53 protein-coding genes and 5 tRNA genes (1 of these 58 cut by a window edge) are annotated in these 56,365 nt (G+C 59.5%); 21 read left to right on the forward strand and 37 right to left on the reverse strand.

The window, feature by feature from the left end; all coding sequences use genetic code 11:
* Positions 1–252: 252 nt before the first annotated feature.
* A complete protein-coding gene (gene murA / locus ABRP84_RS07485; RefSeq protein ID WP_023023781.1) occupies positions 253–1,521 on the reverse strand; it encodes a UDP-N-acetylglucosamine 1-carboxyvinyltransferase in 1,269 nt (422 codons plus the stop codon).
* Positions 1,522–1,542: 21 nt separating this feature from the next.
* Positions 1,543–2,382 (reverse strand): acetate metabolism transcriptional regulator RamA, encoded by an 840-nt coding sequence (ramA, locus tag ABRP84_RS07490; RefSeq protein ID WP_005279642.1) that lies wholly within the window; start codon positions 2,380–2,382, stop codon positions 1,543–1,545.
* Positions 2,383–2,647: 265 nt separating this feature from the next.
* On the opposite strand from ramA, the gene cysK reads away from it, so the two are divergent.
* Together cysK and epsC are read left to right on the forward strand one after the other, a co-directional pair.
* A complete protein-coding gene (gene cysK, locus ABRP84_RS07495) occupies positions 2,648–3,583 on the forward strand; it encodes a cysteine synthase A (RefSeq protein WP_023023783.1) in 936 nt (311 codons plus the stop codon).
* Between the two features lie 82 nt (positions 3,584–3,665).
* Positions 3,666–4,229, forward strand: a complete 564-nt coding sequence (epsC, locus tag ABRP84_RS07500) for a serine O-acetyltransferase EpsC (RefSeq protein ID WP_239268312.1) — start codon at positions 3,666–3,668, stop codon at positions 4,227–4,229.
* 49 nt (positions 4,230–4,278) lie between these two features.
* Here epsC and ABRP84_RS07505 read toward each other — a convergent pair whose 3' ends face one another.
* From ABRP84_RS07505 to ABRP84_RS07525, 5 genes are all read right to left on the reverse strand, one after another.
* Positions 4,279–4,560, reverse strand: a complete 282-nt coding sequence (locus ABRP84_RS07505) for a GNAT family N-acetyltransferase (protein ID WP_198010512.1) — start codon at positions 4,558–4,560, stop codon at positions 4,279–4,281.
* A 56-nt stretch (positions 4,561–4,616) separates the two neighbouring features.
* A tRNA-Phe gene (locus ABRP84_RS07510) sits at positions 4,617–4,689 on the reverse strand.
* Positions 4,690–4,708: 19 nt separating this feature from the next.
* Positions 4,709–4,782 (reverse strand) — tRNA-Asp (locus ABRP84_RS07515).
* A gap of 191 nt (positions 4,783–4,973) precedes the next feature.
* Positions 4,974–5,047: transfer RNA gene (locus tag ABRP84_RS07520), tRNA-Asp, on the reverse strand.
* 35 nt (positions 5,048–5,082) lie between these two features.
* Positions 5,083–5,158 (reverse strand) — tRNA-Glu (locus tag ABRP84_RS07525).
* A gap of 82 nt (positions 5,159–5,240) precedes the next feature.
* Here ABRP84_RS07525 and ABRP84_RS07530 point away from each other — a divergent pair.
* Positions 5,241–5,573, forward strand: coding sequence for a metal-sensitive transcriptional regulator (locus ABRP84_RS07530; RefSeq protein ID WP_023023790.1), 333 nt, complete (start codon positions 5,241–5,243; stop codon positions 5,571–5,573).
* Between the two features lie 728 nt (positions 5,574–6,301).
* Positions 6,302–7,372, forward strand: coding sequence for a hypothetical protein (locus tag ABRP84_RS07535; RefSeq protein WP_349853230.1), 1,071 nt, complete (start codon positions 6,302–6,304; stop codon positions 7,370–7,372).
* Here ABRP84_RS07535 and ABRP84_RS07540 read toward each other — a convergent pair.
* Entirely contained in the window at positions 7,369–7,698 is a 330-nt protein-coding gene (locus tag ABRP84_RS07540) for a hypothetical protein (protein WP_156904625.1), read from the reverse strand. The genes ABRP84_RS07535 and ABRP84_RS07540 overlap by 4 nt on opposite strands.
* A gap of 222 nt (positions 7,699–7,920) precedes the next feature.
* On the opposite strand from ABRP84_RS07540, the gene ABRP84_RS07545 reads away from it, so the two are divergent.
* From ABRP84_RS07545 to ABRP84_RS07560, 4 genes are all read left to right on the forward strand, one after another.
* Positions 7,921–8,331 carry a hypothetical protein gene (locus tag ABRP84_RS07545; protein ID WP_349853231.1) on the forward strand — a complete coding sequence of 137 codons (411 nt, stop codon included), beginning with the start codon at positions 7,921–7,923 and terminating at the stop codon, positions 8,329–8,331.
* A gap of 158 nt (positions 8,332–8,489) precedes the next feature.
* Positions 8,490–8,996, forward strand: coding sequence for a hypothetical protein (locus ABRP84_RS07550; RefSeq protein WP_156904626.1), 507 nt, complete (start codon positions 8,490–8,492; stop codon positions 8,994–8,996).
* A 62-nt stretch (positions 8,997–9,058) separates the two neighbouring features.
* On the forward strand, positions 9,059–9,991 hold the full coding sequence (locus tag ABRP84_RS07555; RefSeq protein WP_349853233.1) for a hypothetical protein: 933 nt from the start codon (positions 9,059–9,061) through the stop codon (positions 9,989–9,991).
* 64 nt (positions 9,992–10,055) lie between these two features.
* Entirely contained in the window at positions 10,056–10,958 is a 903-nt protein-coding gene (locus ABRP84_RS07560; RefSeq protein ID WP_349853234.1) for a tyrosine-type recombinase/integrase, read from the forward strand.
* 250 nt (positions 10,959–11,208) lie between these two features.
* Here the strand turns inward: ABRP84_RS07560 and ABRP84_RS07565 are convergent.
* Positions 11,209–11,281, reverse strand: a tRNA-Lys gene (locus tag ABRP84_RS07565).
* A 126-nt stretch (positions 11,282–11,407) separates the two neighbouring features.
* Positions 11,408–12,910, reverse strand: a complete 1,503-nt coding sequence (gene scpC, locus ABRP84_RS07570) for a succinyl-CoA:acetate CoA-transferase ScpC (RefSeq protein WP_023023806.1) — start codon at positions 12,908–12,910, stop codon at positions 11,408–11,410.
* Positions 12,911–13,102: 192 nt separating this feature from the next.
* On the opposite strand from scpC, the gene dusB reads away from it, so the two are divergent.
* Positions 13,103–14,248: a tRNA dihydrouridine synthase DusB gene (dusB, locus tag ABRP84_RS07575; protein WP_284869487.1), complete on the forward strand. Its 1,146-nt coding sequence runs from the start codon at positions 13,103–13,105 to the stop codon at positions 14,246–14,248.
* Positions 14,249–14,306: 58 nt separating this feature from the next.
* Positions 14,307–15,035, forward strand: coding sequence for a phosphate signaling complex protein PhoU (gene phoU, locus ABRP84_RS07580; RefSeq protein WP_349853235.1), 729 nt, complete (start codon positions 14,307–14,309; stop codon positions 15,033–15,035).
* Between the two features lie 81 nt (positions 15,036–15,116).
* Here the strand turns inward: phoU and pstB are convergent, their stop codons facing one another.
* From pstB to mshD, 5 genes are all read right to left on the reverse strand, one after another.
* Positions 15,117–15,890 carry a phosphate ABC transporter ATP-binding protein PstB gene (pstB, locus tag ABRP84_RS07585; protein WP_005279626.1) on the reverse strand — a complete coding sequence of 258 codons (774 nt, stop codon included), beginning with the start codon at positions 15,888–15,890 and terminating at the stop codon, positions 15,117–15,119.
* 51 nt (positions 15,891–15,941) lie between these two features.
* Positions 15,942–16,856 carry a phosphate ABC transporter permease PstA gene (pstA, locus tag ABRP84_RS07590; RefSeq protein WP_239268321.1) on the reverse strand — a complete coding sequence of 305 codons (915 nt, stop codon included), beginning with the start codon at positions 16,854–16,856 and terminating at the stop codon, positions 15,942–15,944.
* Between the two features lie 12 nt (positions 16,857–16,868).
* Positions 16,869–17,921: a phosphate ABC transporter permease subunit PstC gene (gene pstC / locus ABRP84_RS07595; protein ID WP_023023813.1), complete on the reverse strand. Its 1,053-nt coding sequence runs from the start codon at positions 17,919–17,921 to the stop codon at positions 16,869–16,871.
* 135 nt (positions 17,922–18,056) lie between these two features.
* Positions 18,057–19,163, reverse strand: coding sequence for a phosphate ABC transporter substrate-binding protein PstS (pstS, locus tag ABRP84_RS07600; protein WP_023023815.1), 1,107 nt, complete (start codon positions 19,161–19,163; stop codon positions 18,057–18,059).
* A gap of 226 nt (positions 19,164–19,389) precedes the next feature.
* Positions 19,390–20,292 (reverse strand): mycothiol synthase, encoded by a 903-nt coding sequence (mshD, locus tag ABRP84_RS07605; RefSeq protein ID WP_349853297.1) that lies wholly within the window; start codon positions 20,290–20,292, stop codon positions 19,390–19,392.
* A 33-nt stretch (positions 20,293–20,325) separates the two neighbouring features.
* On the opposite strand from mshD, the gene ABRP84_RS07610 reads away from it, so the two are divergent.
* Positions 20,326–21,150, forward strand: coding sequence for an LmeA family phospholipid-binding protein (locus ABRP84_RS07610; protein ID WP_023023819.1), 825 nt, complete (start codon positions 20,326–20,328; stop codon positions 21,148–21,150).
* On the opposite strand, the gene ABRP84_RS07615 is transcribed toward ABRP84_RS07610, so the two are convergent.
* On the reverse strand, positions 21,147–22,184 hold the full coding sequence (locus ABRP84_RS07615) for a diacylglycerol/lipid kinase family protein (protein ID WP_156904627.1): 1,038 nt from the start codon (positions 22,182–22,184) through the stop codon (positions 21,147–21,149). The two genes, ABRP84_RS07610 and ABRP84_RS07615, sit on opposite strands and share 4 nt — an antisense overlap.
* 53 nt (positions 22,185–22,237) lie before the next feature.
* Here ABRP84_RS07615 and ABRP84_RS07620 point away from each other — a divergent pair, with 53 nt between their 5' ends.
* Positions 22,238–22,933 (forward strand): heme-binding beta-barrel domain-containing protein, encoded by a 696-nt coding sequence (locus tag ABRP84_RS07620; RefSeq protein WP_349853236.1) that lies wholly within the window; start codon positions 22,238–22,240, stop codon positions 22,931–22,933.
* Positions 22,934–22,939: 6 nt separating this feature from the next.
* On the opposite strand, the gene ABRP84_RS07625 is transcribed toward ABRP84_RS07620, so the two are convergent.
* On the reverse strand, positions 22,940–23,809 hold the full coding sequence (locus ABRP84_RS07625; RefSeq protein WP_349853237.1) for an aminodeoxychorismate lyase: 870 nt from the start codon (positions 23,807–23,809) through the stop codon (positions 22,940–22,942).
* A gap of 30 nt (positions 23,810–23,839) precedes the next feature.
* Here ABRP84_RS07625 and ygfZ point away from each other — a divergent pair, with 30 nt between their 5' ends.
* The gene (gene ygfZ, locus ABRP84_RS07630) at positions 23,840–24,904 is read left to right on the forward strand and encodes a CAF17-like 4Fe-4S cluster assembly/insertion protein YgfZ (RefSeq protein WP_349853238.1); all 1,065 of its coding nucleotides are present in this window, start codon (positions 23,840–23,842) and stop codon (positions 24,902–24,904) included.
* A gap of 141 nt (positions 24,905–25,045) precedes the next feature.
* On the forward strand, positions 25,046–25,243 hold the full coding sequence (locus ABRP84_RS07635) for a DUF3073 domain-containing protein (RefSeq protein WP_023023830.1): 198 nt from the start codon (positions 25,046–25,048) through the stop codon (positions 25,241–25,243).
* A gap of 66 nt (positions 25,244–25,309) precedes the next feature.
* Here the strand turns inward: ABRP84_RS07635 and purM are convergent, their stop codons facing one another.
* Genes purM through ABRP84_RS07650 form a run of 3 tightly spaced genes read right to left on the reverse strand, consistent with a single transcriptional unit; the run spans position 25,310 to position 28,299 of the window.
* Entirely contained in the window at positions 25,310–26,362 is a 1,053-nt protein-coding gene (gene purM / locus ABRP84_RS07640) for a phosphoribosylformylglycinamidine cyclo-ligase (protein ID WP_023023832.1), read from the reverse strand.
* A gap of 25 nt (positions 26,363–26,387) precedes the next feature.
* On the reverse strand, positions 26,388–27,884 hold the full coding sequence (purF, locus tag ABRP84_RS07645) for an amidophosphoribosyltransferase (RefSeq protein ID WP_349853239.1): 1,497 nt from the start codon (positions 27,882–27,884) through the stop codon (positions 26,388–26,390).
* Between the two features lie 10 nt (positions 27,885–27,894).
* Entirely contained in the window at positions 27,895–28,299 is a 405-nt protein-coding gene (locus ABRP84_RS07650; RefSeq protein ID WP_023023837.1) for a sterol carrier family protein, read from the reverse strand.
* 33 nt (positions 28,300–28,332) lie between these two features.
* Between ABRP84_RS07650 and ABRP84_RS07655 the strand changes: the two genes are divergently transcribed.
* From ABRP84_RS07655 to ABRP84_RS07665, 3 genes are all read left to right on the forward strand, one after another.
* On the forward strand, positions 28,333–29,343 hold the full coding sequence (locus ABRP84_RS07655) for an acyl-CoA thioesterase (protein ID WP_023023838.1): 1,011 nt from the start codon (positions 28,333–28,335) through the stop codon (positions 29,341–29,343).
* An 89-nt stretch (positions 29,344–29,432) separates the two neighbouring features.
* Entirely contained in the window at positions 29,433–30,662 is a 1,230-nt protein-coding gene (locus ABRP84_RS07660) for an asparaginase (RefSeq protein ID WP_349853240.1), read from the forward strand.
* 38 nt (positions 30,663–30,700) lie between these two features.
* A complete protein-coding gene (locus tag ABRP84_RS07665) occupies positions 30,701–31,324 on the forward strand; it encodes a Panacea domain-containing protein (protein WP_349853241.1) in 624 nt (207 codons plus the stop codon).
* Here the strand turns inward: ABRP84_RS07665 and trhA are convergent.
* Positions 31,321–31,980, reverse strand: coding sequence for a PAQR family membrane homeostasis protein TrhA (gene trhA / locus ABRP84_RS07670; RefSeq protein WP_232208563.1), 660 nt, complete (start codon positions 31,978–31,980; stop codon positions 31,321–31,323). The genes ABRP84_RS07665 and trhA overlap by 4 nt on opposite strands.
* Before the next feature lie 356 nt (positions 31,981–32,336).
* Here trhA and ABRP84_RS07675 point away from each other — a divergent pair, with 356 nt between their 5' ends.
* On the forward strand, positions 32,337–33,323 hold the full coding sequence (locus tag ABRP84_RS07675) for a TDT family transporter (RefSeq protein ID WP_298693797.1): 987 nt from the start codon (positions 32,337–32,339) through the stop codon (positions 33,321–33,323).
* 19 nt (positions 33,324–33,342) lie between these two features.
* Here ABRP84_RS07675 and ABRP84_RS07680 read toward each other — a convergent pair whose 3' ends face one another.
* From ABRP84_RS07680 to purS, 7 genes are all read right to left on the reverse strand, one after another.
* Positions 33,343–34,521 carry an alpha/beta hydrolase fold domain-containing protein gene (locus ABRP84_RS07680; RefSeq protein WP_023023846.1) on the reverse strand — a complete coding sequence of 393 codons (1,179 nt, stop codon included), beginning with the start codon at positions 34,519–34,521 and terminating at the stop codon, positions 33,343–33,345.
* 96 nt (positions 34,522–34,617) lie between these two features.
* A complete protein-coding gene (locus ABRP84_RS07685) occupies positions 34,618–35,343 on the reverse strand; it encodes a type IV toxin-antitoxin system AbiEi family antitoxin domain-containing protein (RefSeq protein ID WP_023023847.1) in 726 nt (241 codons plus the stop codon).
* A 156-nt stretch (positions 35,344–35,499) separates the two neighbouring features.
* Positions 35,500–35,751: a hypothetical protein gene (locus ABRP84_RS07690; RefSeq protein ID WP_156904628.1), complete on the reverse strand. Its 252-nt coding sequence runs from the start codon at positions 35,749–35,751 to the stop codon at positions 35,500–35,502.
* A gap of 105 nt (positions 35,752–35,856) precedes the next feature.
* Positions 35,857–37,140 carry a glycosyltransferase family 87 protein gene (locus ABRP84_RS07695; protein ID WP_023023850.1) on the reverse strand — a complete coding sequence of 428 codons (1,284 nt, stop codon included), beginning with the start codon at positions 37,138–37,140 and terminating at the stop codon, positions 35,857–35,859.
* Positions 37,141–37,285: 145 nt separating this feature from the next.
* Complete coding sequence (gene purL, locus ABRP84_RS07700; protein ID WP_023023852.1) at positions 37,286–39,595, reverse strand: phosphoribosylformylglycinamidine synthase subunit PurL; 2,310 nt, start codon at positions 39,593–39,595, stop codon at positions 37,286–37,288.
* Positions 39,596–39,608: 13 nt separating this feature from the next.
* Positions 39,609–40,292 carry a phosphoribosylformylglycinamidine synthase subunit PurQ gene (gene purQ / locus ABRP84_RS07705; protein WP_023023855.1) on the reverse strand — a complete coding sequence of 228 codons (684 nt, stop codon included), beginning with the start codon at positions 40,290–40,292 and terminating at the stop codon, positions 39,609–39,611.
* A complete protein-coding gene (gene purS, locus ABRP84_RS07710; RefSeq protein WP_005279580.1) occupies positions 40,293–40,535 on the reverse strand; it encodes a phosphoribosylformylglycinamidine synthase subunit PurS in 243 nt (80 codons plus the stop codon). It lies immediately after the preceding gene.
* 279 nt (positions 40,536–40,814) lie between these two features.
* Between purS and ABRP84_RS07715 the strand changes: the two genes are divergently transcribed.
* The gene (locus ABRP84_RS07715) at positions 40,815–43,547 is read left to right on the forward strand and encodes an ExeM/NucH family extracellular endonuclease (protein WP_349853242.1); all 2,733 of its coding nucleotides are present in this window, start codon (positions 40,815–40,817) and stop codon (positions 43,545–43,547) included.
* A 7-nt stretch (positions 43,548–43,554) separates the two neighbouring features.
* Here ABRP84_RS07715 and ABRP84_RS07720 read toward each other — a convergent pair whose 3' ends face one another.
* The 6 genes from ABRP84_RS07720 to purD form a co-directional block, all read right to left on the reverse strand.
* Positions 43,555–43,788, reverse strand: coding sequence for a helix-turn-helix domain-containing protein (locus tag ABRP84_RS07720; RefSeq protein ID WP_284629041.1), 234 nt, complete (start codon positions 43,786–43,788; stop codon positions 43,555–43,557).
* Between the two features lie 27 nt (positions 43,789–43,815).
* Entirely contained in the window at positions 43,816–44,499 is a 684-nt protein-coding gene (locus ABRP84_RS07725) for a DUF2334 domain-containing protein (protein ID WP_349853243.1), read from the reverse strand.
* Between the two features lie 77 nt (positions 44,500–44,576).
* Entirely contained in the window at positions 44,577–46,700 is a 2,124-nt protein-coding gene (locus tag ABRP84_RS07730) for a S9 family peptidase (protein WP_023023864.1), read from the reverse strand.
* Positions 46,701–46,806: 106 nt separating this feature from the next.
* Entirely contained in the window at positions 46,807–47,700 is an 894-nt protein-coding gene (locus ABRP84_RS07735) for a phosphoribosylaminoimidazolesuccinocarboxamide synthase (protein ID WP_349853244.1), read from the reverse strand.
* 53 nt (positions 47,701–47,753) lie between these two features.
* Positions 47,754–49,193 carry an adenylosuccinate lyase gene (gene purB, locus ABRP84_RS07740; RefSeq protein ID WP_198010518.1) on the reverse strand — a complete coding sequence of 480 codons (1,440 nt, stop codon included), beginning with the start codon at positions 49,191–49,193 and terminating at the stop codon, positions 47,754–47,756.
* 33 nt (positions 49,194–49,226) lie between these two features.
* Entirely contained in the window at positions 49,227–50,501 is a 1,275-nt protein-coding gene (gene purD / locus ABRP84_RS07745; RefSeq protein ID WP_034659601.1) for a phosphoribosylamine--glycine ligase, read from the reverse strand.
* Between the two features lie 34 nt (positions 50,502–50,535).
* Between purD and ABRP84_RS07750 the strand changes: the two genes are divergently transcribed.
* Entirely contained in the window at positions 50,536–50,964 is a 429-nt protein-coding gene (locus tag ABRP84_RS07750) for an HIT family protein (protein ID WP_023023872.1), read from the forward strand.
* Here ABRP84_RS07750 and ABRP84_RS07755 read toward each other — a convergent pair.
* The 3 genes from ABRP84_RS07755 to ABRP84_RS07765 all read right to left on the reverse strand — a co-directional run bounded on the left by ABRP84_RS07755 (position 50,961) and on the right by ABRP84_RS07765 (position 55,171).
* The gene (locus tag ABRP84_RS07755; protein ID WP_023023874.1) at positions 50,961–52,490 is read right to left on the reverse strand and encodes a sensor histidine kinase; all 1,530 of its coding nucleotides are present in this window, start codon (positions 52,488–52,490) and stop codon (positions 50,961–50,963) included. The genes ABRP84_RS07750 and ABRP84_RS07755 overlap by 4 nt on opposite strands.
* 14 nt (positions 52,491–52,504) lie before the next feature.
* Entirely contained in the window at positions 52,505–53,209 is a 705-nt protein-coding gene (locus tag ABRP84_RS07760) for a response regulator transcription factor (RefSeq protein WP_349853245.1), read from the reverse strand.
* A gap of 216 nt (positions 53,210–53,425) precedes the next feature.
* Positions 53,426–55,171 (reverse strand): pyruvate dehydrogenase, encoded by a 1,746-nt coding sequence (locus ABRP84_RS07765; protein WP_284771747.1) that lies wholly within the window; start codon positions 55,169–55,171, stop codon positions 53,426–53,428.
* A gap of 159 nt (positions 55,172–55,330) precedes the next feature.
* Between ABRP84_RS07765 and ABRP84_RS07770 the strand changes: the two genes are divergently transcribed.
* On the forward strand, positions 55,331–56,365 hold the 5' portion of the coding sequence (locus ABRP84_RS07770) for an MFS transporter (RefSeq protein WP_023023878.1). 489 nt of this gene lie beyond the right edge of the window; only the first 1,035 of its 1,524 coding nucleotides appear in the window; it begins with the start codon at positions 55,331–55,333; its stop codon lies off the right edge, out of view.

The raw sequence follows: 56,365 nt of genomic DNA on the forward strand, positions 1-56,365 counted from the left end.
ACTATTGAGTTCTCAAACAACATCCACACACCACAAGAAAATTAACCAAACGTTAACCTCTCAGCGGCGGCTCGTACTAACTTACCCAACAACCTGAACCAAGTCAAATCCCCGAGCCAAGTCAGTACAAAAAGCCACTCAAAAGTAACCAACCGGCTACCTCTCGGCGACTTCGATAAAGTTACACCCAACCCCGAAAAACACACAAATCCCCAGCACACACCGCAAAAATGCATACTGGGGAAAGGTTAATTAGAAGATTTCTTCTTCCTGCGTCCTTTCGATGGTGGCTCCAAGCCGTGAAAGGTTCTCCACAAAGTGGGGATAGCCGCGGTCGATATGGAAGACATCGTGAACGGTCGTGGCTTCGTCGGCGCAGAGTGCGGAGAGCACCAGGCCAGCTCCTGCGCGGATATCGGAGCTCCACACATGCGTAGAGGAAAGATGCTCCTTTCCGCGCACCACCACATGATGACCGTCTACTTGGGCATCGGCACCCAAGCGCAGCATTTCGTCGACGAAGCGGAACCGGGATTCAAAGACGTTCTCCGTGATCACGGTGGTCCCTTCGGCGATGGAGGAAATGCCGATGGCCATGGGCTGGAGGTCCGTCGGAAAGCCTGGGAAAGGCAACGTCTGGTAATCCACAGCGGTAGGGCGCTTATCCATACGCACGCGGAAGCCGTTTTCATAGGTTTCAATCTCTGCACCGGCGGACTTCAGCTTTTCCAGCGGAAGGTGCAAGTGGCGCGGAGCAATGCCGCCGACTGTGATATCGCCTTGTGTCATGGCTGCGGCATAAGCCCAGGTGCCTGCCACGATGCGGTCACCGATGACCTCGTGCTCCGTTGGGTTAAGCCGGTCCACGCCGTGGATGGTGACCTCGGAGGTGCCTTCGCCTTCGATATTGGCGCCCATGGATTTCATCATCTCGCACAGGTCAACGATCTCGGGCTCGCGGGCGGCGTTGTGGAGGACGGTGGTGCCCTCAGCCAAGACGGCGGCGGTCAAAATGTTTTCCGTTGCACCAACGGAAGGAAAGTCCAAACGGATGGTGGAACCGCGAAGCTCGGAGGCCTCAGCGACCACGGCGCCGTGTTCAATGCGGGTGGTGGCGCCGAGTTTTTCCAAGCCGGTCTGGTGCATATCAAGCGGGCGAGAGCCAATGGCGTCACCACCGGGCAGCGCAACCTTTGCATGCCCGCAGCGCGAGGTTAGTGGGCCTAAGACGCATACCGATGCCCTAAATTGGCGAACCGCATCAAAGTCCGCGTTCGATTGCGGCGTCGCAGGGGTAGTAATGCGGACGGTGCTGCCATCGATTGTCACCTCGCAGCCCAAGCCTTCGAGTACCTTTTTCATCAAAGGTACGTCCAGAATCTCTGGGCAATTGGTCAGCGTCGTCGTCCCCTCCGCCAGCAACGCGGCGGCCATGAGCTTAAGGACGCTGTTTTTGGCGCCATCTACTTTGACGGTGCCTGCAAGACGGGCACCGCCGGAAACAATAAACTGATCTTTCACAGCTTTCTACGCTACCGGTTATCAGGGCAACGCGCCGATCCGGCGGGCGGCATTGACGGCTTCGTAGCGAGTGTGCGCCCCCAACTTGCGCATCACGGAGCGTAGGTAGGACTTGACGGTTTCGGCGCCAATTCCCATTTCTTCCGCCGCTTCCACGTTGGTGTGGCCGAGTGCCACGCAGGAGAGGACGTCGAGCTCGCGGGCGGAAAGCTTGGTTGATTGCTTCACGCGCACGGGAGAGACCATCTGATCGCAGAGCGCCTCGAGTTCCTTGCGCAACTCCTCGTCCTCGACGCGGTTGGCCAGCATGCGCAGCTTGGAGTGGGTGGAACGAACCTGTTCCCATTCCGCACCGTTCATCGCATGGCCGCGGGACGCACCTCCCTTTCCGCCATCGGCGCGGCGCATCGCGGAGTTGACCGCGAGATCTTGCTCTAGGGTCCGGGCCGTCATCGTTACTTCCTCGATGACCTTATCCCCCAAGCGCACAGGGGAATGTACGCCAACGTAAAGCACTCCCCGGATTTCACGCTGCACGGTAACGGGTACGGCCACGATCGAGTGCAGGCCTTCGTCTTGGATTACGCTGTCGTTTTCGTGGGAAATGGTGGTGGCACGCGTGTAGTCCGATACGCCCACCGCGCGACGGGTGGTGATGACGCGCCCGCCGACGCCCACGCCGGCATCGATAAGCAGATTCTGCAGCGCCGGCGTACGCAGGCCCACCCACTGGGTAATTTGCAGGCGATTATCCGCCAATAATGTTGCGTACATCGTCACTGGGATTCCGGTGGCGGTTTTGAGAGACGACAGTGCCGCGCGTACGGATTCTTCATCATCTTTGAGGCGATGCGACTCCATGAGACTCTTTCCTCGTCGGGGGTAACCAAGTAGGTGCACCCGATATCCCCGAAAACTTGGGGAGCAGCGGGTAACTACGTGGAATTATAGACAGCAAGTGGGGGTAATTCGAAATCGTCCCTTCGCCTCCGCGGCCGTGAATCCCACATTCCATGCCCGAATGGGTTGTCTGTAATAAATATACCACTCTGTCTACTTAAATAGTGTATCCTTGCGCTTGTACCTGATTTGACCACGAATATGATTCCCAAAGGAGTCCTAATAAATGGCTATTTACAACAATGTCCTAGAGACCATCGGCGGTACCCCACTTATCCGCATCAACCGCTTGGCTGAGGGTAAGGGTGCCACCGTGCTGGCCAAGGTGGAGTCCTTTAACCCTGGTAACTCCGTGAAGGACCGCATCGGCCTCGCCATCATCAAGGCCGCTGAGGAATCCGGTGACCTGAAGCCGGGCGGCACCATCGTTGAAGCTACCTCCGGTAATACCGGCATTGCCCTAGCACTGGCCGGCGCAACCTTGGGCTACGACGTTGTCCTCACCATGCCAGAGACCATGTCCAATGAGCGCAAGGTCCTGCTTCGCGCATACGGTGCAGAAATCATCCTGACCCCGGGCGCTGCCGGAATGCAGGGTGCGGTTGATAAGGCCAACGAGATCGTCGCCGAGCGCGACAACGCCATCTTGGCTTCCCAGTTCGCTAACGAGGCCAACCCCAAGATCCACGAGGCCACCACCGGCCCGGAGATCTGGGACGACGCCGAGGGCAATGTCGATGCCTTCGTCGCAGGCGTCGGCACTGGCGGCACCATCACCGGTGCAGGTCGCTACCTGAAGTCCAAGAACCCAGACGTTTACCTCGCAGCCGTTGAGCCGGCTGACTCCCCTGTGCTGTCTGAAGGCCAGGCAGGTCCGCACAAGATCCAGGGCCTAGGCGCCAACTTCGTGCCGGACGTGCTCGACCGCGAGCAGCTGGATGAGGTCCTGACCGCTTCCCTCGAGGAGTCCATCAAGCTTTCCCGCGACCTTGCTACCGAGGAAGGCCTGCTGGTTGGCATTTCCGCCGGTGCAAACCTTTCCGCCGCGCTGAAGCTGGCTGAGCGCCCCGAGTTCGAGGGCAAGACCATCGTCGTTGTCCTGCCGGACTTTGGTGAGCGCTACGTTTCCACCGTTCTTTTCGAGGACATCCGCGAGGCATAACTAGCCCCGCAACCTAGTCCATGAATAAAAGGCACCCGTCAAGCTTGGCGGGTGCCTTTTTGTGACCAGTATTATAGTCCGCATGAGCATTATTAAATATATCCGCGAAGATTTAGCCAATGCCCGCGACCATGACCCAGCTGCCCGTGGCGACGTTGAAAACGCGATCGTCTATTCCGGCCTGCACGCCATCTGGTCGCACCGCGTGTCCCACTGGCTGTGGAAGCGCGGCCTGCGGGGCCCTGCGCGCATCCTGGCCCAAATTAATCGCTTTTTTACCGGCATCGAGATCCACCCAGGCGCCACCATCGGGCGCCGCTTCTTTATCGACCACGGGATGGGCATTGTCATCGGCGAAACCGCGGAAATTGGCGATGGCGTCATGCTCTACCACGGCGTGACGCTCGGCGGTCAGGTGCTCACCCAGACCAAGCGCCACCCCACGGTGGAAGATAACGTCACCATCGGCGCGGGCGCCAAGGTCTTAGGCCCCATCACCATCGGGGCCGGTTCCGCCATCGGTGCCAATGCCGTTGTCACGAAGGATGTACCGGCCGATCACATCGCCGTGGGCATCCCCGCCAAGAATCGGCCTTCAAATAGGCATGAGCGGGTCAAGCTCGTGGATCCGGACTACTACATCTAAATAGACTAAAAGCGGCCCACAGTCTTGTGTGGGCCGCTTTTTGCTGTGCTTAACCGCGCAGCAGATCCTGGTATTCGGGGTTCTTGTCCATAAAGTGCGCCACGGCAGAGCAGGTGGCGATGACCTTCATGCCGGCAGCCCGGGTTTCATCGAGGGCCTCCTTAATCAGCGGGGAGGACAAGCCCTGTCCACGGAAGTCATCCCCGATGACCGTGTGGTTGAACTCGCGGGTATCGCCGGAATCTACGTATTCGCAGATTCCCGCTTCCACACCATCAACGGTAAGCACGAAACGGGACAAATCGGTCTGATGAGAAATTGCTTTTTCCATGTCCCCCATTAAACCAAAAATGGCCCCTCCTTGATAATAAGGAGGGACCATAGTTGTGGCCAGAGCCAGGATCGAACTGGCGACCCCACACTTTTCAGGCGTGTGCTCTACCGACTGAGCTATCTGGCCAGAAACCCGAAGGTTTCCGCGACCTTGACGGGACTTGAACCCGCGACCTCCGCCGTGACAGGGCGGCGCGCTAACCAACTGCGCCACAAGGCCATTTTCAGTTTTGTGTGCCCCTTGGGCACGGGTAGTTACTTTACACAGGCGCCTAGAAACAACACAAATCAGCACTACAACGCCGTTTTTCCGCCGCTTGCCGATGCCCCAGTGATGCTGAGGTGGCATCAGCAAGCAGCCTGCAAAACCAAAAAGAACAGTACCCGCCGAAGCGTGTACTGTTCAGAATGCGACCTTGACGGGACTTGAACCCGCGACCTCCGCCGTGACAGGGCGGCGCGCTAACCAACTGCGCCACAAGGCCAAATGAGAAATTATTTCGTACCAACACAAAGGTGTTGGTACCCCCAACGGGATTCGAACCCGTGCCGCTGCCGTGAAAGGGCAGTGTCCTAGGCCGCTAGACGATGGGGGCCAGTCGCTTCTTGGCGACTTCTAGAAATATACTGGAGACATCACCAAGAAACAAAATCGCTCCCCCAGAAGGAGTTTTAACCATGTCTGAGCAGCAGAAAACCTGTTCCTGCCACGAGCCGGATATCCACGGATACAACGCCGATAGTAAGAGCAAAGCGCGTTATCTGGCGCGCCTGAAGCGCATCGAAGGCCAGGCGCGCGGGATTCATCGCATGGTCGATGAGGACCAATACTGCATCGATATCATCACCCAAATCTCGGCGGTGACATCCGCGCTAGAGAACGTCTCTCTCGCGCTCTTAGAGGACCACATAGAGCACTGTGTGGCCGGTGCGGCGGCCGAGGACGGCGAGGTGGCTAAGGAGAAGCTAGCGGAGGCTATGCACGCCATTAAGAAGCTCGTGAAAAACTAGAAAAGGAGCCGCCCGAAGGCGGCTCCTGATGTGGGCCCTGTGGGGATCGAACCCACGACCTGCGGATTAAAAGTAATGAGCTCACAAATCCCACCCAAAATAGGGTAACCGAAATCTCCCCAAGTGAGACCGCAAGCACCGCGAACTCACGACCGTACGCAAGCGAAGCAAGCGGCCCCGTCGTGACCGGAAGCGCGCAAGGAGAGACCGGCGCGATGTGCCGCATGCTCGACGAAGCGGAAGCGGGAGGGAACGAAAGGGGAAGCGCGGCGAAGCGAAGCGGTAGGGAGGGAGAAGCGTGCCGCGCGGGCGAAACTGGGGCGGAGGACACTACGGACTGCAGCACCCTTGATAGTAAAAAGAGTAAGTGCTGCGAACTTGCTTTACCTGCGAGTTTGTCCGTTCAGTATTCAGATCGTCGTCGGCGCCGGTGGGCTGCTCGGGGTGCATTATGGAAGGCAAGCTCGAGGGCTGGTGTTCGCGCGTGCGGGAGGCTTCCACGTGTGACTCGACCGGGTGACGATCGTGATGGCCGTTCTGGTGGTGACATGATCGGGCTTGTTACAGCGAGTGACGACCGGCCAGCAGGATTTAGGGGCCTCAACCGATGTGCCAGCGTATGGGCTTGTCCTCGTTGTAGTTCTCAAATCGCTTTGGAAAGATCAAAGGAGATCGCAGGGGCACTGCGGTATGCCCATATTAACGGTGGCCGGAGCGCTCTCCTTACTTTGACTGTTCGTCACACGGGTGCTGACCCTCTGGAGGAGGTCTGGAACGCTGTCAGCGCTGGTTGGCGCTCCGTCACCGGTGGTTACGGCTGGGTAGGCCGCAAGGCCTATATTAAGAAAAAAGCTGGTAGGGAGTATTTTTTCCAGGCCGAGCCAGGTGATCGGAAACAATTCGGCATTGCTGGAACGATTAGGTCAACAGAAGTTACTTATGGCGACCCCAAGACTGGCGGCTCCGGTTGGCATGTTCACTTGCATGTTCTTCTCATCTTCGCCAATGACCCTTCTTCCAGCATTGACTCTGCCAAGCTCGCGTTAATCTGTGGAGCACCTATGCCTGCGCAATTTGAGCGGGCTTGTGCGCTCTCTGCCTTAGGTATCCGTCTCTATGAACGCTGGGAGAAGGGCGTTAGGAAAGCGGGGATGTCCACCTCGTGGGCTGGATTTGATTTGCGTGAGATCACTGACGAAGGCGCATCATTCATCGGTAATTATCTGACGAAAAGCACCTACGACGTCGCCGCTAAACTCGGCGCTGAGGTCGCCGCTTCAATGAACACCAAGGATACTCGCACCGTCTCAAACCTCACGCCTTTTGGACTGTTGGACACCATTGTCAAGTCTGAACAATCGTTCTGGTGGGATCGACCGAAAGTGCATGAGACATGGTGGGAGGGTGCCGTTCTTAACGTCGCCAATCTCACCGACGGTGAGATTCGTGAGTACCCGACACCGCGACTGTGGAGGACATGGCTCGAGTTTGAGAGCGTCTCCGCCGGGCGGCGCCAGATCCTTTGGTCACATCAGAAGAAGAAGTGCGTCACCGAGCTGGACAAGTTCTGGACAGAGTGTCTCGCCGCTCGTGGTCGTGTACGTACTGATCAGGACATTGTCGATGTTGGGTATGACGGGGACCTTGTCGGCGAAATTTCAATGAACACCTGGGTAACGCTCTCCCCCGAGGTGGCGGTTGGCCTGCTTGAGGCTACGGAGGCTGGGGAGTTGGCGAAGTTTTGCGATGAACACGCCATCGCGTTTATCCCGACAGGTGAGGTCAATCCACCTATCTAAGGCTGCCATTTATCGTAGATCTCACCTACATGTGTACCCGAGAGCTTCGAAGCTCTGCCAACTGCACGTTTAGACAGAACTCCGCTTTCCACGGCAGCAACAATCAGAGCTCGCATGCTCTCGTCCGTTTCATCAGCTAGTGCCGCGGAGAGCCCGAGAACTGTGTCCCAGAACTCTTGGTCAAACCCATCATCTTCGGAATCCTTCAACCATTTACGAAGTAGATTGAGCGTCTTCTGGGCAGAAGTGAGCGTGCGCCAGGAGACTTCAAGAGCTTGCACAAGGGGCGTGTTCTGCGCGGGTTTCGAGAAATCAGGTTTGTCCATACCCCTTAACATAGCAGATCACCTGCGATGTCGCGCTTCAAGGACACGCGACAAAAAATATTGCAATGCACTGACCTGGGATTTTACTAAAGCAAGTGACCGATTTTCTTTTTTTGACATATTTTCTTGCATTTGACCATAAAGGTGCTAGTCTGGAACACGCGGGTGTCAGATCATCTGCCAATCGATGTCAAACCTTACATACCTTGAAAGGACCGCATCATGTCCACCCCCTTCCTCTCTATCCCTTACCCCTCCAACCTCATCCATGTCGTCGTCGCCGGTGCCGAGACCGCACGGCCCGGATTCGAATACGTGGACGGCAAAAAGACCGATGACATTCGCACCCACGCTGAAGGCTGGCCGATCTTCCAAGTCAGTGAGGCTCAGGCCAGTGTCGGTGGCGTCGGCATCACCGCAAAGCTCCAAATGGGTGAGGAACTCACCATCCCCGCAGGGTCGGTCCTTCGACCATCTTCCGATGTCACCATCAATGTTCGCGGACGAAGCTCCAACACCGACTTCGTGCCGCTGATGGTGACCATCTCCGCGAGGAGCTGGGAAATCGTTGGCAATGCTTTCGAGGCCCTGACCTCCTCCACGGCACAGAACCGTTTCAACGACGACGCCTAACCCATCCCCCATATCCAATGCTCCCGGGGCCACCCCCCGGGGCACAACCAATCACTCCTAAGGAGATATCAAAAATGCAGTGGATAATACCCTCCACCACTTGGCCCCCGATCCCCACCAGTATTCAGGACTTCCTGGCCAACGCCGATTTCTACAGAATGGCATGGGCACCATTTATGACGTCGTGGTTCATCACGATCATCGTCGTTACCATGCTTGCAGCCCTCGGATGGAGGCTCACGAAGTACAGCCTTGCCCGCCTGTTAGTCAGCTCCGTACCTGCGTCCAAGGCTGAGCACCGCATATTGACCCGGCTCCAACTTTTCGGTGATACGGCCCGACGCCACAAGCTCGGCATACCCGACCCGCACCATGAGCCCACCGAGGACGACCCGAAACCGAAGTACCTGCTAGCCAGGCGTGGCGGGAAGCCCTTCATGGAACCAGAGGGTCCTGGCGTGTTGATCAATCCTGCTTATGGCCAACACGCCGACGACCTCGCTGACCAGATCGAAACACGCTGGCTGCCTGAGCTACGTCGTCGATTCCACCGCGACCTTGTTGGCGGCATGCTCACCGCTACGCCCGAGCCGGGTGCCGTCCGTGTCATCGCACATACCCGCACGCCCGGCGAAGCAGACGTCGACCCGCACATCCTCGATTAACCCAGATGTTCCCAACCAAGCCTTGGCTTGGGCGGGAGCCCCAACACGAAAGGTTGCACACCATGGACCTCATACTCGAACTCATTAAGCTCATTATCACCCTCACCATGGTCATTGCCGCCGGTGTCCTGATTAACTGCATGGTCTGCATCGTCATCAAAGCCGTTACGGGCAAACCTCTCCACAAGCCTCGGCGGAAACTCCAGACACTCCCCCGTACAAATTTGAATGACTTGGACCCCGTAGTGGGTAAGACCTTTGAGGGTGACGTCTATAGGTGGTCAACCCCCGGCCCACACACCGTTATCAGCGGCGCTACCCGCAGCGGAAAATCAGTCACTAGCTATGGAGTCCTGTCACAACTCGCAAAGCGCGACGACGTCTTAATTTGCGGCATTGACCCATCCGGTTTGTTGCTGTCACCTCATCGCCTAGGCCCCGGCGGCTCGCTGATAGCAACGGGCACCTCACCAGACGATCTTGACCGTGTCCTCGCTATCCTCGGCGAACTTGAGAGGCTCATGGATGCCCGGATCAAGTCCCTAATACCCATGGGTATCGACAAGACGCCTATCTCGCGAAAAGATCCCGCCTACCTGGTGGTCCTCGAAGAATATGCCGGGCTCCTATCTGCCCTTGAAGGCAATGGCAAGAAGCATAAGGATGCTGTTCGTATCGTTGGTCGCCTCCTTCGCGAAGGCGCTAAGTCGGGGATCACGGTGCTCACGATCATTCAGCGTCCCGAAGCAACTTTGTTGCATGACCGCGCACAATATGCCCGCCGGGTCACGCATCGCCTTGATAATCGTGACTCCGTGAAGATGGTGTGCGAGACCGCACCAGAAGACATGTGGGGCCAGGTGCTTGACCTGCCACCTGGCCGAGCCCTCGTCATTGAGGCTGGGGCTAAACCCCAATTCGTAACCATGCCGTCAATGGATTACAGCCACTACACCGCCCGGTGCGCCGCCGCTTATGCTCCCACGTCCAGCTGACTGCGGGGCCCATTTTCCAGACCACCCGCACTGTCTTCCCCGGCCTTTCCCACTTATGATCACAATGACGAAATTCGAAGATTACGCGGACCTCTTCATCCGCTCACGCATTATCAACGCCCGTACAGCCCAGGACTATCGGATCCTGCTTCGGTCACTGATCCTTCCTACCTGGGCAGATGTAGATTTAGAGGACGTTAAGGCCTCGGACCTGCGCGTATGGTTTACTGAACTCTGGGTTAGGGCACCGCACCAAGCTAGGCGCTGCCGCGTTATTTTCCGAGGCATCTTTGAACTGGCCGAAGACGATGGTCTCATTGACCGAAACCCTGCAGCTCGTCTCCGTCTTCGTACACCACCCCGTGGGCACCCTCGTGTCCTCACCGCAGCGGAGATCCAACGACTCATCTACTCGATGCCGACAGAACGCGACCGGCTAGTTACCGGAGTTCTAGCCTACGGTGGATTACGGTTTGGTGAAACTGCAGCCCTATCGCCACATGATGTCACCAGCGTCGGCCTATCGGTTCATCGTTCTGTCCAAGCACGTCACGGAGGCGGCTGGCTATGGGGCGACACGAAAAGTCATCAAAGACGCCAAGTCAATTTACCTCCTGGACTCCTCACCGATTTACAGCAGTGGGCACGAAGCCGCGCCCATCACGATCTGATGTTCGCCTCTAAGGTAGAAACACCAATACACCGAGGTAATTGGCAAGCGCGGGTTCTCACACCGGCCTGCGACCGGGCTGGTATCCAGCGAATTCGGCCCCACGACCTTCGTGCCTCCTGTGCTTCACTGTTGGCTTCTTCGGGTGTGCCTATCGCCGCGGCTTCTCAGCATCTAGGACACTCTGACACCACAGTAACCATGCGCCACTATCTCGCTGCAGATGCCACTGCATCGACCCTCGTCACAGCTGCGCTGTCTGCTGCGGAGAGTAGAGATATTTTTCCCATCGCTTAACGCGCCCGAGGAACGAGTCTTGAATCAGCAATGTTGTCCCCCTGTAGCCGTGCTCGACGCAAGAGGCGAAGCCGAACGCGGAGAGACCGGACGTCGCGCAATGGCACGGCGTACGCAAGGCGACAGCCCACCCACAGGGTGGGCTGCAGCCACCCAAATGTTAATCAAGGCTCGGGTTTGGGGCGCTAACACCGCTCAAGGAGAACACCGTGAACGATGAAAGCAAAGCAGTGTACACGAAAAGTACTAGTGGGCCCTGTGGGGATCGAACCCACGACCTGCGGATTAAAAGTCCGTAGCTCTACCAACTGAGCTAAAGGCCCAACGTCGCTCTATATTAGCGTGTTGACTTTTAGATCTCCTAATTCACCCCTCGCCTGAGAGTATCCAAACAAAGCAGAAGGAGGGCTTCCCAGCCGGGAGGCCCTCCTTTGCCATGGCGGTGGAGATTAACCGCGCATGTCACCCTTTTCCATGAAGTTAACCTGGAAGTCGAAGGCAGTCTTCAAGTCGTGCGGGGTGTGCTGGAACTTGTTTTCCTTCGCACGCTCGTAGTACTCCTCCAACAGCGGACGGTAGTCCGGGTGAGCCACGGCGATGATCTTCTCTACGCGCTGCTTTGGAGCCAAGCCACGCAGGTCAGCCACACCGTATTCGGTGATGATGACCATGGTGTCGTGCTCGGTGTGGTCCGTGTGGGATACGAACGGAACCAGAGCGGAGATGGCGCCATCCTTCGCGATGGACGGGGACACGAAGGTGGAGATGTACGCGTTACGGGTGAAGTCACCAGAGCCACCGGTGCCGTTCATGATGCGGGAACCGGACACGTTTGTGGAGTTGATGTTGCCGTAGATATCTCCCTCGATCATGCCGTTGGAAGAAATCAAGCCGACGCGGCGGATGACCTCAGGGTGGTTAGAAATCTGCTGCGGGCGCAGGATGATGTGGTTGCGGTAGCGGTCTGCTTCCGCGTTCATCTTTTCTGCGTACTCCGGCGACAGCGCGAAGGAGGTTGCAGAAGCCACGGTCATCTTGCCGGCATCGATAAGGTCCAGCATGCCGTCCTGGATAACCTCGGTGTATGCCTGAATGTTTTCGAACTTGGAGTCCAGAAGGCCCGCCATCACGGCGTTCGGCACGTTACCCACGCCGGACTGCATGATGAACTTGTCGTACTCGAGGCGGCCTGCGGCAACCTCGCCCTCCAAGAACTCGATGAAGTTAGCGGCGATCTTCTCAGAAGTCTCGTCCGGCTCGCGGAATGGAGCATTGCGGTCCGCAGAGTTGGTCTTGACAACTGCAACGACCTTCTCCTCCGGGATCTCCATGTAGGTGGTACCAATGCGGTCGCCCGGCTTGTTAATCGGGATGGGCTGGCGGTTAGGCAGCTTGTCGATGCGGTAGATGTCGTGCATACCCTCAAGGTTCTCGGACTGCCACTCGTTAATCTCGATGATGATCTTGTCTGCAGCCTCGACGAACTCGAGGTTATTGCCCACTGCGGAGGAGGGCACGATATTGCCTTCCTCGGTAATGCGTACGGCCTCGATGATGGCTACCTGGAAGTCACCATAGAAGCCCTCTTCTACCTGCTGGCCCAGGTGGGACAGGTGAATATCCTGGTAGAGCGCGGTGCCGTCGTTGAATTGCTTACGCAGCAGCGGGTCGGAGTTGTATGGGGAGCGGAAGTTAATAGCCTCTGCCTCTGCCAAAACACCGTCGCAGTCAGGGGCGGTAGAAGCACCGGAGAAGAGGTCAATCTTGAACTCTTCGCCCTTGTCGTGCAGCGCCTTCGCCTTATCTGCAATGGCGGTAGGCAAACCCTTGGGGTAACCTGCACCGGTGAAGCCGGAGATTCCTACGCGGTCACCATTGTTGACGTACTTCGCAGCCTCCTCTGCAGAAACTACGAGCTTCTCAAACGGGGCGTATGCGATTCTATCGGACAACTGTCATCCTCCTTCATATACGAGTAGACCGGTGCTACGGCCCACCCAATTTAGTTACACAGACCACAGTAGCGAAAATTAACGTTTTCGCCACCATCATTTTGTGACATTCACCCCAATCATGGGAATCCTCGGTAACCACCACCTTGCTGCTAGTTGCTAAATTCCGCCGTTAACGAGCACAATTAGGGCGTGAATTTGCGCATTGGAAACTATGACCTCTCCTCCCCCGTCATCCTCGCCCCCATGGCGGGGGTAACCAACGTCGCCTTCCGCACGTTGTGCCGGGAACAGGAGCTGGCCCGCACCGGAACGGTGTCGGGCTTGTATGTCTGCGAGATGGTCACCGCGCGCGCCCTAGTGGAGCGCAACGAGAAAACCATGCACATGACCACCTTTGCCCCGGAGGAAGATCCGCGTTCCCTGCAGATTTATACGGTGGATCCGGAATACACCTATAAAGCAGCCAAGATCATCGTGGATGAGAATTTGGCTGACCACATCGACATGAACTTTGGCTGCCCCGTTCCCAAGGTAACCAGGCGTGGCGGCGGCTCTGCCCTGCCTTATAAGCGCCGCCTCTTTGGCAATATCGTCTCCGCCGCCGTCAAGGCCACCGAGGGCACGAATATCCCCGTCACGGTGAAGATGCGCGTGGGCATTGATGACGAGCACCATACGCACCTCGACGCCGGGCGCATTGCCGTGGATTCCGGCGCCGCCGCCGTTACCTTGCACGGGCGCACGGCCGCGCAACGTTATTCCGGCGATGCTAGGTGGGATGAGATCGCCCGGCTCAAGGAGCACCTCGCGGACACCGGCGTTCCGGTGCTGGGCAATGGCGATATTTTCCGCGCCGATGACGCCCGCCGCATGATGGAGGCCACCGGCTGTGATGGCGTGCAGGTGGGCCGCGGCTGCCTGGGCCGGCCGTGGCTTTTCGCGGAGCTGGGCGCCGCCCTGCGCGGCGAGTCGATCCCCGCCGAGCCCACCTTGGGCGAAGTCACCCAGGTTATTCTTCGCCACGCGGAACTGCTCGCGCAGCATGAGGGCGAGGACCACGCATCCAGGGACATCCGCAAGCACATTGGCTGGTACCTGCGTGGCTTCCCCGTCGGCGGGCAGGTGCGCGCCGGCTTGGCCAAGGTGGATTCCTTAGAGAGCCTGCGCAAATTGCTGGCGCCCTGGGCGGATTCTGATGCTTTGGCTGCCGATGCCGATGGTGCGCGCGGGCGCCAGGGCTCGCCCTCCAAGGTCGCGCTTCCCGATGGCTGGCTCGATGACCCCGAGGATGAATTCGTTCCGGTCGGCGCTGATATTTATAACTCCGGCGGCTAAACCCACACTGGTGTGACTCAGCAAGCATTTGCGCGGTTTGTGAGCTATCATTTCCTGCATGCGTACTGCCTACCGTGAACATCTGGACAACTTCTCGCACGACCTCATCGTCATGTGCGATACCGTCCGCACCATCATGGATCAGGCCTCCCAGGCGCTGCTCGATTGCGCCCTGGAACCCGCGGAGGAAGCGCTTAGCCTCACCGAGGAACTCGATGAGATTCGCTCCCGCTGCTCCGAACGCGCGGTAAAGCTTCTGGCTCTAGAAAATCCCATGGCCCAGGATCTGCGCCAGGTGGTCTCTTCCATCTACATCGTTGAGGATCTTTTCCGCATGGGCCAACTAGCCCAGCACATTGCCGATGCCGCGCGCCGCCGCCACCCTGAGGCCGTCGTGCCCGCTGAATACCTCGGATTCATGGAAGAGATGTTCCGCCTGACCCAGGAAATGGGTTCGGTGGTGCACGATATTTTGGTCACCCCTGATGCCGAGCTCTCCGTCAACCTGCGTTCCGATGATGATGCGGTGGACGATATTAACCACCACCTGCTGCGCATCCTCACCCAGCGTGACTGGGAAGGAACGGTGCGCCAGGCCGTAGAGACGGCGCAGATTACCCGCTACTACGAGCGCTACGCGGACCACTGCGTCTCCGTGGCTGGGCGCATCATTTACTTTGCCACCGGCCTATTGCCAGAAGAGTTTGAAAGAAAGCTCCAAGAGGATCAAAAGGACGCCGAGTTCGAGGCCCGCATGAACGAATTAGAGCGCCAATTCCGCCGCTAATAAACGCTAATAAAACTGCCACAAGGGCGGTACCTTCCTGCGCTGGAGGTACCGCCCTTTTCGGACAATCAGAGTCTACCTTTAGCCGAAGCGGCCAGAGATGTAGTCTTCGGTTTCCTTCTGGGAAGGGTTCTCAAAGATTCGGGTGGTTTCATCGAACTCCACCAGGTGTCCCGGCTTGCCGGTAGCTTCTAGGGAGAAGAAGCCGGTCTTATCGGACACGCGGGCGGCCTGCTGCATGTTGTGGGTCACGATGACGATCGTGAAGTTTTCCTTCAGCTCGTGGATAAGATCTTCCACGGCCAAGGTGGAAATTGGGTCCAGAGCGGAGCAGGGCTCGTCCATCAGCAGCACTTCTGGTTCCACGGCAATCGCGCGGGCGATGCACAGGCGCTGCTGCTGACCGCCGGAGAGGCCGCCGCCCGGCTTATCCAGGCGGTCCTTGACCTCGTCCCAGAGGTTAGCGCCGCGCAGGGACTGTTCGGCTACTTCCTTGAGCTTCTTCTTATTCTTCTCACCAGACAGCTTCAAGCCAGCAACCACGTTGTCCTCGATGGACATGGTGGGAAATGGGTTAGCCTTCTGGAATACCATGCCGATGGTATTGCGCACGGAAACTGGGTCGACCTTGGGCCCGTAGATATTGGTGCCATCGAGCAGGATCTCGCCCTTGACGGATGCACCCGGGATGACCTCGTGCATGCGGTTCAAGGTGCGCAGCACGGTGGACTTACCGCAGCCGGACGGGCCGATGAAGGCGGTCACGGCCTGCGCCGGGATCTGCATATTTACGTTCTGTACGGCGTGAAAATCGCCGTAGAAAATATCGACGTCATTGAGCTCGAGCTTAGACATTGTGGAGGTTTCTCCTCTTGAGGGGTGTAAAAGTGGCGGAATCGTGTGCGGCTATTTCTTGACCGAGAACTTCGCGGAAATTACTCGCGCCGCAATATTGAGGATGGCGATGAGGATAACCAGCGTCAGCGCTGCGCCCCACAGCTTATCCAGCACGGCAGGCTGCGCGCCCGCCTTGTACATATCAAGCATCATCAGCGGCAGTGAGGACTGCGAGCCCTTAAACGCATCCCAGTTGATGACCGAGGAGGAACCAACCAAGACCAGCACTGGCGAGGATTCACCCATCACGCGAGCAATGGCCAGCATGATGCCGGTCACGATGCCGGACAGGGCTGTCGGCAGCACGATGCGTGCAATGGTCTTCCACTTGGGCACGCCGAGGGCATAGGAGGCCTCGCGAAGGTCCATGGGAACCACGCGCAGCATCTCTTCGGTATTGCGCACCACGATGGGGATCATCAATAGGACCAAGGACAGGGCGACGGCAAAGCCGGAACGTCCAAAGCCGAAGAGCGTGATCCACATGGCGAAGATGAACAGCGCGGCCACGATGGAGGGCACGCCGGACAGGATGTCCACCATGAAGGTGGTGATGCGGCCGAGCCAGCCACCCTTGGAGTATTCCACCAAGTAGATGGCGGTGAAGATACCGATCGGGATGGAGAGGATGGAAGCCAGGGCGGTTTGCACGAAGGTACCGACGATGGCGTGGGCGGCACCGCCGCCTTCGGCGCTATTCATCACGCCGCGCTGGGACAGCGTCCACCAGTCAGCGGAGAAAATCACGCCGCTACCGCGAGCAATGAGCTCCCACAGCACCCAGATCAGAGGGACCATCGCCAAAGCCATAGCGCCCCATACAACGACGGTGGCAATGCTATTGGCCGCCTTGCGGGAACCGGAGATTTCCAGGAAGGTTGCCCCACCAGCGGAGGCGGGCTTGTTATTTGTCGTAGTAGTCATTGTTGTCCTTCCTTACTTGCTCTTCACGATGGCGCGGGCAATGGCGTTGACGACAAACGTCAGCAAGAACAGCATCAAACCGGCGGCGATATAGGCACCGGCGCGCGTCTCGTTACCGAACTCGGCGGCCGCGAGGGCGATGGCCGTGGCGAAAGTGGTACCGCCATCGAAAAGCGAGAAGCGGAAGTCCACCAGGGGCGAGACCACCATGTACAGCGCCATGGTCTCACCCAGAGCGCGGCCCAAGCCCAGCATGGAGCCGGCGACGTAGCCGGACATGCCGAAGGGCAGGACGGTCATGCGGATGACTTCCCAGCGCGTAGCGCCCAGTGCCAAGGCGGACTCGATCTGGCCCGGAGGCGTTTGCACGAAGACCTCGCGGGCGGTGGCGGCGATAATCGGCAAAATCATCACGGCGAGCACGATGCCACCGGTGAAGAGGTTGCGGCCGGTAGCAAAGGCGGGCGAATTATCGTAATGAGTAAACAGGAAGAACCCACCGGCCCAGGACTCCATCCAGGTGTAGAAACTGGACAGGGCTGGGCCAAGGACCTGCCAACCCCACAGGCCGTAGACGATGGACGGCACTGCGGCCAGCATGTCCACCAAGAAACCCAGTGGCTTAACCAAGCGGGCCGGGGCGTAGTTGGACAAGAAGATGGCAATCGCAAGCGCGACTGGCATGGCCAGAATCAGCGCGAATACCGAGATGAGGACGGTGGTGCCGAACATGGTCGGGATACCGAACTTCATCGCAGAAGTATCGGTGGTCTCCCAGCGTTCACCGTGGGTGAAAAAGCCCAGTAGGCCATTCTCGTTCACGCTGAGCGCGGGGACGGCACGCCAGATGAGGAAGGCGGCAATCGCCGCGATCATCACGGTAATCAGCGTGGCAGAGGCCGTGGAGAGGAATTCGAAAATGCGGTCACCGGGGCGCTTGACGGAGCTACCGGAGCTGGAGGTAGCCAAGTCAGTCTCATTATCGCCACGGGTATGAGGCTGTTCGGCGCCAGAGACGGGAAGGGCCTCCGAGGTCGATGCCTGGGTGAGATTATTGTCTGCCATGAGACGTACTAATCCTTATTTGAAGTGAAACAAAGGGACATGCGATGTACATGCCTGCGCCCCCAAAGCGCGTCTCGAGGGCGGCAGTGGGGGCGGGCGGAATGTTATTTCGCGAGGTAAAGCGGGGTTTATGCGTTACTGCAGTGCGTCAACAGCGCTCTTCAGGCGGTCAAGGTGGTCACCCTTAACTGGGATGAAGCCCTGCTCTGCCAACTGGTCATCCTGGTGATCCAGAACGTCGTTGAAGAAGGTCTTGACCAGTTCAGCGGTCTCGTCATCGTAGCCAGCGGAGCAGACGATGTTGTAGGTGGTCAGGATGAGCGGGTATGCACCCTCAACATCGGAAGCGAAGAGAGCCTTGGAGTCAACGACCATGTCGTTCTCAGAAGCGGTGTCCTTGAACTCCAGGTTCTCCAGTGCCTTGTTGACGGTGTCGTCATTCAGCTCAACCGGGCCGTTGCCAAAGTCGATCTTGGCCTTCTTGACGCCGTCAGCTTCCTTCTGGTCAGCGAAGCCGGCCTCAACGTAGGTGATGGCACCCTCGATGTTTGCTACCTGGTCAGCAACGCCGGAGGAACCGTTTGCGCCCTCACCTACAGCGTCAGGGAACTGCTTGCCTTCGCCGTCCCAGTTACCGGTGGAGGCGTTCAGGAACTTCTGGAAGTTATCGGAGGTACCGGACTCGTCAGAGCGGAAGATGACGTGGATGTCGGTGTCCGGCAGGTCTGCGCCCTCGTTATCAGCGGCGATGGCCTCGTCGTTCCACTTCTTGATCTCGCCCTTGAAGATCTTGGCAATGGTATCGGTGGAGAGGTTGATCTCTTGGTCACCCAGGTTATAAGCAATGGCAACCGGGCCGATGGTGGAAGGCAGGTGCCATGCGTCGTTGCCGTCGCAACGCTCCTTGGCGGCCTCAATCTGGCCGTCGTCTTCCTTCAACGGGGAGTCAGAACCAGCGAAGTCTGCCTGGCCGTTGATGAAAGCCTCAACACCCTTACCGGAACCGGAAGCGGTGTAGGACAGGTTTGCGTCTGGGTTGTCCTCTGCGAAGGCGGTGCCGAAGTAGGACATTGCGTTCTGCTGGGAGGATGCGCCCTCACCAACAAGCTCGCCAGCGACGCCGCTGCCGTCGGAGGAACCCGAGGAGTCAGAGGAGGTGTCCTCAGAACAAGCTACGAGAGCGGTAGAGGTAGCGACCACGAGGCCGAAGATAGCGGCAGAGCGCTTGAAGTTGCGAATCACGGGAAAACCCTTTCCGGTGCAGATCAGAGATTGATTGTCCGAGGAAACCGCATCCCCATAAAAAAGGGGAACTTACATCCCACGTCCGCTCTTCGGAAGCGGGGTGCAGGTGCGCAGGTGCGGCTTTCTCACAATCAGTAAAGCTAACCGGAGGAATTAACCAGCAGGGTGCCGTGAGGTAAACAATTAATGAACAAGCTAGAAAGTTGACATGACCTTAATCACACTAGCCCCAGACGACATGCTCTTCATCAACGGAAAAGCCTAGGCGCTTGTAGGCCTTCAGTGCCGGTTCATTGTCCGCTTCCACGTACAAAATAACCCGCTGAGCTCCCTTTTCTACCATGCGGCGCAGGCCAATCTGCAGCAATGGTCCGCCTAATTTTTGGCCGCGGTACGCCTCCGCAAGGCCCACCACGTAGACCTCGCCAAAACCGGGATCTTCCTCCTCGTGCCACTTGGTCCAGTGGAATCCGGCCAGGGTCGGGTGCCCCTGCTCTTTCTCGTCCCAGAAGAACAAGACATCCCGGGGATCAAACCACTCGGCCTCCATGCCGCGGTGCAGGCGCTCTAAATCCCAGCCGCCTTGCTCTGGGTGCCAAGAAAAGGCCTCGTTATTAACGCGCAGCCACTCGCTTTCCACGGTGTCCTTGCCCCACTTGTCCACCGCCTCGCTGTAATTAGCGACCTGCAGCGGCAGCTCGCCTACGTGCGCCGCGCTATCTAGATCGCTGCCATCGATGCCCATGACCACAAGGGTGCGGGTGACATTCAAGTCGCGGGATTCAGCCAAGGCTTGAGCCGGTTTGCCATTGCCATGTGCCCAGGTCTCGAGATTGGTGGTGGCGTTAGCGGTGGCATCGTAAAGCGCGGTACCATAGCCCGTGCCGCGATAGTCTGGGGCAATAAAAAGTTCCGCGGTGGAATCCTCGCGACTCGATACGCCAATGGGTTCGCCGTCCAGCCAGGCAACCAAGTGCTTATGGTGCAGGCGCTCATCGCGCAGGCCGTTGAGGAATTGCTCCGAAAGCGGGGCGATACCATCGGCCTTTTCCGCGTGCGCTGCCAGTTCTTCCAGGCTGCCCGCCAGCTCTGGGGAGGCGGGGAGGTTTTCTTCGGTGATATTCATGGTGTCCATAATACGTAGGCTAAATTTGAAGGCGTGAGTGTAGTCAAAGTCGACCGGCGCATTGTCCACGTCCTCATCCTGGTGGGCGTGGTCTTTGCCGCATGGGTGGCCGATGCCTGCGTGGCCATGCATTCTGAGCACAAGATTGCCCAGGAGGTAAAGGAGAACTCGCGGCTGGAAAACTCCCCCCAGGTGTATATCGGCGGCACCCCGTACCTGTTGGCGGCAGGCTCTAAAGAAATCCCCTACTTGCAGGTCAAGGCGCTCGACGTGGAGGTTCCCAAGCTGGGCATGGTCAATGCCTCGACCGTGCTGCGCGATATCACCGTTACCCCTGAGCAGGTAGTAAACGGCGATATTGAAGGCGCGCCCGTATCCACATATTCGCGCGGCATTTCCCTGGACGGCGTGGCGTTAGGGCGCCTTCTGGGCATTACCGATCTCTCCATTGCCAACCCGGATGATATTTCGCCCTCCGGCGGCGTTTCTGCCGAGGCAGAGCTTACCGGCACCCTGCCCGGCGATAAGGAAAAGTCCACCGCGATGGTCACGCTGCGGCTAGTGGGCCCGGAGTTTCGCATGGAGGTCTACGGCACCGATGATCCGCGCCTCAAGGAGGCGTTTTCCCTCAACTTCGATACGCGCGAGCTCCCGCTGCCGGCGCAGGCCACGATGGTAAGGCTGCAGGGCGGAACCCTTTACTTTGAGGTCCAGCGCCGCAATATCAAGGTCCAGATGGCTCAGCTATCCCCGCTGGAAATCGAGGGTTCGGAGCAACGGGCCGTTGAAGAGGCCGAAAAGAAGGCGGCCGATACCGCCAATAAGGTAGGTCCTGCCCCAGATGAGGACGAATCCTAACGAAGGCGAATAAAGTCCCGCAGCACTTCCTGCACGGAGCGCTGGGCCACCTGCCGCCTGTCTTGCGGCGCGTAGACCTCGATGGCATCGGCCACAGAGGTCAGCGTCACGTGGCGGAAGGTCCCCTCGGATTCGCCATCGGCCTGGAAGCGCTGCGGGGAGTGGCAATCGAGTTCGACGCGCTTGGCATCATCAAAGCCTAGGGTCTTCTCCTTCACCAGCCGCTTGAGCCAGCCGTGCTTATCGGCACCAAAGAGGTGCAGCAGGCCGATGACCCCACGCACGCCACTGAGCTTTTCTAGGCCGAAAAGCGCCAGCCCCTCATCAAAGGAATTGCGCGGGTTGGTCACCACCGGCAAGGGGCCCAAGAAAGTCCAGGGGTTGGTATTAGACGTAAACAAGAGTGGGAAATCCTTCTTATGAAGCGTCTGCCCCAAGCGGGATTCCGCGTGCACCGTGATCTGTGGCGGGTTGCGGCGAGCCCGCAACCAAGCCCGAATGGCCACGTTGAGGTAGCGCAGCGGGGTGGCGGAAAAGCCTTGTTCACGGGCGCGGTCCACGCGCGCGAGGACGTCCGCATCCATGCCAAAACCGGCGTTGACGGCAAACCAGCGTTCGTTCCAGGTGCCCAGGTAAATGGTGCGGCGCAGATCGCGCTCTAGCATGCGGGCCAAAACGTGGGTGGCCTCGACCGGCGTATTGGGAAAGCCGAGGGCACGGACGAAGACATTCGCGGACCCGGTGGGGATGACGGCGAGCGCCGGCACCTCGTGCGGGCTGGGGATATCTTCACCGGCTGGGCCCAGCAGGCCATTGACAATCTCGTTGACGGTGCCATCGCCGCCCACGGCAATGATGACATCATAATCATCCCTGGTTATCCCCCGAACGATGTCTTCTGCATGCCCTGGGTAATGGGTGAATTTCACCAATAGGTGCATGCCTTCTACGGCCCGCAGGGCGGGCACGATCTGGCGAAAGAGCCCGTTGGATTGCGAGGTCGAATTGGGATTGGAAATCATCAGCGCATGCACAACGGACCAGTCTAGTAGTTAAAGCACCCCCGGCACGACTAGGCTGGACGCCCATGAGCGAAAATAACGAGAATACCAATACCCCGAACGTCGAGACCGCCGCTGCGTCCCACCCGGAAAACACCTCCGGCGCGCTCAATGGCAATGATGCGGTCAATCAGGCCGCCGAGCAGTGGAAGGATGCGGCCAGCCACAATATCCCCGCCATCGAGCTTGGCGATGCCCCCGTTCCCGCCGATACCGCCAACCTGCGCCAGGGCCCGTCGCTGCACGATGGATTGCTAGGACTCCTCCCCCTCGTCGGCGTCTGGCAGGGCGAGGGCCAAGCCCACGACACCGATGGCAGCGAATACACCTTTGGCCAGCAGCTGGTCGTCGCCCACGACGGCGAGAATTACCTGACCTTTAGCTCGCGCACCTGGAAGATCGATACCGAGGGCAAGCCGCAGGGCCCATCTACCCGCGAGACCGGTTTCTGGCGCATCTCCACCAAGGATGAAATCGAAGTCACCTACACCTCTTCTACCGGCATCGTGGAAATCTTCTACGGCGAGCCTTTCAACGAGCGCGCTTGGCAGCTCGAATCCGCTTCCACCATGGTCACCGAGACCGGCCCCAAGAACCAAGGCCCCGGCAAGCGCATGTACGGCCTCATGCCCAATAACAATCTGGGCTGGGTAGATGAGCGCATGGTCGATGGCGAGATGCGCCCCTACATGTCTGCCGAGCTCACCCGCATCGCCGGCTAGAGCTAGCTACGCTCCTAGCGCGGCATCGATAAGCCCCCGGATTTCTTCCTCGTTATCCGGGGCTTTTAACGTTTTCTCATTCAGCTTGGTCACCCGCACCGCCACGCGCACGGACGAGACCAGCCACACCGAATCGGACTTTTCCAGGTACTCCACCGTCAGCGGCTTGGCCTTGCAGCGGTAGCCATGATCCTGGGCATAGTCAAAGAGCGCTGCCTGCGTGGTGCCGGGCAAAATCCCACGGCCGGCGGCGGTTCGCAGCTTCTTTCCCCGCACCGCCACCACGGTGGAGGTAGCGCCCTCTAAGATTTCACCGGTATCTGGATCCGTCAGGATGAGATCGTCATAACCCTTGTCCTTGGCCATGCGCAGCATCGCCATCGTCGCGGCGTAGTTGAGCGTCTTGGCCGGTAGCTCTTCGGCCACGTGCCACAGGCGCGGGCTCGTCATAACGGTGACGCCGGTGGAGCGTTGGCGCAGGGGGACATCGCCAAGCGGCTGCACCGTCACCCACGCGGTGGGCACGCCGGTCGAGGACCTGCCACGGGTATAGGTCCAGGTGCATTTGGCATCGGGAAGCTCGGCATCGGCGCCGCAATAATCCGCAATCGCCAGCCGGGTCGCCTCTTCCCACTTATCCATCGGCGGCTCCGGTAAGTCGAGCGCCCGCGCCGAATCGCGGAAGCGCTGCGCGTGGCGGGCAAGGTTGGCCGCCTTACCGCCGCGAACCAAAAGCGATTCAAAGATGCCATCGCCGCGGGTCACGGCGGCGTCATCGGCATAGACCAGCGGCAGGGAGGGCGAATGCTTGCGCACCGACCCACCAAAAGGTTCCACGACGTAGATGACCGGCTCTTTTCGCGGGGAGGGTTTCATACGCTCGATTATGCCCTACCATCGGTAGATGTGAGTTATTCTTCGCCACTTCTTCAACGCGCCGGTGCCGCCGAGCACCAGGACGCGACTGTACTCGATGCCCAAGGTGTGGCCTGGCACTATGGCAATCCCCTCGGGGAACAGCGTGCGGCCGAGACCGGAACCATCGCCATCGACCGCTCGCAGCGCCGCGTGCTGCGCGTAAGCGGTACGGATGCACCGGGCTTTCTCAATAACCTGCTCTCGCAGAAGCTTGACGATGCCCCCTCCGGCTTCTCCGCCGGCGCCCTCGACCTGGATATCCAAGGCCACATTTTGCACCACATGGATATCACCCGCGCGGGCGAGGACTTCTACCTCGATCTGCCCGCCGCGCAGTTCGAGTCCGCCCAAGATTTTTTCACCAAGATGGTCTTTTGGTCCGAGGTCACGGTCGAGGAAGCAGACATCGCCATCGTGACTTTGCTGGGTGAGACCGATATTCCCACCCCACCCACCGTGGTTTTTTCCCGCGAGGTGCAGTGGCCGGGTATTAAGCGCATTGACCTGGGCATTCCGCGCGAACAGTTGGTGGAATCCATGGCTGCCCTAGAGGCAGAAGGCGCACGCTTGGCCGGCCTCATGGCCTTTACCGCCGAGCGCGTGCGCGCCCGCGAGCCGGAGCTCGCCGCAGATTTGGATAAGAAATCCATCCCGCACGAGGTTCCGCAGTGGATTAGCCGCAGCGATGCTAACCCCGCCCACGTACACCTGAATAAGGGCTGCTACCGCGGCCAGGAAACCGTGGCCCGCGTGGAGAACCTGGGCCGCTCTCCTCGCCTCTTGGTGCTCCTCCACTTGGACGGATCCGCGCCGGAGAGGCCGAATGTGGGCGATGACATTACTTTTAATGGCCGTAAGGTAGGTCGCATTGGAACCATCGTGGATGACTGCGACTTCGGCCCCATCGCCTTGGGTCTAGTAAAGCGTTCTGCGCTGGATGCAGGCACATTGGAAATCGGCGATACCGCGGCGTCGATTGATGCATCCTCCATCCCCGAAGATGAGGGCCCCAAGGCCGGGCGCGAGGCGGTAAACCGGCTGCGCGGGCGGTAGATTTTCCACTCATCGGGGGGCCGGTGCGGAATTTTTTCGTCACACGCGCTATTGTGTCTTACAGGAAGATACACAATTGACAAGCCGATGGGGCGCCCAAGAATCCCTGGAGCGCCCTACTAGCCCAAGGGGGTCATGCACATGGGACGCGGACGCGCTAAGGCAAAGCAGACCAAAGTTGCACGCCAGCTCAAGTACAACTCACCCGAGATGGATATCGAGTCCCTTCAGCGGGAACTCGCTGCTCAGCAGGAGGGTGACTCCCACGACTACGAAGAGGATGATCCCTACGCCGAGTATGTCGACGAATGGGATGAGGACAACGACGACGAGCGCTAATCTTCCGCTCGCCGGATAAATCCACAAAAGGCCTTAGGTTTTTAACCTAAGGCCTTCCTCTTGTACCTAGAAGTTTGAGTGTTCGCCCTGCATGATAACGCGCGGTTCTTCGCCGTCTGCTTCGCGGACGCTGCCCAGCTCCCACGCGTCGATGTGGCGGGCGGTGAGCATGGCCAAGGCGCGGTCACGGTCCTCCGGATTGACCACGGCAATCATGCCCACGCCCATGTTGAAGGTCTTTTCCATCTCCGCCAGCTCGACCTTGCCCATGGACGAGATGAGCTTAAAGATCTGGCCCGGATTCCACGTGGAGCGGTTGACCTCAGCGCTCAGGCCCTCTGGAATAACGCGCTCCAGATTGCCGGCCAACCCGCCGCCGGTGACGTGGCAGAAGGTGGATACGGAGCATTCCTGCGCCAGCGCCAAGCATTCCTTGGCGTAGATGCGAGTGGGTTCCAAAAGCTCCTCCCCTAGCGGGCGGCCGAGCTCTTCCACGTACCCGTCTAGCGGCATGCCCGCCTGCTCCAGCAAGACGTGGCGCGCGAGCGAGTAGCCATTGGAGTGCAGCCCAGACGAGCCCATGGCGATGAGTACATCGCCCTCGCGCACGTTGTCTGGGCCCAACACGCCATCGGCCTCAACCACGCCGACGGCGGTAGCGGAGACGTCGTATTCGTTCTCCCCCATCATGCCTGGGTGTTCGGCGGTCTCGCCGCCGAGCAGCGCAGCGCCTGCCTGCACGCAGCCCTCGGCAATGCCCTTAACTACCTCGGCTACCTTTTCCGGCACGACCTTGCCCACGGCGATGTAGTCCTGCAGGAATAGTGGCTCGGCGCCGCAGACGACTAGGTCATCGACGCACATGGCCACCAGATCGATGCCGATGGTGTCGTGCTTATCCATGGCCTGCGCAACGGCGAGCTTGGTGCCCACGCCATCGGAGCCAGCGGCGAGGATGGGTTCCTTGTAATCGCCCAGCTTGAAGAGCCCCGCAAAGCCGCCGAGGCCGCCCATGACCTCCGGGCGGGTGGCGCGCTTGGCGTGTGGGGCAAATAGGCTTACCGCGCGGTCGCCTTCTTCGATATTGACGCCGGCTGCGGCGTAGGTGTTGTCACTCATGTTTTTGAAAGTTCCTTAAGTGTTTTTATTGGGTTCCGAGCAGGGTGCGCACGGCATCGGCATTGGGGTTTCCGGCGGGAAGGCCAAGGGGGTAATCGCCGGAGAAGCAGGCAGTGCACAGCTCGGAGCGAGGCTGCTCTGTGGCGGCGACCATTTCATCGATGGAGACAAAGCCCAAAGAGTCAGCGCCGATGGTCTCGCAGATGGTGGAGCAAATCTCTTCCGGGTCATCGGACGGACTGGCGTTGGCAATGAGCTCGCCGGGCGAAGCGAAGTCGATGCCGTAAAAGCACGGCCACTTCACCGGCGGGGAGGCAATCCGCACGTGGACCTCGGCGGCGCCGGCCTCGCGCAGCATGCGGATAAGCGCGTGCTGGGTATTGCCTCGCACGATGGAATCATCCACCACGACGAGCTTTTTGCCGTCGATGACCTCGCGCAACGGGTTGAGCTTTAGCCGGATACCCAGCTGGCGCAGGGTCTGCGTGGGCTGAATAAAGGTGCGGCCCACATACGCGTTTTTCACCAAGCCGTGGGCGAAGGTGATGCCGGATTCGCGGGCGTAGCCCACCGCGGCCGGGTTGCCGGATTCCGGTACGGGGATGACCAGGTCTGCATCCTCAACCGGGTATTCGCGGGCCAGGCGGCGGCCGATCTCCACGCGGGAGGCGTTGACGGAGCGGCCCTTGATATCGCTATCCGGGCGGGCCAAGTACACGTACTCGAAAACGCAGCCGCTGCGCTTGACGGGCGCGAAGTTTTCAGAGCGGATGCCCGCCTCATCGATGGCGACGAGCTCGCCCGGCTCGATTTCGCGAATAAATTGCGCGCCACAGATATCCAACGCGCAGGTTTCGGAGGCAACGACCCAGCCCTTGGCCAGTCGGCCCAGCACCAGCGGGCGCACGCCTTGCGGGTCGCGCGCGGCGTACATGGTGTGGCCATCGGTAAAGGTCAAGCAGAATGCGCCCTTCACCCGCGGCAGGAGCTCGCGGGCGGAGTCGAAGACGGAGGTGGTGTCATCGACGCCATCGGCAAGCAGCATGGACAAGCACATCGAGTCAGAAACCGATTCCTCGTGCGGCTTAATCAGGCCGCGCTCGACGGCCTCTGCGCGCAGCTCGAGGTAATTGACCAGGTTGCCGTTGTGGCCCAAGGCAATATCCACGCCCGTAGAGGAGGTGGAAAACATTGGCTGCACGTTGGACCATTCCTTGCCACCGGCCGTGGAATAGCGCGTATGGCCCACCGCCACATTGCCGTTTAAGGCAGAAAGGGTCGATTCATCGAAAATATTGGCCACTAGGCCCATGTCTTTGAAGACGACGATGCGGTCATCATCGCCCACCGCAATGCCGACGGCTTCTTGGCCGCGGTGCTGGAGAGCAAAAAGGCCAAAGTAGGTAAGTTTGGAGACTTCCTCCCCGGGAGCCCAGACGCCAAAGACGCCACACTCTTCGCGGGGTTCCTCCTCGTTACGATCGTCAAGGTCAGTGATACTAGGAGTATGTACTTCTACCACGGCGTTTATATTAGCGCGTTGGGCCGTCGAAAACTAACGGAATAATCGGCAGCCACTGTGCAATCTCCCCTGAACGCGACCCGGAAGCATCAACGCGACCTGTGTTTTTGACCTCGTCCCAGTCCGTGACACCGGTGGCCAAACGCAGCCAGGTCTCCGCATCCATTTCCACCACATTGGGTGGGGTGCCGCGCGTGTGACGGGGGCCTTCAATGCACTGCACCGCAACAAATGGGGGTACGCGCAGCTCCACCGAATGCCCCGGCGCGTCGGCCTCGAGGGTGCGGGCGGTGCGACGGACGGCATCGGCAAGCAGGGCCCTGCCTGGCTTTTGTTGCCCGTCCGGGTCCTGAATCCAGTCCTTGATGGCGATGACGGCCGCGCGCGTGGCGGCGGGATCTACGGGTTTAGGCATAGCCACAGCATAGCTACTGTTATCTTATTGTTTATGTCACCTACTGACGCTGCTGCGGAAACCCAAAAGTCCCCTACCCTGACGCTGCGCTTTATGGCATCGCCAACCGATGTCACCATGGCCGGCGCCCCCGGCATCAATGGCGGGCGCGTGCTGGAGTGGATCGATAAGGCCGCCTACGCCTGCGCCGTGCAGTGGTCCGGGCAGTACTGCGTGACCGCCTATGTGGGCCATATCCACTTCACCCGGCCCATTCCCTCCGGGCACATCGTGGAGGTGCGCTCGCGCATCGCGATGACCGGCCGGTCCTCCATGCACATCATCAACGAAGTGCTGTCTGCTGATCCCCGCGAGGGCATTTTCACCCGCGCTTGCGATTGCCTAGTCATCTTCGTGGCCAAGGACCCCGAAAGCGATAAGACCACCCCGGTGCCCACCTTCGTGCCCGATACCGATGAGCACCTGCGCGTGGCCGAGGCCGCGAAATCCCGCATCGAGCTGCGCAAGGCCATCGAGCTCGAGATGGATAAGCAGACCTACGATGGGCCTTCCGATGCCCCGCGCATGGTCAACCGCTTTTTGGCCAAGCCCACCGACGTCAACTGGGGCGGCAAGGTGCATGGCGGCACCGCGATGCAGTGGATCGACGAGGCCGGCACCGCCTGCACCATGGAGTGGTCCGGCGAGCGCACCGTCGCCGTCTATGCCGGTGGCATCCGCTTTTATAAGCCCATTTCCATCGGCGATCTCATTGAGGTCGATGCCCGCATGATGCGCACGGACCGCCGCTCCATGCAGATGTCCATCCACGTCCGCGCCGGCGATCCCCGCGGCGGCCGCGATAACCTCAACACCGCCATTCACGCCACCGTGGCCTATATTGCCCTGGACCGCGACGGGCAGCCGCTGACCGCGCGCACCTTTACCCCACAGACGGAAGAAGATATCCGCTTAGCCGAGCACGCCAATATCTTGCGCGAGCTGCGCGGCGAATATTCCCCGAAGCCGCTCATCGTGGCACCGCACTACCAGCACGTGGATTAATTTTTCAGCACATTTTCTTTTGCGCGGCGCCCGCGCACCAGCGTGGTATTAAATTGGTTACAGAGACCACGCTAGAGAAATGAGTTGATATGTCTAACCCACGCCTGCGCCGCAAGGTGCAGTACTCCGCCGCTTTAGTTGCCTCCGCACTGCTGCTGGCCTCCTGCCAGAACCCGGCCAACCAGGAGGATAAAGATGAGGCTTCGGCTACGCCGACGACTACCTCTTCTTCTACCTCCGCGGAAAAGACCTCAGAAGCATCTTCCACGGCATCGAGTTCTAGTTCCGCTACCAGCTCCAGCAGCGCCAGCAGCTCCGCCACAAGCTCTTCCACCACTTCCACCAAATCAAGCGGCTCCCACGCCAAGCAGCGCTCCGAAATCGAGGGGCATGTGGTGGTGCTTTCTACCGGCGGCACCATCGCCAGCACCCACGATGACAAGGGCGCGGTGGTGCCCACCGTCAAGGGCTCTGACTTGGTGGACCCGCTGTACTCCGAGTTCAACAAAGACAAGTTGGAACTTGAGGTCAAAGACATTGCCAACCTGGATTCTTCCGCGATGACCTTGGCCGATACCGATAAAATCATCACCGCCGTACACGAGCAGCTAGAGCGCGATGACGTCGATGGCGTAATCGTCACCCACGGCACCGATTCCATGGAAGAAACCGCCATTGCGCTCGATACTTTCTACGACAGCGATAAGCCCGTCGTACTCACCGGCGCAATGCGCCCGTTCGATGACGATGATCCAGACGGCCCAGAAAACCTCGCTACCGCGGTAGAGACTGTCACCAACCCGGACTATGCCGGCCACGGCGCATTCATCGCCTTTGGCGGCAAGGTTATCCCCGCCCGCGGCGCGTTCAAATCTGATACGGAAAAGGCCGATGGCTTTGCTACCAACAGCCAGGAGAAATTCCCAGAACGCCCCGATCCGCTGAAGTACGCTCCGCTTGGCGATGTCCGCGTGGACATCATCGCCGCCTACCCCGGCGCCCCAGCGGATCTCATCGAGCAATCCTTGGCCAAGGGCGCACAGGCCATCGTCATTGAAGGCATGGGTTCAGGAAATATCGGCCCCGATCTGGCTAATGCCGCCATGGAAGCCGCCAAGTCCGTTCCCGTCGTGCTTACTACCCGCGTGGATCACGGGCCCGTTGAGGGCATCTACGGCGGCGCCGGTGGCGGTGCCACGCTTGCCGATGCCGGCGTCATCCCCTCCGGCAACCTCCGCGCACCCCAAGCCCGCATGCTGCTCGCAGCCGCAGTTGCCACGGGAACGGATGCACAGAAGCTCTTTCCCACTGCAGAATGAGGCCGTATACTTTAGCGCGACACTGAAAGGAGGAGAGCATGGCAGAAATTTTCGACGTTGGACAGTACATTACTGAGCGCATTCCCAATGTGGACAAGCTCAAGCTGTACAAGCTGTGCTACTTCTCCCAAGGCTGGCATCTGGCGTGGACGGGTCGCCCATTATTCCAGGCGGAGTTTCAAGCGTGGCGACATGGCCCTGTTTCCCGCGAACTGCGCACTCAAACCTGGCAGGTAGCAGGGACCAAAGAGCCCTGGCCGGTCCCCTATGTTCCCGGTGGCCTGTCCGACAATCTCAGCGCATACGAACGCGAGGTCGTAGATAGCATCATCGCGTTTTACGGCGGAGTTGAATCGACCCGGCTTTCTGACTTGAGTCATGGCCTTGCCTGGAACGAGCTCCTCCAAGAGTTCTCCCAGGCGATGATCTCCGGCGAGCCCACCCCGCGACCTCCGCTACAACCAGCAGAAGTTCTTTTGCCTAATGTTGACCTCGACGGGGATGTGGATGAAGTTTTAGCCACACCACAGGCCAAGGAAATCGAACAAGACTGGTGGGAGGTTTCCGGATTCTCGCTGACCGTTAACCAGACGGATTTGCGGCAAGAATTGATCATCCTGGCGCATGCCGCCCTGTTCAATAACACGGCAATTACGGTCTAGGCAGCGCCAACGACCACTTGCCATACCGCCACGAGGTGCACCACCGCTGCCGCGATGGTCGCCGTGTGGAAGTGCTCGTGATAGCCGTAGTAGCGCGCATTGCGCCCAGGCCACTTAAAGCCATAGACCAGCGCACCTACGGAGTAAACCACCCCGCCGGCCAGTAGTAGCCAGACCACTGCTGCGCCGGCATCGCTCCACAGCGTGGGTAGTAGCGGCAGCACCAACCAGCCCAGCGCTAGGTACACCACAACATCGAGCCACCGCGGGTGCTCAATCCACACTAGATTCAAAATCACGCCCAAGATCGCGCCCGCCCACGCAATGGCGAGCATCCATGCTGCCTGCGCTGGGGATAACGCAATCAAACACAACGGGGTGTATGTGGCGGCAATGAATACCGCAATCGTGGCGTGGTCCGCCCGCCGCCACCATTGCACCGCTCGGGGGCTAGGCCACGGATAGCGGTGGTACAGCGCCGAGACGCCAAAAAGCCCTACCAATCCTAGGCCATAGACGGTAACGCCTAGACCCTGCCACCAGTGCAGCGTCATCCACGCATACGTGATGAGAACGGTGGAGGCGATCACCGATAGCAACGCCGCCAGCGCATGACCCCATCCACGGGTCAGCGGCCGCTCGCCGCGATCCGCCATCCAATAGGTGCGCTGTACCAAGCCTTCTTTCAAGGGATGCTCCCCCGCCTCTTTTGTTCCTTCAGCATGTATCTGAGCCACAGCGATACTTCTTTCTCCCACCAGAGCTAAGTTACGTTACCGTAAGTCTACTGAGGGGAGTAAAGAGCTTCAAGGAAAAGGAGAATCTAATCCTCTTCGCCAGAATCCATCCCATCTACGAGCCACATGGTTTCCATTAACGCATGGGTAAAGCCCGATCTCCATCATCGACCCTTGTAGGAGTATATTTATTCATTGGAATTCCGTTCGGATTGCGCAGTCTCCCACGAGCATGAGGAAGCAAATAACCTGAAATGTTAAAAGTTCGGAATGACATGAAAATTCCTCCGCTAGGGCCTGCCTGGGCGGGAGCACTCATGGGACTATCGATCTCCTCATCCCTCATCGATACGCACTTAAGCCCGGTGATTGGGCGCCTCCCTGCCGAAATCATGCTCGGCGTGGCGACTCTTGTCTTCTTGGCGCTCACGGCGGGATTCATTAAGTACCGAAATCCAGGTTTTCATTCCGACGACATGCCTGCATGGGGCATGGTTTCCATGGGCATCCTTGCCTTGGGCAGCGCCTACTCCCTCATCTTTGATGCCTGGTCAATTCACGCTGTGTGTTGGGCCGTGGGAACCGTCCTCAGCGTGATTACCTGCTTAAAGTATGTAAAGTATCTTCTCTTCAATCATCCCACTAATCCCGCCTTTGCCTTAGGGCTTCCGCTGGTGGCACCTATGGTTTCCGCCACTGCTTCGGCACAGCTGGCAACGCACGCTGGCGAGTGGAGCTCGGTCATCCACGGCATCGGCGTGTTCTGCTTCGTCTTGGCTTGGGTTACGGGAATGCCGATATTCGCCTTCGTTTACCGGCGTACTTTCCCCAAGGTTCCCATTAACTTCGCCGCCACCGCTTGGATTCCACTGGGGTTGGTCGGCCAGTCCACCGCGGCAGCACAGCTACTCGCCGGTGACCAATGGCATTTCCGCGCCATGATCTATGGTGTAGTGATGCTGAGCTTCGGCGTGCCGCTGTCGGTCTATGCCATCGCCAAGCATTGGGGTACCGCTCTTGGAAACACCCCAATGTCTTTTAACCCCAGCTGGTGGGCCAGCACCTTCCCCGTGGGCACCTGCTGCCTCGGCACTCACACCCTGTCCACGCAGCCCGCGGCGCTGGCGTGGGGCCTGGGCTGGATGGATACTGTCAGCGCCGCCTTGCTTGTTTTGCTTCTCCTCCACGTCACTTGGGCTGCTTTTGGAGCCGTCAAAACCGCTTCCGAGCACTTCAAGGTCAGTCAAGTAAGCCACGCATAACCCCAGGGGTTTCGGGAGCCTAAGAAGCTTGCGGATCGTGCTCGGCGAAGAATTGGGGCATCGCCTGGAGCAAGTGCTGATTCCACACTCCATGGGCGCTGAGGGCGGATGCGTGGTCAGCGTGTGGGCGCACGTACTCGCTCAGGTCGATGTTCTTTTCATGCGCTATGCGGCGAAAGTCGTCATAGCTTTCCGGCGGGACGAGGCGATCGTTGTCACTGCGGACAATCTTGATGGGCGGCATGTCCGAAGTAAGGTGCGTAGCCGAGGTAACGAAATCCGCGCGGTCTGGATATTCCTCCGGCGTTCCACCCAGGTATTTCTGCACGGTATCGCGGGAGCCCTGCGCGGCATAGGGATCGTCAGAATCATAGATGTGGCGGACATCGAGGGCCGGTGAATCCACATACACGGCGCGGGGAACGGCCGGCGTGCCGGGGCAATCGGCGGAAGGCAGCTGATTGGGGTGCGCGGCGGCATCGGCAGTCGCATTCAGCACCAACTGGCCGCCGGCGGATTCGCCGTACATAAAGAAGCGCTCCGGGTCGCCGTCATAATCCACTGCGTGGGCGTGGGCCCAATTCATCGCGCATCCCACCTGCCCCGCTGCCACCTTCCACGTGGGCTGATCCCAGCTGGACAGCGTGTAATCGATAGATAATACGAGGTAGCCGCGTTGCGCCATCTGCCGCATATTGAACGCCTGGGAGTGCTTGTTCATCTGATCCCAGCCGCCGCCGTGGACATACATCATGACGGGGTGGGTGCCGCCATCATTGGGCTTATAAATATCCATATCCAGGTCCTCGCCGTGGAAAGAATCGTAGGCCACCGTGTGATCAGGACCCTCGTCGGTGCTTTCTACACCAGCCCAACTCAACGCAGCGCGAATATCTACGTCGGTCCCCTGCTCCTTCGCGGCGTGAATCTGCGTCCCAAAAAGCGCTATGCCTGCAATGAACGCAACCGCCGCAAACGCGCCTGGCACGTAGAAGCTGCGGGAGCCGAACCTTCCTAGCACCGCAAGGACTAGGAGAAATAGGGAAAAGATAACAACCGGACCGACATACTGCGGGCCGATGAGCGCACCCGCGCCCCAATAGGGAATATGCGGCGTAAACGGCGCCACCGCAAGCCACAGTGCGAGGAAAGCGACAAGCGCAAGCGGGACGGACAGCAACCGGGCAACGATCTTCATACCGGCAACGTTAGTCCTCGTTTCTGGGAATTCGTGGTGGTGATTGCAGCTCCAGTGGGCGCATTTTCTTCTATGCCGTTTCACTGCACTCTGCGGCTAACGAGAGTCTCTAAAACTCCTTGTCTCCACACCAGTGCCCGCGCTGATGAAGAAGCGATCTCGGAACTCTTCATTATCTTCGTCAGCCCCTGCTTCTTCCCAACACGCAGCCAAAAGATCGTTACCAGAATTGAATCCATAGGCTGCTGACACTGGTTCAAGCCGCTTTGCCAAGCTCTTTAATCGAACGCCTTCTTTTCGCAAGGAGTCTACGACGAGAGTCGCCAAATAATTGAATTCCATTATTTGGGAGGCCAGGTCCTCCACCGTCTTTTCTACTGAGGTTACGAGCAATCCGTCGATATTTTCTATATCCCCGACCCCTATTTCACGATCGTCATAAATGTGGATATCATTCTGACTGGTTTGTTTCCGCAAAGAAGCCGAGAAAGTCTGTGTATTCGGAATCAAATCACCAATGCTATGGATAAGTGCTGCGGACTCATGAGACACAACGATCTTATTGTCGGCTTCTATACGTTCTACCGCAAATAGATTTGGTTCAAGGGATATCCAAGCTTCCCTGACATCCGTTAATGGACCAAGCTGAACTGAGGGAAGAAGGTAGATGCCTCTGCGTGCGCGCGTTAGGATCTCGCTCCCTGCCAAGCGATTTATGTGGAGGCGAGAAATACCTTCGCGTTGAGCCTGAGCCGTAGTGATAATGCCCCACTGATTTGCCGCTAAGGATTCTAGCCACGCCAGAATTTCTACAGCTTTCATTTCGGCACCGAACCCCTCTACCCTTGGCCTCTTTCTTTACTTGTATCAACCAGAGGGATACAAGTAAAGACGGATTGAGTACCTACGTTGCACAGGCTTGAAAGCAAAAAGCCCGGCTTAAAGCCAGGCTTGAGCTAGGCGATGCTAGAGGCCGGCTTACCCCACAACAGAATTAGCGCCCACGACGGCGTAGCCGAAGAGCTCACGCAAGGTGGAGAACCATGCCTCAACCAGCTGGGAGATGGCCACGGATTCGCTGCCTAAGGAAAGCGCCTCGGTTTCAGAAGTCTCACCCACGATGGCCGCGATGGAGGCATCCTCGTCCACGGCGGAGAGATCGAGGCCGAGGCCGGCGGCATCGGCAAGCGCATTCAGCACCGCCTGACCGCCGCGGACATACACCATCACTGAGTGGGTGCCACCATCATCGGGCGGAGAGCAGCCGGGCAACGATCTTCAAGTCCTCGGTTCCGGAGGTGCGTGGTGGCGGATTTAGTGGAGAAAAGCCGCCTACTAACTCGCCTTTTTGAAGGAAAGGCGGCGGTCCCGCAGAGGCAGGGCGTCCTTCCGGCTTAGCTCCGCGATACACAGTGCGATGACAAAACCCACCAAGACGATCAACGAGGACCACGACAACCACATATCAGAATCTGCCTTGGCCAGTGGTGGGAAGAAGAAGAGCCCCAAGACCGGCACAACATAAATGATACGATTCTGCCCGCGGGCCAGAACGCCTAGCAGTGGCAATACGGCACACAAGACGTAATGGTCCCACAAGATATTGGCGGTAGCCGTAAGAACCGTAAAGATGCCGACGGCAGCAATGCGCCACGGCTCCTGTGACCGCAAAGCGGTAACAATAACCAGCGCAATCAATGCCAGGGCTACAAAAGGCGGAATAAGGCTGGCAGCCAGTGAAGGATCATGGACGATGGTGACAAGAATGCTGTCATCTTCAACGCGGTTGGTACTCAATTGGGAAGCAATCGATCCGTTGACAGGAGCGACCATTATTGCCGCCTTGATGTCCTGAAGGGTATCCCACCACGAGGTAAACACGTTCCAGCCAGAAACGACGATTGAGTAGAGCACAGCAACGGCTCCTGTCCCGAGTGCTACCACTCCCGTTTTGCGCGCCCGCGGGAAAACCACGCAGATGAGCACGAGGATAATGGGGGTTAGCTTCACTGCAGATACAAGTCCTAGTGCAATTCCCGCGCGCACTGGGTGCACGCGAGCAGCAGCAAGGCCGTAGGCAACTCCCGCAAAAATCAGCGGGCTCGTCTGGCCAAGTAGCAACGATGATTGAAAAGCTACCGATGCCCAGCCCAAGAGGATTCCAAAAAGCAAGGCCATGGTTGGTATCTCTTCTTCAAACCACAAGAACCAGGCGGAGACTATCAGCACCACCAACGCCCAACCGGAAGCAATCGCGAGCAATATCACGGAGACATCAAAACTCATGACCCGCACGACCAAGCTCATCACATCCGCGAGAAATGGGATGTGAACATAAGGGTGCGGGAACTCAGTGACATCAGAGTGGGCGATGGTGTCTAACCACACATCACCACGTGGCAGTGCGAAATCGCGTTCATCGATTCTATATAAATGCTCCCGATTTCCATCGCGAACGAGCAATCCAGCAATCCATAGCGCACCCCAGTCACCGTAATTCAGTTTTCCGGCAGAAATTACGGCAACCACGAGGCCAAACACCAACCCAATACAATGGTGATACCACCGCAGCACTGTTGATGCGGGCGCGGAGGCTTGATGGCGGGAATGCGCGCTCATGGGACTCCTAATATAAAAATTTCGATTCGAGACAGAGAGAAAGGGCGATGCTCATTGGGCAACGGCCCCGATCACCGAAGATAGTCTAAATGCTCCTCAAGCCCGGCCAAAGCCGGGCTTGAGCTAAGCGGTGACAGGGGCTGGCTTACTCCACAACGGAGTTGGCACCCACGGCGTGACCGAAGAGGTCAGGCAAGGTGGCAGACCATGCCTCAACCAGCTGGGAGATGGCCACGGATTCGCCGCCCAGGGTAAGGGCACCGGTTTCGGTGGTCTCGCCCACGATGGCCGCGGGGATGCCGAGCTCTGCCGCACGGGCAAGCACCTTATCGGCGCGGTCAGCGGTGGTGGCCACGAGCGCGCGGGAAGCGGACTCGGAGAAGGCCGCGGTGAAGGCGTCCTCGTGCACGGCGGTGAGATCGAGGTCGAGGCCGAGGCCGGCGGCATCGGCAAGCGCACCGGCGCGCTTGGCCATCTCAAAGGCGGCGACGGCAAGGCCACCCTCGGAGACATCGTGTGCGGCGGTGAGCAGATCGTTGCCGTGGAAGAAGTCCGCGAGGCGCTTCTCATTGGCCATGTCCACCTGGGGTGGCAGGCCGTTGAGGTTGTCCTTGTCGGCGCCCTCGGCGCTCACCAGCTGCCAGATGGAACCGCCGAACTCATCCTTGGTCTCGCCCAAGGCGATGAGGACTTCCTTCTCATTGACGGTGCCCAGGTTATTGCCAATGGCCTGGTGCACATCGTCGATAACGCCAAGCACGCCTACGACCGGGGTGGGCAGGATGGGCTCGGAGCCGGTCTGGTTGTAGAAGGAGACGTTGCCGCCGGAGACGGGGATGGACAGTTCCACGGCGGCATCGGCAAGCCCATGCACGGATTCGCGGAATTGCCACATCACGTCCGGGTTTTCCGGCGAACCGTAGTTCAGGCAATTGGTAATCGCGACGGGCTTGGCGCCGGTGACCGCGACGTTGCGGTAGGCCTCCGCCAGGGCCAGGCGCGCGCCCATGTTCGGGTCCAGCTTGGTGTAGCGGCCAGAAGCATCGGCGGAAACGGCGACGCCGCGGCCGGTCTCCTCATCGATGCGCAGCACGCCCGCGTCCGCGTGATGGGACTGGACGGTATTGCCGCGCACGTAGCGGTCGTACTGATTCATGATGAAATCGCGCGAGCACAGCGAAGGCGAAGAGACGAGCTTCTGCAGGGATTCCACCAGGCCGCGCTTGTCCGTGCCCTGGTATTTCTGCAGCTCATCCTGCCACTCGGGGCGGGCGTAAGGGCGCTCGTAGACGGGCGCTTCATCCGCGATGGTGCCAGCCGGCGCATCGACCACGACCTCGCCCTGGTGGCGAATGACCAGGTGGTCACCCTCACTAACCTCACCGATTTCGGCACAGGTGACCTCCCAGTGCTCACAGATTTCGCGGAACTTCTCCACGTTTTCCGGTGCCACGACGGCGCACATGCGCTCCTGGGACTCGGAGGCGAGGATTTCCGCGGCGGTCATGTTTTCCGCGCGCAGCGGCACGGCATCGAGGTTGACCTCCATGCCGCCATCGCCGGACGCGGCCAGCTCAGAGGTGGCGCACGCCAGGCCGGCGCCGCCCAAGTCCTGGATGCCCACCACAACACCGGCGTGGTAGAGGTCCAGGCAGCATTCGATAAGCACCTTTTCCGCGAAGGGGTCGCCCACCTGCACGGCAGGAAGCTTGCGCTCCGCGCCGTCTTCAAAGGTATCGGAGGCCAGCACGGATACGCCGCCGATGCCATCCAGGCCGGTGCGGGAACCGAAGAGCATGACCTTATTGCCAGTGCCGGAGGCGAAGGCGAGCTTGAGGTCATCGACCTTGAGCGTGCCCACACACAGGGCATTGACCAGCGGGTTTCCCGCATAGGTTTCATCAAAGACGGTTTCTCCGCCAATATTGGGCAGGCCCAAGGAGTTGCCGTAGCCGCCCACGCCGGAGACGACGCCGGGTAGCACGCGCTTGGTATCGGGGGCATCGGCAGGCCCAAAGCGCAGCTGATCCATCACGGCAATCGGGCGCGCACCCATGGCCATGATGTCGCGGACGATGCCGCCCACGCCGGTGGCCGCGCCTTGGTAGGGCTCCACGTAGGAGGGGTGGTTGTGCGATTCCACGCGGAAGGTCACCGCATTGCCATCGCCGATGTCCACCACGCCGGCGTTTTCACCAATGCCGGCGAGGATCTTCTCCCCCATCTCCTCCGTCATGGTCTCACCAAAGTAGCGCAGGTGCGTCTTGGAAGACTTATAGGAGCAGTGCTCGGACCACATCACGGAGTACATGGTCAGCTCCGCGTCGGTGGGGCGCCGGCCCAGAATATCGTGGATGCGCTGGTATTCGTCATCCTTCAGGCCGAGCTCAACGTACGGCTGCTGCTCATCCGGGGTGGACTGCGCCTTGTCTACGGTGTCATTAGAAACGGTCATGTAGGTGGCCTCCTTAAACCGCCGGCGCTTCCGCGACGGCCTTGATGGCGGATACGAATAGTCCCAATCCGTCGGTGGATGGGCCGGTCAGCGGGTCAATGGCGTGCTCTGGGTGCGGCATGAGGCCCACAATCCGGCCGGTCTCATCGCTTACCCCAGCAATGCCATTGATGGAGCCGTTGTAATTATCGGTATAGCGGAAGACCACGCGGCCTTCGCCCTCGATGCGAGCGATATCGTCATCGCCTGCCTGGAAGCGGCCCTCACCGTGCTTGGCGGGCACCAAAATCTTTTGACCCTTTTCAAACTCGCTGGTCCAGGCCGTGGTGGAGTGCTCCACCTCCAGGTAAGTATCGGTGCAATGAAAATGCAGGCCCTTATTCCGGGTCAATGCGCCCGGTAAGAGGCCTGCTTCAGTCAAGATTTGGAAACCATTGCAAATGCCGAGCACCGGCATTCCCGCCTTGGCGCGGTCGATGACGCTGCGCATGACGGGGGCGAGCGCCGAAATAGCGCCCGAGCGCAGGTAGTCACCATAGGAAAAACCGCCCGGCACGACTACCGCGTCCACGCCGTGCAGATCAGCATCTGCGTGCCAGAGGTTAATGACCTCGGCGCCGGCGGTGCGGGCCGCGCGGGCGGCATCCACATCATCCAGGGTGCCGGGGAAGGTGATTACTCCGATTTTTGCGGTCACTTACTTGACCTCCAGCTGCGTAACCTCGTAGTCCTCGATGACGGTATTAGCCAGCAGCGTTTCTGCCACCTTATCCAGTTCCTCTGCGGTAACGGAATCATCTACCTCGAGTTCGAAGCGCTTTCCTTGGCGCACATCGCTGACACCGGATACTCCGATGCGACCCAATGCGCGGACGACAGCTTGGCCCTGCGGATCCAAAATTTCCGCCTTGGGCATGACATTGACAACTACACGAGCCATGAAATTTTTGCCTTACTGTATGGGGCTTAGGTCTGCTCGATTCAGTGTAGTCATACCCCCGCCCAATCCCTAGATATACCCCCACTGCAGGGTTTTCACCCCGGTAAAGCAAACTCCGCGTAAATTACCACCAACAGGAAAACGAATTTTGCGCGGCACCCAGGTTTCACCGCCTGCTCGCGCGAAACTCACCCATTTCCACCCCAGGTACACCGATTGTTCAGCGAGTAAAAATAAAAGGCGTCCATGACAACTTTCTCTATGATTAAGGTGACTTCTATGGCTCTTCGCCGCCTTGGCAGGGTAGCCCTCGCTGCCAGTTTCTCCACCCTCTCCCTATCCGTCGCGGTGCCTACCGCCTTGGCCACTCCGGATAATTCCGCCGCGGTCATCTCTGAAGTCTACGGCGGTGGCGGAAATAAGGGTGCGAGCTTTTCCAATGATTTCATCGAGCTTTATAACCCCACCGATTCCGCAATCGACCTCACCGGCTGGTCCGTGGAGTACTTTGCCTCCAACGGCAGTAGCGGCGGCAAGATAACCCTGTCTGGCACCATTGCTCCCCACGGTTACTACCTTGTACAAGGTGCGGCCGGCAATGGCCAGGCCCAGGCTCTTCCCGCCCCAGATGCAGAAGGCAAAGTAAATATGTCCGGCACGAAGGGCTCGGTGCAGCTTGCCGATGCCACCGGCAACACCATTGACCTCGTCGGTTACGGCGCCGCCTCCAAGTTTGAAGGCGCTGCCACCGGTGCGCTATCCAATGACACCTCTGCTTCCCGCAACGCGGCGGGCGCCGATACCGATGACAACTCCGCAGACTTCACCATCGGTGCACCGTCTCCTACCAACTCTGGCAACGAGTCCCCGGCCCCGCAGCCGGGTGGCTCCGATAATTCCGCAGGTTCTGAGAATCTTCCCGCGCCCGAAGGCATAACCCCGATTGCGGAAATCCAAGGCCCCGGCGATACCTCCCCGCTCGAGGGCCAAAACGTTGCTACCCAGGGCGTTGTCACCGGCGTGTGGAGCGAGGGCGGCCTGAACGGCTTTACCATCCAGACTGGCGGTACCGGCCAAGAGGCCACCGATGCCTCCCAGGCGCTATTTGTCCACATGGGTAAAAAGGGCGCCGATAAATACCCCAGCATCGGCGATTCCGTCGAGGTCACCGGCCAAGTCTCCGAGTACTACGGAGCCACCCAGGTCACCGCTTCTGCCCTCAAGCAGCTCGATACCCCGTTGGAAGAGGTCACCCCGCTCGCGGTGGACGAGCTTCCGCAAGGCGACGGTGCCCGCGAGCCCTTTGAACACATGCTCATCCAGCCCGGTAAGCACACCGTGACCAATAACTACTCGCTCAACCAATACGGCGAGGTCGGCCTCGCCCCAGGCGATGAGGCCTTCCGCCAGCCTTCCGATGTCCACTTGCCTTCCACCGAGCCCGATTCCGAGCTGCAAAAACTGGCCAAGGATAATGCGGAAAAGCTCGTCACCTTAGATGATGGCCGCACCCGCGATTATTTAAAGACCGATAAGGACACCCCGCTGCCCTATATCGCCCAAGATGGCGGCAAGACCATCAAATCCCTGCGCACCACCGATACCGTGGAATTCCAGCATCCGGTCATCGTGGGCTACTCCCACGATCAGTGGCGCTTCCAGCCCACCGAGCCGGTCACCGGTGAAACCGCCGGCGCCGATCTCCCCATCTCCTGGGAAGAATCCCGCGATGCAGAGCTGCACGCCGTTGATGACGTCAAGGGCGAATACACCATCGGCGCCTTCAACGTGCTGAACTACTTCACCTCCTTGGGCGAGAAATTCGGCGGCAGCGCCTATACCGACCGCGCGGGCAATAAGGTCACCGTCAACCGCGGCAAGACCCGCGGCGCCTATACCGAATCCGCCTTAGAGGACCAAGAGCGCAAGATCGTCGCGGCCATCAATGGCCTGGATGCCGATGTCATTGGCCTTTCCGAAATCGAAGATGGCTACGCGGTTACCGGGGACTTTGACCAGCGCGATAAGGCGCTGAAACGCCTGACCGAAAAACTCAACGAGGCCGCGGGCTCCGAAAAGTGGGCCTTCGTTCCCTCCCCGTCCAAGGAACAAGTCCCTGAGCGCCCCGATGTCATCCGCACCGCGTTTATCTACCACAAGGACGTGGTCAAGCCCGTAGGCGAATCCCGCATCTTCCAGGATCCCCGCTTTTCCGGCACCGCCCGCGAGCCGCTGGCCCAGGAATTCCAACCGATCAATAGCGACGACGAGTCCTTCGTCGCCGTGGCCAACCACTTCAAGTCCAAGGGCTCGGTGGCCAAGGGCGATGAGGATTCCGGCGATGGCCAGGGCAATAACCCCAACGTCCGCAATGCCCAGGCCCAGGCCGTGCTCGATGCCCTGCACAAGCAGGACGATTGGAAGGATAAGCCGCTTTTCGCCCTGGGTGATTTCAATACCTACACCCACGAAACCGCGCTCGATGTCTTCCGCAACGATGGCTTCACCGTGCCTGCGGAAAAGTACGGCGCCGATACCTCTTACCAGTTCGGCGGCTTGCTCGGCACCCTAGACCACGTCCTGGCCAATGAGGTTGCTTCGGGCGCGCTTGACGATGCCCAAGTGTGGAACATCAACGCCGACGAACCCGTCGCCTTTGAGTACTCCCGCCGCAACTACAACGCCGTGGATTTCTACGACGATTCCCCGTTCCGCGCCTCCGACCACGACCCTGTCAAGGTCGGTTTCACCCTGGGTGAGGATGAATCCACCGACGACGGCGATCAGGGCAACGATGCCAACCAAGACGACAATACCGATGGCCCAGGCTTCGGGTTCGGCTCTAGCTCACTTGGCACCGGCGCCATTATCGGCTTCGCCATCCTAGGTGGCCTGCTCGCCATCCCCGGCTTCATGGCGGCCACCGGCAACCTGCAGAAGATCATCCCCGCTGGCATCTGGGGCATGCTCCCGCAGCAGGCGAAGGATTTCATCACTCGCCTGAATAAGTAGGCTCCGCTTACTCGTACAGGCCCATCTCGTCAGAGAGCACTGCGAGCTCGTCAGCCGCAGCACGCTGCTTAAGGTCTCTCTGGCGTTTAAAGTCCTGCACGCTGGAGGCATACAGATGGCGGTAGGCGCCTTCTGTATGCCCCTTCAAGGTTCCCTCATCCATGAGCTCGATGACACGCGGCCGAGAGACATTCAGGAGGTCTGCCGCCTGTTGCGTTGTTAGTTCATCTGTTCGTTTCATGCCACCAACTATAAAACCTCCGCCGGACTAATGCGGAAGGTAAATGCTGTAATCAGCGGGAGTAGCGCCCCCGTCAAGGGCACGGCGAGCTGCCTTCACAAAGTCCTTACTGACCTTGCGATCATCCAGGTTGCGGGCGGATATGGAAAGGCGCACGGTATTGCCGCGCTGGGCGGAGCGCTCTGCCGCGCGGATGATGTTCTTGCGCCACCACTTGGCAGAACCAAAGCCCTCACCAAAAGAAAGGTTGCGGGCTTGGTGGAATTTCCCGGTCGGTACCTCCAGGATGCCGCGGGTAGAAGCCGCCGCCTCAAAGGGGAATTTGGGCAGGACCTGCAATGTTCCAGGAGACATGCGCCAGCGCGGGGGCGCAAAGATGGTGGGTTCGAAACCAATTTGCGCCATCTGCCGGGTCGCACCGGCTAGGCGCAGCTTCGCCTCGTGGGAATTGAGATTGGCAAACTCCGCGCGGCGGCCTTGGACTGCTTGGTCAAAGCCATTGAGGATAAGCGGACGACCCGCGGCCGCTTGGTCCTTGAGCCACTGTTGGGTGTCCTTGTCCTTGGCCAAGTGCCAATTGCCATCAATATGCGGGGCGATAAGCAGCGAGACGGGGATTTCCTCCCGGTCCAGAACCGACAGGAAGCTTGTAGCCTGCTTCCGAGTGTCCTCAAAAATACTGGAGATAGAAACCAGAAGGTGGCTAGTCATAGCTCAAATTATTGCACAGTACCGCCAGATCCGCGCGCTGGCCAGAACGCTGGCCAGCGCGCGACTGTGCGGCGCGTTTACTCCGTAAGACCGGTGGCCTTATTGATGGTCCAGGCGTATTCGAAGGCGTTTTGGCGCCACTTATCGTAGCGACCGGATACGCCACCGTGCCCGGCGGCCATCTCCGTCTTAAGCAGGAACTCGCCGCCGGTGGCGGTAGCGCGCAGCTGAGCGATCCACTTTGCCGGTTCCACATACAGCACGCGGGTATCGTTCAGCGAGGTGATAGCCAAGATGTCCGGATAGTCTTTGGCCTCGACATTCTCGTAGGGCGAGTAGGACTTCATGTAGTCGTAGTACTCAGGATCGTGGTACGGATCGCCCCACTCTTCCCACTCGGGAACGGTAAGGGGAAGCTCCGGCATGAGCATCGAGGTCAACGGATCCACGAAGGGGACGACGGCTTGGATGGCGGTAAAGCGGTCAGGCGCCATATTGGCCACGGCGCCCATAAGCATGCCGCCGGCGGACCCGCCTTCGGCCACCATTTGGTCCGGGGTGGTCACGCGGCGCTCGATGAGGTCATCAGCCACAGCGATGAAATCGGTGAAGGTGTTTTTCTTCTGCAGCATCTTGCCGTCGTCGTACCACTGACGGCCCATCTCGCCGCCGCCGCGCACGTGGGCAACCGCATAAATCATGCCGCGGTCCATGAGCGATAGCCGGGTCGCGGAGAAGTACGGGTCCATGCTGGCCTCGTAGGAGCCGTAGCCATACAGCAGCGTCGGATTGGGTTTGGTGCGGTCCAAGTCAGAACGGTGCACCACGGAGACTGGGATCTTGGTGCCATCGCTGGCGGTCGACCAGATGCGGTAGGCCACGTAATCATCCGGAACATAGCCGCCGGGGACTTCCTGTTCCTTTAGCAGCGTGTACTCGCCGGTATCCACGCGGTAATCAAAAAGCTGCGCGGGCTGGATATAGGACACGTAGTTCACGCGGACTACCGGCGCGTCCCATTCCGGGTTGCCGTCCACGGCGACGGTAAAGAGTTCCTCGTTGAAGTTGAGTTCTTCGAATTCCCCGAAGTCATCGCCAACGCGCATGATGGCGGCGCGGCCGATGCCACCGCGGCGGTAGCCCACCACCATGTGGTCGCGGTAGGTGTCCACGCCCTCGATTCGGGTGGTGTCATCGTGTGCCAAAAGCTCCGGCAGTTCGCGCAGGGCGGGAAGATCCTCATCGACCTTGGCATAGCCCACCGCGAAGTTCGGGCCGGTGGCATTGTGGGTGACAATCCAGTAGTCTTCGCCGCCCACCACGGCATGGTCTACGTCGTAGTCAACGCCGGTCTCGCGCGTCCACAGCGGGCGGAATTCGCCTTCTGGGTTGTCCGTATCTAGCACCCAGGCTTCCGAGGTAATCTTCGACCCCACCCCAATGAAGAGGTATTTATCGGAGCGGGCACTGCCGATGCCCACGTTAAAGTGCTCATCCTCCTCATGGAAGACGCGCACATCCGCGGATTGCTCGGTGCCTACCTTATGGCGCCACACCGCATCCGGGCGCCAGGCATCATCCACCGTGGAGTAAAAGATATAGCCGTCGCCTGCCCAGGTAGCGCCGTAGAAAATGCCGGTGAGGTGATCGTCCAGCAGCTCTCCGGTATCGAGGTCCTTAATGGACAGTTCAAAGCGCTCATCGCCAGCGAAGTCCACGGAATAGGCCAAGTAGCGGCCGGAATCTGAGATGGAGGCCGCACCAAGGGCGAAGAAGTCCCTTCCCTCTGCCAGGGCATTGGCGTCCAAGATAATTTCTTCGCCTTCTGGGCTTCCTTCTTCCGGAATCACCGGTGCGGTCCAGGGATCGCTGCCTTCTTCTACCGGGATGCGGCAGGAATAGCCGTAGTTCTTGCCCTCCTCGGAGCGGCCGTAGTACCAGTACTTACCGCGGCGGGCTGGCACGGACATATCGGTTTGTTTAATGCGGGATTTAATCTCTTGGAAGATATTCTCCGTCATCGCATCCAAGTGCCCGGTATGCGCCGCCGTGTAATCGTTTTCGGCATTGAGGTAATCCAGGGTTTCCTGCGATTGCTTATCGCGTAGCCACTCGTAATTATCCACGAATTCGCGGCCGTGAAATTCGCGCTTTACGGGGTGGACTGGGGCTACCGGTGCGGTCGTCTTTTCATCACTCATGCCCTACCACTGTACGCGTCACCGGTTATGCCCCAGCGGCGGGCAACAGCCGTGGGCAACCAGCTAACGCGCGGTTGCCCTATCCGGCCTAGACCGGCCTGGGCGGCTAGGAACGCGGCGCAAGGAAGTCCGCGAAGCGCTCACCCGATAGCTTTTCGTAGGCCTCGATATAGCGCAGGCGGGTGGCGGAAACGACGTCATCGGGAAGCGCGGGCGGGGTGGTCTCAGAGGACTTATCCCAGCCGGAGGCATCAGAAGTCAGCCAATCGCGCACGTACTGCTTATCAAAGGAGGGCTGGACCTCGCCTTCCACGTAGGAATCTGCGGGCCAGTAGCGGGAGGAATCGGGGGTGAGGACTTCATCGGCAAGCACGAGCGTGCCATCCGCATCGAGGCCGAACTCGAATTTGGTATCGGCCAAGATGATGCCCTTCTCCTCCGCCAGCTGGGCTGCCTTGGCGTAAATGCGCAAGGCAGCCGCGCGTAGCTCCTCGGAGCGCTCGCGGCCGAGCTTATCTGCCACGTGTTCGAAAGAGACGTTCTCATCGTGATCGCCCTGCTCCGCCTTCGTAGCAGGGGTGAAAATGGGTTCGGGCAGGCGGGAGGCCTCGACAAGGCCTGCGGGCAGCTCGATGCCACAGACGGTGCCGTCTGCCTGGTATTCCTTCAAGCCGGAGCCGGTAAGGAAACCGCGCGCCACGCACTCGAAGGGCAGCATGTCTAGCTTCTTGACCACCATGGCGCGACCCAAGCATTCTTCCGGAATGCGCTCATCATCGAGGGGCCCGGCGAGGTGGTTGGGAAAGTCGATGGCATCGAAGAAGAACTTCGAGGTAGCCGTGAGAACTCGGCCCTTATCAGGGATGGCCGGTTCCAAGGCAAAGTCGTAGGCGGAGATGCGGTCAGAGACCACCATCAGCAGGGTGGTGTCATCCACATCGTAAATATCGCGGACTTTACCGGAGGCTACATGGGTATAAGAAGAAAGCTCAGGACGCATGGTCTTCATCATAACGCGCGGGCGTGCGCGGGAACGTAAGCCCGCGCACAGCGCTAAAGGATTTCGCCCGGTGTATAAGCCGCGGCCTTGGGGTGCTCGCCCACAAGGGCCTTGATGCGGTTTAGGACCTGGGAGACTTGGGATTCGGCGGCGCCGATGAAGGCGTGCTTATCCTCGAGGACCCTTTCGAGCTCGGCCTCGTCCATGGGCAGGCGGTCATCTGCGGCAAGGCGCTGGACCAAGTCCTGGTTGCCGCCGTTTTCGCGCATATTCAGGGCCACGGCCACGGCGTTTTCCTTGATGACCTCGTGGGCGGTCTCGCGGCCCACCCCGGCGCGCACCGCCGCCATGAGGATGCGGGTGGTGGCGAGGAAGGGCAGGTAGCGCTCCAGCTCGCGGTCGATCATGGCGGGGAAGGCTCCGAATTCATCGAGCACGGTAAGGAAGGTTTCGAATTGGCCGTCGATGGCAAAGAAGGCATCGGGAAGCGCCACGCGTCGCACCACCGAGCAGGAGACATCGCCCTCGTTCCACTGGCTGCCGGCGAGGTCTGCGGCCATGGTGAGGTAGCCACGCAGGATGACCTGCAGGCCGGTCACGCGCTCGCAGGAGCGGGCGTTCATCTTATGCGGCATGGCGGACGAGCCCACCTGGCCTTCCTTGAAGCCCTCGGTGACGGTCTCGTTGCCGGCCATCAGGCGGATGGTGGTGGCAAGCGATGCCGGGGCGGTGCCCAGGGAGACGAGGCAGGAGATGGCATCGAAATCCAGCGAGCGCGGGTACACCTGGCCCACGGAGTTGAAGATGCGGCGGAAGCCCAGGTAATCCGCAATATTGGTCTCTAGGGAGGCGAGCTTATCCTCGGAACCGCCCATGAGATCCAGCATGTCCTGCGAGGTACCCATGGGGCCCTTGATGCCGCGCAGCGGGTAGTGCGACAGCAGGTCTTCCACGCGCTCGATGGCCAGCAGCATTTCATCGCCGGCGGTGGCAAAGCGCTTGCCCAGCGTGGTGGCCTGCGCGGCCACGTTGTGCGAGCGCCCGGCCATGACCAGGGATTGGTACTCGGCGGCGTGGCGGCCGATGCGCGAGACCACGGCGATGGCCTTATCCCGGATGATTTCCAGCGAGGTGTGGATCTGCAGCTGCTCCACGTTCTCGGTGAGATCGCGGCTGGTCATGCCCTTGTGGATGTGCTCGTAGCCGGCCAGCGCATTGAATTCTTCGATGCGGGCCTTCACATCGTGGCGGGTGACGCGCTCGCGCTCAGCAATGGATTCGAGGTTCACGTCCTCGATAACGGCTTCATACGCGCTAATGGCCTTGGCGGGGATGTCCACGCCCAGGTTCTTCTGGGCGTGCATCACGGCGATCCACAGCTTGCGCTCGAGGATGATTTTATGCTCCGCGCTCCAAATATTGGCAAGCTCCGCAGAAGCATAACGGGAGGACAGGACGTTGGGGATATTCTTCTTCTCAGCCACGTGGCTTATTATTCCATGCCTGCCCTCCCCCGTGGCTACTTGCTAGATAGAAATTTCACCGGCTGCCGCACGCTTGCCGATGTCCCCACGGACAAACCCTCCCGCAAATTCAATGCCCTGAGCGGTGGCGTAGGCATTCTCGCGCGCGGCATCTAGCGTGTCTCCCTTGCCCAGCACGTTGAGCACGCGGCCACCATTGCTTTGGAATACCCCATTGGAGCGTTTCGTGCCGGCGTGCAGCACGCGCTCTGGATCCTCGAGGCCCTCGCCCGTGATGGCATCGCCCTTGCGGGGCGAGGCGGGGTATCCCTCGGCTGCCATGACCACGGTGATGGCATAGCCATCTTCCCACTGAAGGGGCTCGAGTTCTGCCAGCGTGCCGGTGGCAGTGGCGTTGAGCGCTTGCGCCAGCGGGGACTGTAGGAGCGAGAGCACCGCTTGGGTTTCTGGGTCACCAAAGCGACAGTTAAATTCCACCACCGCTGGGCCCTCGTCGCCCCAAGCTAGCCCGGCATAGAGCAGGCCGGAATAGGGGGTGCCGCGGCGCACCATTTCCTTGGCAACCGGGGTACATACCTCGTCGACGATGCGCTGCACGTCGTCCTTGCCCAGCCACGGCAGCGGTGTGTACGCGCCCATGCCGCCGGTATTGGGGCCTTCGTCGTTATCGTAGGCGCGCTTGTGGTCCTGGGCGGGCAACAGCGGCACGACGGTCTCGCCATCGACAAGGCAAAATAGCGATACCTCGGGGCCGTCGAGGAACGATTCCAAGAGCACCGGATTGCCGGCGCCTAAGACCGCATCTACATGCGCGCGGGCGGCGGCGCGCTCGCCGGTGACTACCACGCCCTTGCCACCTGCCAGCCCATCATCTTTGACCACGAACTGCGGGCCAAAATTATCCAGCGCGGCCTCAATATCGGTATCGCTAGCGCCTGGGCGCAGCTGCTCCGCGCGGGCCGTCTTGACCCCAGCGGCTTCCATGACTTCCTTGGCAAAGGCCTTGGAGCCTTCAATTTGGGCCGCGTCCTTATTCGGCCCAAAGACGGCGATGCCTGCTGCGCGCAGCGCATCCGCCACGCCGGCGACCAGCGGCACCTCAGGGCCGATGACCACGAGCTCGGCAGCGATCTCCCGGGCCAGTTCCACCATGCGTTCTGGATCATCTACCTGGGAGTATTCCGGGTGCAGGGTAGCCAGCGGTTCCATGGCCGCGCTGCCGGGCGCGACGTGGATCTCCGTAGCCTGTGGATCAGCGTGCAGTCCTTTCACGAGGGCGTGTTCACGGCCGCCCGAGCCAATTACGAGAATGCGCATGCCCACTATCATAGCTGGGGGTAGCCTGGCAGCTATGGCTTCTGTATTTAGCAAAATCATCACTGGTGACCTACCCGCCCGCTTTGTCTACCGCGATAAGACCTGCGTGGCATTTCTCTCCATCGAGCCGCTGCGCTACGGCCACACCCTGGTCGTGCCCGTAGAGGAAGTGGATAAGTGGACCGACCTGGATCCGCAGACCTGGGCGCACCTGAACGAGGTGGCCCTGGAAATCGGTGAGGCCATCAAGAACGCGTACGACACCCCGCGCACCGGTTACGTCATCGCCGGCTTCGATGTGCCGCACACCCACATCCACCTCTTCCCCACCGAGAAGATGGAAGAGTACGACTTTTCCAAGGCCTATGCCGCCGAGGACACCGACGATGCCGCCATGGATGAGGCGGCCGCGCGCATCCGCCAGCACCTAGGCACCAACGAGGATGGCTACCGCGAGGACTAATCCTCTGGTTCCTCCAGCGCGGGCAGGCGCACCGTAAAGGTGGTGCCCTGGCCCAACTTGGAGTCCACGCTGATGCTGCCGCCGTGCTGTTCCACCAAGGAATGCACGATGGCAAGGCCCAAACCGGATCCGCCGGTATCGCGCGTGCGCGAGGAATCCGCGCGGTAGAAGCGCTCGAAGATGTGGGCGGCGTCCTCGGACGACATTCCCTTGCCGTCATCGATGACATCCACAAGGATGTCCTTGTTGTCGCGGCGCAACTGCAGGGTGACCGTGGCATCCTCGCCGCCGTGGCGCAGCCCATTGGTAATCAAGTTGAGCAGAACTTGGTGGAGGCGGTCTGCATCGCCATTGACCACGGGGATGGACTGCGCATTATTGACCACCTTGACCTCGCGCTCGGGGAAGGCAGCGCGCGCGGACGATCCCACCGAAAGGGAAAGTTCCAGAAGGTCCACCGGCCGCAGGTCTAGACGCGTTCCTTCCGCGCGGGTAAGCGCAAGCAGATCCTCTACCAGCAGCGACATGCGCTTGGATTCCTTATCGATCTTGGAAAAGACCAGATCGACATCGTTTGTCGCCCCGGAGCGATAGAGCTCCGTGTAACCGCGCAGGCTGGTCAGCGGGGTGCGCAGTTCGTGGGAGGCATCGCCGACAAAGCGGCGCATCTGTTCCTCTTTTTCCTGCGCCGTAACGACCGAGCGCTGCAGGTGGCCCAGCATGATATTGAGCGCGGCGGCCAATTGGCCAACCTCCGTATGCAGCGGCCATTCAGGCACGCGCTTGTCCAGATCGCCGGCCGCGATTTCCGATGCCGTCGATTCCACCACCCGCAGCGGCCGCAACGCCCTACGGATAAACCAGAAGCCCACGCCGGCCATGGCTGCCAAGGCAATCGCTGCAATGGATACCTGCACCATGGCAAGGCCGTGCAGGATCTCCTTTTCATGGGTCATGTCCTTGGCAATGACGGTGATAACGCCATTGGAATCCGCAAAGGCCAGCGCGCGCCACTTGGTGTTATTTTCAATCGAGCCCACCGTCGTGGGGTACCCGCCCAAGGGAACGCCCTCCACGTCCGGGGTGGTGGACGTGGGCCCCGAATAGCGAATGGTGCCATCCGGAAGGTAATTGAGCACCACGTATTCCGTGGGCGGGCGCTTGGTGTGATCACCTAAAAAGAAGTCATTGCCCACATCGCGTGCCCAGGAAGACGACGCTGAGCGCAGTTCGCTATCGACGTTGTTATACAGCACGTTGCGCATGATCGAGTTCACGGCAAAGGACGAACCCGTCAACCCGAGGCCGGAGATGACCACGAGGAGAACCACAAGCCAGGTGCGCAGGGGCATCGCCTGCGGAATCTGCTTGATGTAGTCGCGCTTGGAGCGCTTCTTTTTCTTTCCCTGCCCCTGCTGTGGCAGCTGATCCAGCTGCTCATGCCACTTCTTTGGCGGCTGCTGCGGCTGCTGGGGCTGGGACTGCGCGGTCCTTCCCGCAGCGGGGTTCTCCTGTGAATCTGCCATTATAAAACGTCAGTTTAGGATCGCGGGGTGCGCAGCACATAGCCAACGCCGCGCACGGTGTGGATAAGCTGCGTATCGCCGGTATCGATCTTGCGGCGCAGGTAAGAAATATAGGATTCCACGACGTTGCCATCGCCGCCGAAGTCATAGTGCCAGACGTTGTCCAGGATCTTGGACTTGGAGAGCACCACTTCCTTGTTTTGCATGAGGTAGCGCAGGAGGTTGAATTCCGTGGGAGAAAGCTCAATGAGCTCGCCGCCCTTGGTGACCTCGTGGGTATCGTCATTCAAGGTCAGATCGGCATAGCTCATGGTGGCGTCGTTAGAAGACTCCTCGGCGGCACCGCCGCGGCGCATGATCACGCGCAGGCGGGTGATGACCTCTTCGAGGCTAAAGGGTTTGGTGACGTAATCATCTGCGCCGATGGTCAGGCCGTGAATGCGCTGATCCACGCCGTCCTTGGCGGTCAGGTACAGCACTGGGCCATCCAGGCCTTCCTGGCGCAGCTTGCCCAAGAGCTCAAAACCGTCCATTCCCGGCATCATGACGTCCAAAATGTAGGCATCCGGGTTGACCTCGCGCGCCACGCGCAGGGCCTCATTGCCCGAGTTGGCGCTGTAGACCTCAAAATTTTGGAACTTCAACGATACCGTCAAAAGCTCCACGATATTCAGCTCGTCATCAACGACGAGGACTTTGGCAAGTTTATTGTCTTCCATGCGTCCTGTAGCTCCTATTACTTCCTGTCATCTGCACACCTGCGTGCGTGCAAGCTTCACTAAACCATCATGGCAAACCCAGTTTCTAGCCTACTGATAAGTTTCTGACTGAAACCTGTGAAAGCAAAAAAGCCACGCTTCCCCTTCCCAACCGTGGAACGGAATCCGCGGTAAGAAAAAGGAAGCGTGGCTAGCGCGCTATTTGGCAGTTATAGCTTAGAAGTCCTGCGGGCGCGGGATATTGCGCAGGTTGGACTTGGCCATGGACAGCATGGAGCCCACGCCGCCGCCGAAGACGGTGCGGGTAGCGGCCTTGGAGAAGCCCAGGAGCTGATCGAAGGTCAGCGTCGGTGGCAGGGACAGGGCGTTGGGGTCAGTGACGACATCGATAAGCGCAGGGCCGTTATAAGCCAAGGCCTTCTTGATCTGCTTCGGAGCCTGCTTCGGATCCTCGATTCGGAAGGTCTTGATGCCGGCGGCTTCTGCGATCTTGGAAAAGTCCACGGACTCGTGGTCGGTCTCGTGCTCTGGGATGCCGCCTACCAGCATCTCCAGCTTGACCATGCCCAGCGAGGAGTTATTGAACACGAACATCTTGACCGGCAGCTGGTGCAGCTTGACCGTCAGCAGCTCGCCCATGAGCATGGACAGCCCGCCGTCGCCAGAGAAGGTAATGACTTGGCGGCCAGGATTAGCCTGCTGCGCGCCGATGGCCTGCGGCAGGGCGTTTGCCATGGTGCCGTGGCGGAAGGAGCCGATCTGCTCGCGCTTGCCATTCGGGGTGATGTAGCGCGCGCCCCAAACGTTGCACATGCCGGTATCGACGGTGAAGATGGCGTCATCGTCGGCCTCTTGGTCAATGAGATCCGCAATGTACTCGGGGTGGATCGGGGTGTGCTTTTCCACGTTGGAGGTATAAGCCTCCACGACGTGCTCCAGCTTGTCGTAGTGCTTCTTCAGCATCTTATCCAAGAAGGAGCGGTCCTTCTTCTCCTCCACGTGCGGCAGGATGTTGTCGATGGTGGCGGCAACGTCACCGGTCACGGGGTAGGAGATCTTGGTGCGGCGGCCGATATGGGCACCGTTGATATCCACCTGTGCCACATTGCCCTTAGGCAGGAAGTCGTTATATGGGAAGTCCGTGCCCAAGAGGATCAGCAGGTCTGCCTCATGGGTGGCCTCGTGCGCGGCGCCGTAACCCAAAAGGCCGGACATGCCCACGTCAAACGGGTTATCGTACTGGATGTACATCTTGCCGCCGAGCGCGTGACCGATGGGGGCCTTGACCTTTTCCGCCAGCTGCAGCACCTGCTCACGGGCATTTTTCGCGCCGGCGCCGACAAAGAAGGCGACGGACTCGGCTTCATTGATGGCCTGGGTCAGCGCTGCGGCCTCGGCCGGGTCCGGGTAGACCACGGGGCGGCCGGAGGAGATCTTGGATTCTACGAAGGTGTCATCATCAACCTCTTCGGTAGAAACGTCGCCAGGGATAACCAGCACGGATACGCCGTTGCCGGCCATGGTGGACTGGATGGCGTGGTGGAGCACTACCCCGCCCTGGTCACCGGACATGACCATTTCGCAGTAACCGGAGCACTCCTGGAAGATCTGCTCTGGGTGCGTTTCCTGGAAGAAGTGGGAACCAATCTGGCGGGAAGGAATGTGCGATGCCAGGGCCAGCACCTTGGCGCCATTGCGGTTGGCATCATAAAGGCCCTGGATGAGGTGGGTATTGCCCGGGCCACAGGAGGCCGCGCAAACGGCCAGCTTGCCGGTGGTCAGCGAGTCCGCCTCGGCGGCAAAGGCCGCTGCTTCCTCATTGCGCACGTGGATCCACTCGATGGAGGAGCGGCGCACCGCGTCCACGATCGGGTTGAGGGAGTCTCCCACGAGGCCATAGATGTGCTCGACGCCCTGCTTTTCTAGCGTCTCAACAAGTTGTTCTGCGTAATTGCGTGCCATTAAACATCATCCTTAACTCTTTAACTGTTCTAGTACCACTGTGCTACTAAACGTGCAGGAAAGTCCAGCAATTCCTGCATACTCACACCACCGGCCTATCTGTGAGGAAGGCAATACTAACCTGAATTATCACACACTGATTCGCTACGGTTTCTAGCGATGAGCATCGAGTCACCTGATACTGCCACTAAGCCCCCGCACCGCGCGGCCGCGGCGCCCTCCACCCCAGCACAGCGGTGGTCCTTCTTTGCCGTGGTGTCCTTGGGGCTGCTCATGGTGGGCCTGGATAATTCCATCCTTTATACGGCACTGCCTCAGCTAACGCAGCAGCTGCACGCCACTGACATGCAGCAATTGTGGATCATCAATGCCTATACGCTGGTTTTATCGGGCTTGCTCCTCGGTACCGGCACGTTGGGCGATCGCATTGGCCACCGCCTGATGTTCCTCATTGGCCTGGCCACCTTTGGCACCGCCTCCCTCGTTGCGGCTTATTCGCCCAATGCCTGGTTGCTCATCGCCGGCCGGGCTTTATTGGGCTTGGGCGCTGCCATCATGCTGCCTTCTACCCTGGCGCTTATCCGCCTGACCTTCCCCAATGAGGTAGAGCGCAATAAAGCCATCGGTATCTGGAGTTCTGTCGCCGTCGTGGGCGCTGCCGCTGGGCCCACCGTGGGCGGATTCCTCCTAGAGCATTTCTGGTGGGGCTCCGTCTTTTTGATCAACGTGCCCATCGTGGCCCTCGCCATCATCCTTACCTTCCTCCTTGGCCCACCCAACCTGCCGAATCCGCACAAGCACTGGGATTTCCCCTCCTCGTTCTATGCGCTTATCACCCTGTCCAGCCTGGTCCTAGCTATTAAGACGGCGGCGGCCACCCAGATCAATGTCGCGCTGCTGGTCTGTTCCATTGCCGCTTTCTTACTCGGCGCCGCAGCCTTTGCCCACCGGCAAAGCCGGCTTAATGATCCGCTTTTGACCTTTGACATCTTCCACTCACCCACTTTTACCGGCGGCGTGCTTACCGCCGGTGGCGCCATGTTTGGCCTTACGGGGCTTGAACTGCTTACCACCCAAAAGCTCCAGCTTGTCGATGCCCTCTCGCCCCTCGACGCCGGCCTTTTCATCTCCGCCATGGCGGTTGCGGCCATCCCCACCGCCATTGTGGGCGGCACCATCTTGCACCGCGTGGGC

The sequence above is a fragment of the Corynebacterium sp. KPL2861 genome (assembly GCF_040225475.1).
GTDB lineage: Bacteria > Actinomycetota > Actinomycetes > Mycobacteriales > Mycobacteriaceae > Corynebacterium.

Coding starts and splice junctions, on each gene's coding strand:
- ABRP84_RS07560 (WP_349853234.1), top strand. CDS start 10,056: ATGACGAAATTCGAAGATTACGCGGACCTCTTCATCCGCTCACGCATT.
- ABRP84_RS07505 (WP_198010512.1), bottom strand. CDS start 4,560: ATGGAAAAAGCAATTTCTCATCAGACCGATTTGTCCCGTTTCGTGCTT.
- ABRP84_RS07765 (WP_284771747.1), bottom strand. CDS start 55,171: ATGGCACGCAATTACGCAGAACAACTTGTTGAGACGCTAGAAAAGCAG.
- epsC (WP_239268312.1), top strand. CDS start 3,666: ATGAGCATTATTAAATATATCCGCGAAGATTTAGCCAATGCCCGCGAC.
- ABRP84_RS07660 (WP_349853240.1), top strand. CDS start 29,433: ATGTCTAACCCACGCCTGCGCCGCAAGGTGCAGTACTCCGCCGCTTTA.
- purL (WP_023023852.1), bottom strand. CDS start 39,595: ATGACCGTTTCTAATGACACCGTAGACAAGGCGCAGTCCACCCCGGAT.
- mshD (WP_349853297.1), bottom strand. CDS start 20,292: ATGAATATCACCGAAGAAAACCTCCCCGCCTCCCCAGAGCTGGCGGGC.
- ABRP84_RS07720 (WP_284629041.1), bottom strand. CDS start 43,788: ATGAAACGAACAGATGAACTAACAACGCAACAGGCGGCAGACCTCCTG.
- ABRP84_RS07540 (WP_156904625.1), bottom strand. CDS start 7,698: ATGGACAAACCTGATTTCTCGAAACCCGCGCAGAACACGCCCCTTGTG.
- ABRP84_RS07685 (WP_023023847.1), bottom strand. CDS start 35,343: ATGAAAGCTGTAGAAATTCTGGCGTGGCTAGAATCCTTAGCGGCAAAT.
- ABRP84_RS07725 (WP_349853243.1), bottom strand. CDS start 44,499: ATGACTAGCCACCTTCTGGTTTCTATCTCCAGTATTTTTGAGGACACT.
- purS (WP_005279580.1), bottom strand. CDS start 40,535: ATGGCTCGTGTAGTTGTCAATGTCATGCCCAAGGCGGAAATTTTGGAT.
- ABRP84_RS07680 (WP_023023846.1), bottom strand. CDS start 34,521: ATGAAGATCGTTGCCCGGTTGCTGTCCGTCCCGCTTGCGCTTGTCGCT.
- cysK (WP_023023783.1), top strand. CDS start 2,648: ATGGCTATTTACAACAATGTCCTAGAGACCATCGGCGGTACCCCACTT.
- ABRP84_RS07735 (WP_349853244.1), bottom strand. CDS start 47,700: ATGCGTCCTGAGCTTTCTTCTTATACCCATGTAGCCTCCGGTAAAGTC.
- ABRP84_RS07530 (WP_023023790.1), top strand. CDS start 5,241: ATGTCTGAGCAGCAGAAAACCTGTTCCTGCCACGAGCCGGATATCCAC.
- ABRP84_RS07695 (WP_023023850.1), bottom strand. CDS start 37,140: ATGAGCGCGCATTCCCGCCATCAAGCCTCCGCGCCCGCATCAACAGTG.
- ABRP84_RS07650 (WP_023023837.1), bottom strand. CDS start 28,299: ATGCCTAAACCCGTAGATCCCGCCGCCACGCGCGCGGCCGTCATCGCC.
- phoU (WP_349853235.1), top strand. CDS start 14,307: ATGCGTACTGCCTACCGTGAACATCTGGACAACTTCTCGCACGACCTC.
- ABRP84_RS07665 (WP_349853241.1), top strand. CDS start 30,701: ATGGCAGAAATTTTCGACGTTGGACAGTACATTACTGAGCGCATTCCC.
- pstC (WP_023023813.1), bottom strand. CDS start 17,921: ATGGCAGACAATAATCTCACCCAGGCATCGACCTCGGAGGCCCTTCCC.
- ABRP84_RS07655 (WP_023023838.1), top strand. CDS start 28,333: ATGTCACCTACTGACGCTGCTGCGGAAACCCAAAAGTCCCCTACCCTG.
- ramA (WP_005279642.1), bottom strand. CDS start 2,382: ATGGAGTCGCATCGCCTCAAAGATGATGAAGAATCCGTACGCGCGGCA.
- trhA (WP_232208563.1), bottom strand. CDS start 31,980: ATGGCGGATCGCGGCGAGCGGCCGCTGACCCGTGGATGGGGTCATGCG.
- ABRP84_RS07550 (WP_156904626.1), top strand. CDS start 8,490: ATGGCATGGGCACCATTTATGACGTCGTGGTTCATCACGATCATCGTC.
- ABRP84_RS07545 (WP_349853231.1), top strand. CDS start 7,921: ATGTCCACCCCCTTCCTCTCTATCCCTTACCCCTCCAACCTCATCCAT.
- ABRP84_RS07730 (WP_023023864.1), bottom strand. CDS start 46,700: ATGAGTGATGAAAAGACGACCGCACCGGTAGCCCCAGTCCACCCCGTA.
- ABRP84_RS07750 (WP_023023872.1), top strand. CDS start 50,536: ATGGCTTCTGTATTTAGCAAAATCATCACTGGTGACCTACCCGCCCGC.
- purM (WP_023023832.1), bottom strand. CDS start 26,362: ATGAGTGACAACACCTACGCCGCAGCCGGCGTCAATATCGAAGAAGGC.
- ABRP84_RS07555 (WP_349853233.1), top strand. CDS start 9,059: ATGGACCTCATACTCGAACTCATTAAGCTCATTATCACCCTCACCATG.
- ABRP84_RS07625 (WP_349853237.1), bottom strand. CDS start 23,809: ATGAAACCCTCCCCGCGAAAAGAGCCGGTCATCTACGTCGTGGAACCT.
- purD (WP_034659601.1), bottom strand. CDS start 50,501: ATGCGCATTCTCGTAATTGGCTCGGGCGGCCGTGAACACGCCCTCGTG.
- pstA (WP_239268321.1), bottom strand. CDS start 16,856: ATGACTACTACGACAAATAACAAGCCCGCCTCCGCTGGTGGGGCAACC.
- ABRP84_RS07675 (WP_298693797.1), top strand. CDS start 32,337: ATGAAAATTCCTCCGCTAGGGCCTGCCTGGGCGGGAGCACTCATGGGA.
- ABRP84_RS07715 (WP_349853242.1), top strand. CDS start 40,815: ATGGCTCTTCGCCGCCTTGGCAGGGTAGCCCTCGCTGCCAGTTTCTCC.
- ABRP84_RS07760 (WP_349853245.1), bottom strand. CDS start 53,209: ATGGAAGACAATAAACTTGCCAAAGTCCTCGTCGTTGATGACGAGCTG.
- pstB (WP_005279626.1), bottom strand. CDS start 15,890: ATGTCTAAGCTCGAGCTCAATGACGTCGATATTTTCTACGGCGATTTT.
- ABRP84_RS07635 (WP_023023830.1), top strand. CDS start 25,046: ATGGGACGCGGACGCGCTAAGGCAAAGCAGACCAAAGTTGCACGCCAG.
- ABRP84_RS07755 (WP_023023874.1), bottom strand. CDS start 52,490: ATGGCAGATTCACAGGAGAACCCCGCTGCGGGAAGGACCGCGCAGTCC.
- ABRP84_RS07620 (WP_349853236.1), top strand. CDS start 22,238: ATGAGCGAAAATAACGAGAATACCAATACCCCGAACGTCGAGACCGCC.